Raw genomic sequence first — 54,507 nt, 5'->3', positions numbered from 1 at the left:
AAAGTTATCCACAGTATGTTAAAAATCCCCTAATGCAGTAGGGATCATAGTGGAAATCCCACAGTAAGCGCTGGACTAGTGATGGAACGAGGAATTGGAACGAAGAGCCCGACCCGGGAAATGGCCAACTAATTACAATTATTATAAGCAGCTGCGAGGGGACTGCCCAAAAAATAATATTTTATTCCACCTTTATTATGCTATACCATAGAAGTGTGCTCTTCTTAAAAAAGAAAAAATCCCGATCTTTCGAACGGGATTTGTATTTAAAAATTTAATTCTTTTACTTTCCTATAAACAAAATAGCCGATCAGAACTCCAATTGTATCTGCAACCAAGTCTAATCCTTCTAAAGATCGACCCCAGTGCATTTCATCCTGTAAAATCTCAGTTAGTAAACCGTAGCAGATCATGATCTGAATAAAGTAAATGAATTTGATCTTCGGAACTGCTGCCATGAAACAAAATCCTAACATAGCGAAAATACCGAGATGCAAAACCTTATCAATTCCCTCGAACATAAAAGGAAACTCCATGTTTTCTACGCCGGGACGGAGAAGCATATAAGTAAGAAATGCCCAATAAATGGGCAAGATCTTACGAAATAATTTCGATATTTTATCCAAGAGACTCCTGGTATTGCTCTGCTGAAAGTAATTCTGTAGTATCTGCTGAATCACCGATATCCAATTTAATGATCCAACCTTTACCATAAGGATCCGTATTGAGCAATTCTGGTTGATCTTCCAACTCTGCATTAAATTCGGTTACTTTTCCTGCTAACGGTAAAAAAAGATCAGAAACCGTTTTCACTGCTTCTACACTTCCGAAAACGTCTCCTGAAGAAAGTTCATCATCTACAGAATCAACATCTACAAAAACGATATCGCCTAATTCACCCTGTGCGAAATCTGTAATACCTATTGTTGCGATGTTTCCTTCAATCATAACCCATTCGTGATCCTTCGTGTACTTTAATTCTGACGGTGTATTCATTATTTTAAATTTTATTTTTTCAAAATTAATTAAAATTCTCAGACCATCAAACGTTTATACCCTTTATTTAAATTTCTAAATTACACCTTATATAATATGAAAATTAAAAGGGATAAATAAAACCTTAATATCGCAATCATATAAGACGTCAATCAATAGTTTTTCCTTCTTTTAGTATCTTTGTTGTATTGAAAAAGTTTCAGAATAAAGTGTTCAAAAAACATTCTTTATATATCAACAAAAAAATCAGAAATGAATTTAGAAAATAAATTAGCAAAAAGTCAAAAAGCCTTTGAGAGTTGGAAAACCGTTCCTTTCTCAGAAAAGCAAAAACTTTTGCTAAAATTGACCGACCTTTTAGACAAAGACGCTGAGAAATTTGGCAAGATCATTACGCAGGAAATGAATAAACCAATCACGCAATCGATCTCAGAAGTTAAAAAGTGCGCTTTAATGACGCGTTATTATGCAGAGGCAGAAAATATTTTAAAACCTGAGAAAATTAAGACCGAATTCCGCGTATCAGAAATTCATTCTGTGCCGAAAGGCGTTATTTTAGGAGTTATGCCATGGAATTTTCCTTTTTGGCAAGCTTTGCGTTTTGCAGTCCCCGCGATTTTGGCAGGAAATACCGTTGTTTTAAAACATGCTTCCATTTGTTTTGGAAGTGGAAATATGCTTGAAAAGTTATTTTTGAAAGCAGGTTTTCCAAAAGGCGTTTTTCAAAATTTAGAAATTGGACATGCTGAAGTGAAAGCCGTTTTAGAAAATCCAGTTATTCAAGCTGTAAGTTTAACGGGAAGTGAAAAAGCGGGTGCAGAAGTTGCGTCGATCGCAGGGAAAAACATTAAAAAATCTCTTCTTGAATTAGGCGGAAGTGATGCTTTCATCGTTTTAGATGATGCCGATTTCAAAAAAGCTGCAGAAAGCGGTGCGAAAGCGCGACTTCAAAATTGCGGCCAAGCTTGTAACGCTGGAAAAAGGTTCATCATTCAGAAAAATGTCGAAAAAGAATTCCTGCCGATGTTCATTAAAGAATATCAGAAATATATTCCCGGAAATCCGATGAAGAAAGAAACCCTGATCGGTGGAATGGCTCGTCCGGATTTGGCTGATGAACTGGAAAAGCAATATAAGAAAGCTTTGAAATATGGCGCAGAAATTATTTTACCACTCGAAAGAATTTCAAAAAATGAATTTATGCCAGGTTTAATAAAAGTTAAAGCAGGAAACCCAATTCTACAGGAAGAACTTTTCGGTCCACTGGGAATGGTGATGATCGCAAAAAATGATAAAGAGGCTTTAAAACTGGCAAACGACATTCCTTTCGGTTTATCAAATTCAGTGTGGACGAAAGATAAAAAAAGACAACAATTATTTATCGATCAGCTGGAATCTGGAACGGTAAGTTTGAATAAAGAATCGAGTTCTGATCCTAGATTGCCATTTGGAGGCGCAAAATCTTCCGGTTACGGAACAGAATTATCTTTGCATGCGTTGAAAGAATTTATCAATGTAAAAACGATCGTCGGAAATTAAAGGCATCTCTTACAAAAAAATAAAACCTTCAAATCTTAACTTTTGAAGGTTTTTTTTAGGTATAATTTATTCTGTTTCCAAAACTTCAACTTTCAACTGCGCTTTATATAAGGTCGCATAATAACCGTTTTTGTCCAGAAGTTCCAGGTGTTTTCCTTCCTCTACAATTTTCCCATGTTCCATGACGATGATTTTGTCAGCTTTTTCGATGGTAGAAAGTCGGTGTGCAATAATAATTGATGTTCGGTCTTTAGTAATTTTCTCTGTCGCTCTTTGGATCAGTTTCTCACTTTCATGGTCGATTGACGAAGTTGCTTCATCCAGAATCAAAATTTTCGGATCAGAAAGATAAGCTCTCAAAAATGACAACAACTGTCTTTGACCCAAAGAAATCGAAGAACCTCTTTCGGTTACCACATATTCGTAACCGCCGGGAAGACTTTCAATGAAATCATCGACTTCAATATCCTTCGCAATACTTTTAATTTTTTCCAAAGTCACTGTTTCGTCGCCGAAAGCAAGATTTTCGAAAATACTTCCGTGGAAAAGGAAAACATCCTGCAACACCACTCCAATATGACTTCGAAGATTGTAAAGTTCATATTCTTTCAACTCAACGTCATCCAGCAAAATTTTCCCGGAATTGATGTCATACAATCTCGTAATCAAACTGATAATTGTAGATTTTCCAGCACCGGTCGCACCAACAATTGCTACGGTTTCGCCAGGATTAACTTTGAAACTGATTCCTTTCAAAACTTCCTGTTTATCGTCGTAGGCAAAATGCACATTTCTAAATTCTATTTTTCCATCAAAATGATTTTTTGAGATTTTACCCTTGTTTGGCAGAGCGAAATCTTCATCCATCACGCCCAAAACTCTTTCTGCACCAACAATTCCTCTTTGAATATTATTAAAACGATCAGCAATTTGTCTCAATGGCCGAATCAACATTGAAATATATTGAATGAAGGCGATCACCGCTCCCGCTTTAATGGTTATAAATCCACCATAAAATAGAATGAAGCCGATAAATAAAGAAGAAATTAATTCAACAACAGGAAAAAAGAGAGAGAAAATGAAAACTGTTCTCAGCAATGCAGATTTTAAAGTAATATTGATCTCATCGAATTTCTGAAATTCTGCTTTTTGTCTGTTAAAAACCTGGATCAAAGACATTCCTGAAAGTCGTTCCTGAACAAAAGAATTCTGATTCGAAGTCCAGGCGCGCTCATCAGTAAAGGCTTTCTTCAATCTTTTCTGGAAAAATCTCGTGATCAAAACCATCAAGGGAAGAATCGCGAGAGAAATGTAACTCAAGTGCACATCGACCTGAAACATCATCACCAAAACGAAAACAATCCTCAAAATATCACCGAAAACCATCAAAAATCCATCCGTATAAACCGTTGCAATCGTTTCTACATCGCCAACTGCGCGAGTTACCAATTGTCCGATCGCCGTTTTATCAAAAAAAGCAGTGCGGAAATAAATGAGTTTATGATACAATCTTTCCCGAATATCGCGGATTACATTTTGAGAAATATAATTGGAGAAATAAACCAAGAAAAAATTCAAAATCGTTTCCCCAAAAACCAACGCCACCAAAATATAAATATGCTTCATCATCAACTCTTTGTCGCGAAGTTGAATGATATCTGTATCTACAATAAGCATCGTTAAGTACGGTCGATAGGTAGAAATCACCGATAAAACAATTGAGATAATCAGCGTGACCATAAACCACGACCGAAATTTCATGCCGATCTTGAATAGCCGTTTGATGATATCCCAAGTAGATTGCTGCTTCATATTTTATTTAAAAATTCTTTGCAAAAATAAGGAATTTTGCAGTGATGAAAGGTGTTGAAAGATTGAGATTTAATATTGCGGTGATTGATAATTAAAAATCGTAACCAACATCTACCAGAAACAAACCTTTTGCAGGAGCAGAAGTTCCGGCCGAATTTCGGTTTTTGTCTTCGATAATTTTTCGCAAATCTGAAGGTTCCATTTTTCCGTTCCCAATTTCAACCATCGTTCCGACAATTGCTCGAACCATATTTCTGAGAAAGCGATCCGCAGAAATGGTGAATTTAAGTTCCGAACCATTTTGTTCCCAAAACGCTTTATAAATTTTGCAATTATTGGTTTTATTATCGGTGTGCAATTTCGAAAAACTCGTGAAATCTTCGTACTCAAAAAGGATTTTGCACGCTTCATTTATTCGCATAATATCCAAATCTCGTTTCCAGATTTGCCAGGAAGAATCTTGCGTAAACGGATTTTTCTCCAAAGTAATGTAATATTCATAAGTTCGAAAAGTTGCATTAAACCGAGCATGCAAGTCATCTTTCACTTCAAAAATCCTGGAAATAGAAATATCAGAAGGCAAAAAACTGTTGAGTTGATAAACAAAATTCTCCCCGAAATTTTTCTCGGTATCGAAATGCGCAAAAATTTTCTTCGCATGAACGCCGGTGTCGGTTCTGCCCGCTCCTGTAGTTTTAATTTTTTCCCGCAAAATCGTGGACAAAGCATTCTCCAAAACTTCTTGTACAGAAATTTGGTTCGGTTGGATCTGATAACCAAAATAATTTTTCCCCGAATACGAAAACGCTATAAAATACCTCATCGACTGCAAATTTACTGAATTTTCTGGAGCAACAAAGGAAGAATGTCTTTCGAAAACAAGACCCGCTTTCACTACTCGCTTCCCAATCAAATGCATTGGGAGAGCTCAAACATGCCGTTCCATCGGGGCTAAAATAAAAACTATTTCTTCTTCCACTGTTTGCCAAATATCTTCAAAAGAAACTACCTCAAAAATCTGCATCATCTGCGAATTCGAATATCCGTGAATCCGTGAAGCTGTGAAACTGTGAAACTGTGAATTTGTGAACCTGTGAATCTCCGAACGTGTGAACCCGTGAACCTGTGAATACGTGAATACGTGAAATCTGTGGGAAATAAATCTTCATCAAAATTATTTTCAAATTATAATAAATATCAATAGGAACTTCTAACAACCATCAATAGGAACGGGCTTTAGCCCGTTTAAAAATAGAAACGGAGAAATTTGCTTTAGCCGAAACCTATTAAACCTTTACAAATCAAAATATCTAAATCACACCGAAAATGAACTTAAAAACACATTCACCATTAAAACCAAATGAAATACTAAGATCATTAAGTTCCTAGCAGAAATTGCAGCAACCTGAATTAATGTGAGCTATTTTGCAGAAAAGAATTAACTAAACTAATGTGACTCATGTGTTAAAAACTCACCCAATAATCCACTAAAATAAACCGTATCTATTTGTGGTTATATAAAAAAGTAAGAAATTTACCCCATGAAAATACTCCTTCTCTCCGACTCTCACTCCTACATCGACGACCGAATTTTAGACTACGCAAAAAACGCAGATGAAATTTGGCATTGTGGAGACTTCGGAAATATGGAAGTCATTGAGAAATTAGAAAAAATAAAACCATTACGTGGCGTTTACGGAAATATCGATGGAACGGAAATTAGAAAAATCTTTCCGGAAGTTTTAAGATTCAAATGCGAACAAGTAGAAGTTTTAATGATTCATATCGGCGGTTATCCGGGGAAATATACGTCTTTAGCTAAAAAAGAAATCGAAGAAAAAACTCCTAAACTTTTCATTTCGGGACATTCTCATATTTTAAAAGCGATGTACGATCAAAAAAATAAATTGCTGCACTTAAATCCTGGAGCAATGGGAAAAGTCGGTTGGCATCAAATGCGAACCATGATGCGATTTGAAATCAATGGTGATCAGATCGAAAATTTAGAACTGATTGAGTTGGGAAAGAAGTAAATTAATTCTGCCGAACAATAATTTCATAATGTCCATTCCTCTTTAAATTAACTTTAATAAAAAATTATGGATCAATACCGTGAAACTCCAATTTTCAAAAAGTCAGAAGAAATTTTCGACACATTACGAATCATCACCGATTTAATTCCTGAAGAAAATGAACATTTAGAATTTACGAAACAGCATATTCTGGAAAATATTTATACCATTCAAGCGAAACTTGCAGGTGCTTATTCCGTAAAAATCTGGGATTTAAAAATGGAAAACGCTGCAATCATCAGAAAGTGTGCAAGAGAATTGATGGTTCTTCAACATTCTCTAAAAGCATTTGGTTTTGAAGAAGCAGATTATTATCAAATTGTGAGAAGACAACTCGAAGAATTTCGATTGCTGTTTCGAGATTGGGTCGCGACCTTTAATCCTAAACATTTTATTGTCGATGAATGGGGACTTTTTAATCCACCGGGAATTCCGCAGGATTACGAGCAACGAGATGATGAACTAAATTTTCTAGACGAAGATGAAGAAGAATTTTGAAATTAATTATCGCTATTTCTTCTGTAACCCTTCATAAATACTGTGAATCAAACCATCAGCAACAGAAATCTTAGGCACAAATATTTTATCAATATCACCCCAAGTCATTACATTATTGAAAATTTCTAATGCCGGAACCAAAACATCGGCTCGGTCTTCGCGGAGATTGAATTTGCTCATTCGTTCAGCGACCGTCAATTCGTTCATTTCCTTATAATATTTCTTCAGGTAAGTACTCGACATTGGTTTGCTGTCTTTGGTCTTACTCATCGAGAAAATTTTATTGATGTTGCCACCGGAACCAATCGCAACAATCGGTTTACTGCTGTTGATATTTTTGCGGATGTCTTCTTTCATTTCTCTCCACAAATCGTCTTTTACCAAACCTTCGAGCAAACGGATCGTCCCAATATTTATCGATCTTTCGTATTTTATTTTTCCGTTTTCGTAAAAAGTGAGTTCTGTTGAACCGCCACCAACATCGATGTAGAGATAATCGAAATTCTTATCAAGACCTTCTGCAATATGTGTTTCAAAAACCAAACTTGCCTCCTCGTCACCGGAAATAATTTCAATGTCAAGTCCGGAATTTTCTTTCACCTGCTGAATAATTTCCTGTCCATTTTTAGCGTCGCGCATCGCACTCGTCGCACAAGCTCGATAATGTTCAACTTTATAAATTTTCATGAGATTGCTGAAAATATTCATTGAATCCATGATCATCTGTTCTCTTTCTGCACCAATTTCCCCTTTCGTGAAAACATCCATCCCCAAACGAAGCGGAATACGAAGCAGATTGAGCTTGGTGAATTGCGGTTTCCCTTTTTTGGGTTCCGTCACTTCATTGATCAGCAATCGTGCTGCATTACTTCCGATATCAATTGCGGCAATTCTCATTGTTTTCGGGATAATTTTTGTTAAAGGTAAGATGCATCAAAGGAAAATGGAAGCAGATCGCGGATTGATTTTGTTTTATAGATCGCACCGCCTAAAGAAGCAAAATAAATCTCGATAGGATCTGATTGTTTGGCTTCATATTCTAATATAGATTGTCGGCAAGCTCCACAAGGTGGAATCGGCACAGAAGTTAATGCTTCTCTCGGCGCACCAATTACAAAAAGCTTCTTGATCTTCACCTCTGGAAAATTGGCACCAATCCAAAAAATGGTTGTTCTTTCTGCGCACAAACCTGAAGGATAAGCTGCATTTTCCTGATTACTCCCAGAAATGATTTCGCCGTTCTCCAGTAAAATTGCGCACCCTACTGTAAAGTTGGAGTATGGCGCATAAGCAATCGCGCGAAATTTTTGAGCGGAATCGAATAGTTTTTTTTCAGTTTCATCAAGGTGTTCATAACTCTCGATGGCTTCAAAACTAGTGGTATATTCTTTTTGCATGTATTAAAAATAGGAGAGTAAAGATAGATATTTTTTTTGAAAGGAAGCAGCGGGCCAAAAGAAAAGAAATGCTTCAGATAGCCAGAAAAACTTATAAAAGTATCTTTTGTAATTGCATAAAATGACTTTTTATTCTGCGGAATTTTAAACGATGAAAATTCCCTGCTCTTCTATTGCGAAAATTCTTTTTTGGGTATAGATATTGAATAAATAAATAATTCCACTAAAAATTTTAATCGTTATTCGCTATAAATTTATGAGTAAGAAAGGGTGTAATCACGGTACCAAAATATGATTATAAACAAAACTAATATCGTAATTTTACTCTTGCAATTTCGCGGTCTTTTTAAATTTAGTGAACAAATAAATGAGGCTCATGAAAAATTTAGACAAAAATATTGATCCTTCATCAAAAGAAGATAACACCAAATCAAAATCTGTTTTAGAGGATTTTTTCATTCATTCTTTACAGGAAATGTACTTTGCTGAATGCGAGATCTCTAAAGAATTCGCACTCATCGAGGGTCAGATCATTTCGGAAAATTTGAAGAAAATTCTTGAAAATCATTATTCCATTCTGCTTAAACATAAAATACGCCTGGAAAAGATTTTTGGATTAAAAGATCAATCGATCGAAGGTAAAAATTGCGAAACTTTTAATGCTTTATTGTCAGAGGGAAAGAAACAGCTTGCAATGTTCGCAGATGATCCCGTAAATTGGGAAATAGCTCTGATCCTTGTTTCTCAAAAATTAGCACATTATAAAATAGCCTCTTATGGCGGCCTTGCTCATCTGGCGATTAAATTAAACTATTATAAAGCTGCAACTTTATTAGCAGTGAGCGCCCAGGAAGAAGAAGAATTTATTGCCAACCATTTAAATCGCATATTCGATGCTTTTCTGGCTTCTCATGTTGAAGGGTACAAAAATTAAGTACGTAATTCTTTAGGTGAAAATTTCACTTATTTAAGTTTTCCGACCATCTTAATTCTTCACTCTGTTAAACACCGATTTAGAATCTGGTTTTTTGCTCCCGACAGAAAATATAAATCGATTTTTAGATCCTTTACAGTCATTATTTTTCACGATCACTTGCCATTACTCAAAATCTATATTTACCATTAAGAGGAAGAGCATTGCTGTAAAATCCTTTTGAATGGTCGGACACAAGTGAAATTACCTCTGAAAAAAATCCGTAGGTTGTGTAGACCAGATCACCGCAACTTTTACATAGATTTACAAAAAAAATTTATGAAAAAACAACTACTCTCTTTGTTACTTTTATCTTTTGTATTACAGGCAAATGCGCAAATTATTTTACGTCAGGATTTTTCTACTTTAAATGTTGGAAAATTAGATGGTCAAAATGGCTGGACCAACAACAGTTCTGCAGGAGGAACCGGTGGTGCAATATCTGGCGCTGAATTCGTTTCCGTATCAGCAGACGCTTTATCTTATCCAAATTACGGTAATGCTACAAAGTCTATTGCAATGAAGCAGACCGTTGATCAAGACGGACCGGGACATTTATTAGCAACCCCAATCACCTCTGGAACCTACTATTTTTCTTTCTTAGGAAATTTTAGCGCTTATCCAACTGCAACATCTTTCTATGACGTTTTGAGAATGATGAATGGTGGAGCTTTCACCACCTCTGCAAGAATCTGGGTACAGCCTGGAAGCACTGCGGCAGGTTTTAAAATTGGAATTAAAATTGGCGATTCTACGAGTCCAGCCGGCATTACAACTTCTGATTATGCATTTAATCAAACGCACTTATTTGTAGTAAAATACGTAATTAATTCAGGGACTTTAGACGATACGATGGTGCTTTACGTAGATCCTGCATTTGCTTCGGGAGAACCTGCGACACCAACTTTAACGGCACCTTTAGCATCTTTCGAATATTCCAATAATATTGACAGGGTAGCTTTCCCTTACAACACTCCAAAAGCAGGAAAAGCTGACGGCAAAATTGGTTTGGTAAGTATCGCAAGAACCTGGGATGAATTAGATTTTCCAGAAACTTTGGCTACTGCAAATGTAAATGCAAGTCAAAATCTAACCTTTCATTATGAGAAAGGAAATATTCTGATTCAACAAATAGGTTTCAATGACGCTGATTTCAAAATTGTTTCCATAGATGGGAAATTAATTTACAATTCAAAACTCAACGCACAAAAAAATCAACAGCTCAACGTGGGCCAACTCAACAAAGGAATATACTTCTTGACGGCTCAAAGTGGCAAAAATTCAGTTAACAAAAAATTTATCATCAACAATTAAAATTTTAAAAATGAAAAAAATTTCTACCTTATTATTATTAGGAGCAATTAGTTTAATCCAGGCTCAAATATTATTCTCAGACGATTTGGCTTCCTACACTGCAGGACAATTATTATCTTCCCAGGGAACCTGGACTAATAATTCAAGTACCTATGGCGGTGGAACCTGTGCCGGATCTGGCTGTACGAATACAACAGTTATGGCGGGAGCTCTTAATTACACGAACTATATTTCTTCAGCCACAACAAATGTTGCAGCGATCAAACCCAATCAGGATGCAGTGGGAACTCCACTTACTACTCCTTTGATTATGCCGGCAACATCGTCGACGATTTATTATTCATTTTTGATCAATGCTTCTGTCGTTCCAACTGGTACTCCAGGTGATGTTTTGCGTGCTCTTGCCGGCGGAAATTTTAACACCGTAATTCGTATGCAGTTGAAAAATGCAGCGGGAGGATTTACGATCGGTGGATCAAAAAATAGTGGAACTAATGTGTATTCTTCAACGGTTTACCCATTGAACACTACGCATTTGATCGTTATTAAATATACGGTAAACAGTGGAAGTACATCAGATGACGTTCTTAAATTTTATGTAAATCCTACTGCAGCGGCTGAACCTGCAACTGCAGATGCAACAATTTCTGCGGGAAGTGATTACGCTGCAACGTTCACCATGGATCGATTTTTATTGAGAACCAATACCGCAGGAGTTCCTACAATGTCTGCAGGAGCATTCAAAGTAGCACAAACATATTCTGATTTATTTGTATCAGGAACTTTAGCAACCAATAATTCTGCTCAAACAACAAAATCGATCTCAATAAAAGAAAATCCCGTAACTGATTATCTAAAATTGAATATCGACAAAACTTTCGATTCCAAAAACGCTACAGTTTCTATCGTTGATGCTTCGGGTAGAGTTGTGAGATCAGAAGGATTATCAGAAAACATTAACGTAAAATCATTGAAAGCAGGTGTTTATTTCGTCCAAATTAACGGTGGTAATAACAAATCATCTCTTCGATTTATCAAAAAATAATTCAATCTTTTTCTAGATACAAATCGGACAGAATTAATCTGTCCGATTTTTTTAAATATAAGGGAGAAAATATCTGAAGATAATTTTAAAACTTTTTTTTATTGAAGATTTCTAATAAAGGTTGAAGGCAATATCCCTTTAGAATTTTTGAAGATAAAAGAAAATTTATTGGGAGAAGAAAATCCAGCTTCTTTTGCAAGAACTGCAATTTTATACTTTCGATATTGTCGGTCCGACTGCAATTTTTTTACGATGTACTGAATTCGAAGTTCATTGATATAATTGTTATAATCCCGTTCCTTACAAAAGTTAAGAACGTGCGAAATATATTTGGTGTTGCTTCTACAAAATGACGTTAATTTAAGAAGAGAGATATCATTTTTTAAATAGAGATCTGATCTTTCAAATCGCTCCAATTTTCTCAATAATTTTCGAAGCGTATCCGTCGTGATAAAATCCGTGTGGCGATCAAAACTTAGAACAGAACTTTCTTCAGAAGCAACTTTTTTTTCGATACTGTAAACACTCATCGTAAGATTATTTTAACTGAAAAATGAGAATCGCGAAAACAATTTCTGCGAGTTCATTTTTGTAAAAATAATTGAAGATTGGTATCGAAAAGAATCTTTAAGGTATCAGTTTACGTAAAACGAAACTCCTATAAAGTTCTCAAAAACTCCATGAAATAAAGGTTTTACATTTTTTTAGACATTCGAAAAAGAGAATTATTATTAGGTTGAAACTTCTTCTTTTTCCTCATTTTCTTCCACATATTTAATGAAAACCGAGGGCGAAATATGCGTCACCTTTTTGAAAACCGTCGCAAATTTATTGGACGAAGAAAATCCCGCTTCTTCTGCAAGTGCCGCAATTTTAAATTTCCGGTATTTTGGAACGCGTTCTAATTTTTCGATGATGTAATTGATCCGCAATTCGCCGATATAATTATTAAAATCTTTTCCTTTATGAGAATTGATGACGTTTGACAAATATCTTGGATTGGTCTCACAATAGGTAGAAAGCGTGGAAAGCGAAATCGAATTTTTCGTGAACAAAGTGGAATTTTCGAATTTTTCCAGTTTTTTCAGAAGCTTCAATTCGGTAGAATCTATCATGATCTTCTCCGTAGTTTTCAAAAATTGAGCTTTATTTTCAGTTAAAATTTCTTTCGGTTTTGCATTAACTTGCATTTGTTTTTCCTGCTCCTGAACTTTGGCATGAAGATCTGCCATTATTTTTTGAAAATTTTCAAAATCTCTTCGATGTTTCTTTCTGCTGATTAAGAAATATAAAAAGGCAAAAACCAAACAAATCGAACCTCCCAAAATGATGATTTTACTCGTAGAAATTTCTTCCTTTACAACCACATTTTCCTTTTTCAAATCCACAATCGATTTGTCTACGAAAGAATCTTTCTGCTTCTGGATGTTTTCTACTACAACTTCCTGTTTGCTTTGTACTTCCAAAAGTCCATCAAGATCTTTCGTCAGTTGATAATATTTTTCAGAAGTTTCATTCACTTCTTTTTTCAAAGCCAGGAATTGAGATCTATTTGAAATTTCCTGCGCTAAAGTGATGTATTTTTTAGCATTTATTTCGTCCTTTTTGTCAATGTAAATCCGTGCTAAACCACTATAAATAATGCCTTTTATATAACTGTCTGGAATCGCATCCGTAATTTTCAAAGCTTTTTGGTAATGATCAAAAGATGCCTCATCATTTTTTAATAAATAAAAATTTTCTCCTAATAAACTTTCGTTTTTTGCGAGTAAAAAAGGTTGCGGATCCTTTACCAGATTGAGATGTTTCTGGGATTGCTTTACATATTGAATCGATTGCGCGTAATTTTTAAATTTTATTTCAGCTTGCGCTCGTTCCTGGGAAATAACTCCCTGAATATTATTTGAAATATTTTTATCTTCAATTATATCGCTAGTTTTCAAACATTTATTAAAATATTCCTTGGACTGTTTGTAAAGATTTAAATCCATGTACAAACTCGACAAAAATCCGTAAATCTTGCTCTGCATCAAATATTCGTCTGTCGGTTCGATGATCGCTTTTGCCTTTAAAGCAAGTTCCATCGCCTTTTCTACATTGCCTTTTTGAAAATACAAATTTGCAGAAAGCATCAAACTTTTTGTTTTAAAACTCGGTGTTTCGGAAATTAAAAAAAGAGAATCCGCAACTTTCAGCGCCGCAGGAAAATCCTTTTGCGCCGTTTCCAAAAATGTCTTATTGTAAATTTTATTGTAAGCTTCCGTATTCTGGGAAAAGACCAAAATAGAAGTAAATGAGAAGATAAGAAGCGCACTTTTTTTCATTGAAATAAAAAGATCATCAGAATTTTTTCTAATGGTTTTATCACTTGCTAAAGTATATTTTAAATTTCTACTTTCCAATAGATTTCACCTTCAAGTTTCAATCAGCAGTTTTTATTTAAAGGTAAAAATTCATTAAGATTTGAGTGGTCTTTTCTTAAACGTTCTAATTCAAATGTTTAAAGAGCCAATATTAAATCATTAAAACAATTTGATGTTTTGGTTTAATAGTTGATTCCAATTTTTACCTAGAAGGTTCATATCTAATGGTATACATTTAAATTAAATTATGGATTTAAAATATATTCTTTCAAAAATTTATCAACTTTTTCTTAAATTTTCTCCATGCACTTAATTAAACACATTTAAATTATATAACATTAATAAATATAAAACCTGAAACAAATGGACACCAAAAAATCAAAATCACCAAAATCAGAAAAAAGTGGCATCGCTAAAAATTTAAAAGAATTTTTTATCGACGAACTTAAAGACATTTATTGGGCAGAAAATGCGCTGGTAAAAACCCTTCCGAAAATGTTCGATCAGGCAACAGATCAAAAATTGAAAACAGCCATTAAAGACCATTTGGCTCAAACAAAAGAACATGTTACGCGTTTAGAACAGGTTTTCGAATCGATGGGCTTAAAAGCGGAAGGTAAAAAATGTCTCGCCATGGATGGAATTATCAAAGAAGGCGCAGAAATTATGGAAGAAACCGCAGAAGGTCCAGTTCGTGACGCCGGTATTATTGCAAGTGCGCAAAAAGTAGAACATTATGAAATCGCGACTTACGGAACTTTAGCAGCATTTGCGAAAACCTTAAATGAAAGAACTGCGCTAGATTTACTTCTAAAAACCTTAGGCGAAGAAAAAAAATCCGATTGTTTGCTTAGTACGATTGCAGATACTAATTTGAATTCTCAAGCAGTTGATGGAAAATTACAGTCTAAAGATTTAAATGCCGTTTAAAATTTAATCACCAACATTAGAAATACTACTATGAAAATAAACGAAAGCGAACCGTTTGAAAATGGCGCGAATCCAAAACAAGAACAATTAGGAAAATTCACAACCGATAATAACGGTGAATTTCTGACAACCGACCAAGGTTTAAAAATAAATGACGATCAAAACTCTTTAAAAACAGGCGAAAGAGGCGCAACATTATTGGAAGATTTTATTCTTCGGGAAAAAATTACGCATTTTGACCACGAAAGAATTCCGGAAAGAATCGTTCATGCTCGCGGTTCCGGAGCTCATGGTGTTTTTGAACTGTATAAACCGATGGGAAAATATACAAAAGCAAAATTCCTCAACAACACTTCTATAAAAACTCCGGTTTTTGCAAGATTTTCCACAGTTGCAGGATTTCGAGGATCAACCGACGTTCCAAGAGATGTTCGTGGTTTTGCCGTGAAATTTTATACCGAAGAAGGAAATTACGACTTGGTTGGAAATAATATGCCTGTGTTTTTTATTCAGGATGCCACGAAATTCCCGGATTTAGTTCACGCCGTAAAACCTGAACCACACAACGAAATTCCTCAAGCTGCTTCTGCGCACGATACTTTTTGGGATTTTATTTCGCTTATGCCCGAAGCAATGCATAATGTAATGTGGTTAATGAGCGATCGCGCGATTCCGAGAAGTTTACGAACAATGGAAGGTTTCGGAATTCACACCTTTCGCTTTATCAATGATGAAGGTAAATCCCATTTTGTAAAATTCCATTGGAAACCAAAACAAGGCGTTTTAGGTTTAGCTTGGGACGAAGCGCAGAGAATTGCCGGAAAAGACACGGATTTTCACCGTAGAGATTTGTGGGAAGCAATTGATGAAGGTCATTTTCCAGAGTGGGAATTGGGCGTTCAAATCGTTCCGCAGGAAGATGAACACAAATATCCTTTTGATTTACTGGATCCTACGAAATTAATTCCGGAAGAAATAATTCCTGTGGAAATCATTGGAAAAATGACTTTGAATAGAAATCCTGATAATTTCTTTGCCGAAACAGAGCAAATTGCTTTTCATCCCGGACATTTGGTTCCAGGAATTGATTTCACGAATGATCCCTTATTGCAGGGAAGATTATTTTCGTACACCGATACACAAATTTCCAGATTGGGAGGACCGAATTTTCATGAAATCCCCATTAATAAATCGATTCCAGAAGTGACGAATAATCAGCGCGACGGAATGCACAGAATGCAGATCGTGAAAGGAAAAGTTTCCTACAATCCAAATTCTATGGGAGGAGGTTGCCCGTTCCAGGCGAAAATTGCGGAAGGTGGGTTTAATTCTTTCGAAGAGCGCATCGATTCTAAAAAAATTAGAATGAGAAGCAATAGTTTCTTCGATCATTTCAGTCAGCCAGAATTATTCTATAAAAGCATGACGGACAATGAAAAAAGACACATTCAAAATGCCTTTTCTTTTGAACTCGGAAAAGTGAAAATTGTTCCGATCCGTCAAAGAATGGTCAATATGCTTTTGGAAATTGATGAAGGATTGGCAAAAATCGTGGGCGATAATTTAGGTTTGATTCCGGCCAAACTTCCACAACCAATTACGGGAAGTATTCCTGCGGACGGAAATTTGGAGCATTATCATTCTTTCAAAGAAAAATTAACGATTAAAGATGCGCCGTCTTTAAGCATGTCAAATAAATTAGTGAACGACATTAAAGCGAGAAGAATAGCATTGATTACTGCAAATGGTGTAAATGATGAAGCCTTCACAAAAATTAAAAAAGGATTGTGTGATCTGGATGCGATGGTTGCAGTAATTGCACCAAAACATGGTTTTGTCACTACGAAATCTGGCGATCAATATCCGATTGACGAAAGTTTGTTAACTGCAGCTTCTGTCGTTTTTGATGCAGTTTATGTTGCAGGTGGCGACGATTTGAAAACACTTTTAGGAAATGCAGATGCGCTTCATTTTGTGGCGGAAGCTTTTAAACATTGTAAACCGATTGCTTGTGACAGTGACGCGAAAGAATTTTTACAAAAAGCAATTCCCAAAATTAAACTTCCTGCAAAAGGAGTTTCTACGAATGGAAAGTTAGAAGATTTTGTAAAAGATATTCAACAACATCGATTCTGGGATCGGGAAAATAATCCAGTTGTTCCAGCTTAATTTTCTGATTTAAATAAGAAAGGCTCCGTAATTGGAGCCTTTTTCATTTTTAAATATTTTATAAACCATCCACATCTTCATATAATTCGGTGATGGTTTCAATTTCTTCACTTACATTTTTATCTTCTACAATTTCCGCTAACCAAGATTCTACCACGATTAAACTTGTTGCGCTACATGCTTGAAGTCCGTAAGAATAAGGTCTTAATCCATTTGCATGCGTAAAATTGATATCATATAAAAAAGGATTTGCGATATTTTTTTTGTTAATCGTTCGGTAACTTGAATCAATTTCAATTCCAGATAATTTCATTGCTAAACCTTCCTCAGTTTCTACCAAATCTATTTTATCCGATTTTTTCGCTTCTTCTTTTAAATATTTTTCGCCCGCACATTTTGCAGTTGCAGTGCGAATAACACCCTGTTTTGCTAAAGTTTGAAAAGGATAATCCTCTAATTCCAGTTTTTTTCCACCGCCACAATTCACGAATAATTGGTATTCTAGTTCCTCTTCCGCCCCATCTTCAGATTTTACGGTGATTTTAGTTTTTCCTTTTCCAAAAGCATCATCAGGAAAATTGACAAATCCACTTTTTAGTTCGATACATTTTGCATCATAAAGCGCCAACAAAATATTCGCAGATTGAAGCGGCAAAGCTGCAATCACATTCATTAAAAAAGACATAATTTCCTTCTGAAAAAAGAGGTGATCTTCCGCTGATAAAAGATCTGCATGATAATTTAAACTGTACATTAAATCATCCAAAGTTTCCATCCAGTAAATCGGAATGTTGTTTTCCACAGAATTTTTTGCGGTCACCATTTCCTTTTTCATTCCTTCAAATGAATTTACGTACTCGTGTTTATCCGACATTAGCGCGACGAAATCTTTAAAACTGAAAGAAGGATCTTCCAATTTTTTAACGACACCTTCCAAACGATCTTTTCGAAAAGCCTCAATTAAAGCCGGTCTGCACAAAACATCGAAATAATTCTCAATTCGTAAAAAACCATCTTTATTAATTAATTCTAAAATTTGATTTCGATTGAAATGACGATAAATTTCGCGGATCGGTTCTTTTTGTTCATACTGCAAATGCGGCAACCAACCTTCGGCAGAATGCAGAACAATTTTAAAGTCAGGATTTTCTTTATTTTTTTTGAAAGTTAATCTACCGTCAATTTTTTCAAAAATTCCTGCACGATGCGATAAAGAAGTCACTACATCAAACGCACTTAAGGAAGCTCCCAAAGTTCCGACTGGAAAATTATAACCTTTTTCATCTTCTGGAATAAGTTTATGAATTGGCCAGGGTGAAGCAAAATATCCAGATTCCGGATGATCTTCATCGCCCCATTCATGACCATTTGCAATAATGACGGTAGAAAATTTATTTTTATCCTGATTACAGTCAGTGACGATCAATTGATTTTTATCTTTTGAAATGTCCGACACTTCACATCTGACTTTTTGAATCACCTCAATTCCTTTCGATTCTAAAGCCGAAATCAAAAGCTTAAACTGCTCTTCAAAATAATGTCCGAGAGAAACCCGGCTGTAAACTTCCGAATCATCAATTGGAAAATCTATTACATTCAACTTTTCTAATAATTCTGGAGTCTGTTTTCGAAGCCAGTCTGCAAAAGATTCCTGCAGCATCGGAATTTCTTCGGAAGAAATATTCGCCAGATTATAAATGTCCGTCGTTTTCGAATTGTAAGGCATTCCAATTCCCAAGACTTCTTCTTTTTCGAAAATAGTGATCTTTTGAATTTTTGATTGTAAAACATTAATGTTTTCCCAAATATATTTGAGAAGAAATAACGCAGTTGGACCGCTTCCAATGATCGCAATATTTGTCAAATCACTTTCGGAGATAATTTTTTTAGTCATAGTTGTAGTTTAAGATCAGCCAAATTTATTTGATGAAAGCCAAAAGTTCAGTAAAGGTAAAAGTATTGTCTGAAAAAATTCATCTAGAAAAAGAGATTTTGGTCTAAAATACCTTTCTCTTTTATCGATATTTTGAATGGCTAAAAATGTGCCGCTCCACTCCACTTGTTGTAAATTTGTGCTCTTAATTAAAAAAATATTTATGATTTTATATTCGCCTATTAAATTTAGAAATCTCGAACTCAAAAACCGTTGGGTAATGTCGCCAATGTGTATGTATTCCAGCAACGATGGTGTTGCAACCGATTTTCATTATGTTCATTACGGAAGCCGCGCTCAAGGTGGAACCGGATTATTGATGGTTGAAGCAACTGGAGTTGTTCCTGAAGGTAGAATTACCAATAAATGTATGGGACTTTGGAACGATGAACAGGGAAAAGCTTTGAAAAAAATTGTTGATTTTGTTCATGAAAATTCCGAAAGTAAAATTGGAATTCAATTAGCTCATGCGGGAAGAAAAGCTTCGACGTGGAATGGCAAACAAATCTCATTGGAAGAAGGTTGGGAAACTGTTGCACCTTCAAAAATTCCTTATTCCGAAGAAGAAAGAATTCCACATGAATTATCGGTTGCGGAAATTAAAAAACTTGTTCAGGATTTTCAGGATGCTGCGAAAAGAGCTTTGGAAGCAGGATTTGATTTAATTGAAATTCACGCTGCGCATGGATATTTAGTTCATCAGTTTTTGTCGCCATTATCAAATGTGAGAACCGATGAATACGGTGGAAGCTTCGAAAACAGAATTCGCTTTTTGGTAGAGATTGTTGAAGCGGTGAATGAATTATTGGATGGAAATCATCCGCTTTTTGTGAGAATCTCCGGAACGGAATATGCTGAAAATGGTTGGGATATTGACGAAAGTGTAAAATTGGCTGAAGTTTTAAAATCAAAAAACGTTGATTTAATTGATGTTTCCAGTGGTGGAAATATTCAAGGTTCAAAAATTACTTTGTTTGATGGTTATCAAGTTCCACTTTCCGCAGAAGTCAGAAAAGAAACGGGAATAAAAACTGGCGCAGTTGGACTTATAAAGAGCGCAAAGCAAGCCGAGGAAATTTTACAGAACAATCAGGCTGATCTCATTTTTGTAGCCCGTGAAATTCTCAGAAATCCTTACCTTCCGGTTCGCGGCTCCTTTAAAAATAATGATGATTGCTTTTTCCCGCATCAATATGAAAGAGCTAGAAATTAAAAACCTAATCAGCAAATAACATGAAAGCCAGTACAAATTGAACTGGCTTTTCTTATATAGTTTTAAGAATATTCAAACTTTCGAATCACTTCCAAAGTTTTATCGATTTCACTCTCTTTAATCGCAGCAGAAATAAACCAGCTTTCAAATCCGCTCGGCGGTAAATAAATTCCTTTTTCTAAGAGCTGATGGAAGAAATTATTAAACAAAGCATGATTCGCATTTGCTGCTTCGTCAAAATTTGAAACCGCATTCACATGAAAAAATATGCTCATCATCGAACCTTTCCTGTTAATTCGGTGCGGAATTGATTTCTGATTTAAAATTTTACCAATTTCAAAATCTAAAGTTTCTGTTGATTTGTTTAATTTTTGATAGAAATTTTCATCACTTTTGATGAGTTGCAAAGTCGTTAAACCCGCTCGCATCGCTAGAGGATTTCCACTCAGAGTTCCTGCTTGGTACACTGCACCTTTTGGCGCTAAATGATCCATGATCTCGTTGCGCGCTGCAAAAGCTCCAACAGGAAGTCCACCACCAATTACTTTTCCAAAAGTTACGATATCTGCTTTTACATTATACAATTCCTGAGCACCACCGAAAGCCAGTCGGAATCCCGTCATCACCTCATCAAAAATTAAAAGTGCGCCGTTTTCATCACATAATTTTCTCAAATTCTGCAAAAAATTATTTTCAGGCAAAACGCAACCCATATTTCCGGCAACCGGTTCTACGATAATTGCAGCGATCTCTCCTTGATTATGTCGGAACAGATCTTCCACTTCTTCGATATTATTATATTTCGCAAGCAAAGTATCTTTCGCGGTTCCGGGAGTTACTCCGGGAGAACTTGGATTTCCAAAAGTTGCCATTCCGCTTCCCGCTTTGATTAAAAAAGAATCAGAATGTCCGTGATAGCAACCTTCGAATTTGATAAATTTATCTCTTCCTGTAAATCCCCGAGCCAAACGAATCGCACTCATACACGCTTCAGTTCCGGAAGAAACCATTCTGATCTGGTCAATATTCGGTACATTTTCTACGATATATTTCGCGATCTCCGTTTCAAGTTCAGTCGGAGTTCCATAAGAAAAGCCTTTTTCTGCTTGCTTTTTAATCGCCTCTAAAACTTCCGGATGGGTATGTCCGAGAATCGCGGGACCCCAGGAATTGATGTATTCGATGTATTGATTGTCGTCAACATCGGTCATATAAGCACCTTTCGCAGATTTCATAAAAATGGGAACGCCGCCTACAGATTTAAAAGCACGAACGGGAGAATTTACGCCGCCCGGAATATATTTGTACGCTTCGTCGAATAAAGCTGAACTTCTTTGGTAATTCATAATTGATGAGTAATGAGTAATGAGTAATGAGTAATGAGTAATGTAAAAATCTACGGCTAAATAACTAAAGCCTGTTCTACTTTCTGGGTTTTTTGCTTTGAAGATAGATGAGCTGTCCGGATTGTGGTTGTTGACCGTAATCCATTCGGTTTTTAGCATAGAGTTTTTTCAGTTTGATTCCGAATTTCTGCGAAATATCGTGCATCGATTCGCCAACCTGAGATTTATAAGTTGCAACGTTTCCGCTGGAAGATTTTGATTCTAAGAAAAGAATGTCATTTCTTTTTAATTGCGTTCCGTCCAATTCATTCCATTTCATTAAACGACTTTCGCTGATACCAAATTTTTTCGAAACTGCTTCTAAATCTAAATTATCTGGAATAATCACGAATTTCATTCCATCATTCGGATGACTTTTAATTAAAATTGAATTTAAAGTTTCCGCTTTTGAAACGATCTTTTCAACATTCTGCTGCTGTTTCGCATATGAAACCTGTTCGTAAGGAACTTTTACAGTTACGGGGTTTGAAGAAGATCTGCTTTGATCTAACTGTGCCATAAAAATACGGTCATTTTTTAGATCAGGGTACATTCTCAAAACGACGTAAAGAACCTCGCCAGAACTTGTTTTATCAAATTCATAGAGTCTGTTCTTTTCAATTTTATCGATGAGAATGTAGGCGTATTTTGGATTCGTTGCATACCCGGCTTTTTTCAAACCGTGTGCCCAAGCTTTGTAATCCATCATATCAAGTTTGAACAAATTCACGTAAAATGGTCGGTAGGCGAGAAATTTTGAGTGGTCTTCGTAAGATTGTCGCGGATCATTGTAAACCCGAAAACACTCATTCGGAGCATCGTCGGTGTGCGTCATTGTTTTTCCGGTCCAGTCTTCTTTACATTTAATACCGAAATGATTATTTCCCTGTTGTGCCAATCGACTTTGTCCACCGCCGGTTTCCAGAAGTCCCTGTGCTAAAGTGATTGAAGCCGGGATCTTATATTTCTCCATTTCTTCTACGGCGTACGGCGCGAATTTCTGGATATATTGCTCATCTGTTTTCCAGGTTTGAGCGTGAAATTTTGCTATAATTAGGAGTGCAAAAGCAAAAAATATTCTTTTCATAAATTCTTTTTGATGATTTTAAAACAAGTATAGTTTTATCTCATAATTCAATTATTGTTAGCGTTCTTTTGTAAGACACAAAAGTTTTCTTATTCGTAAATTTTTATAAAGTCAACATAAAATAACATTCAACTTTTTTAGAAGGAAGTTATTCTTTTAAAATAAAAGTCTGTAATCAGTGCTTTAAAATTAAAATTTTTCGTCTTTGCGTTTAAAACACCTTATAAATTAATCAATTCCCGGTTTTGTTTTTTCAGCATTTCGTTAGCTCCGAAAATCCCCTGCAAACCACCTGTATGAAAAGCGAGAATGTTTGATCCTTCCGGAAAATAATTATTTTCTATCATTTCGAAAATCCTCATCATCATCTTTCCGGTATAAATCGGATCAAGCTGAATTCTGTGCCCTTCTTTGATGTCATTGATAAAACGGATATTTTCGTCACTTATTTTACCGTAACCTCCATCGTGTGCCTCTAGAAGTTTAAAATTATTTCTTTTTGAAAAAGCCAACACCTTATTATATAAGGAGTCATCATCTACTACTTTGAAACCTAAAACCTGCTGATTTTCTTCCGCAAACTTAGATATTCCGGCAATTGTTCCACCAGTTCCAACTGCGGTGCAAAGATAATCAAAACTTTTTGTATCCGAATTGAGCATAAACTGGATTCCTTCCACAGCGAGTTCGTTGGTTCCACCTTCCGGAATGATCAAAGCTTCGGGAAATTCTTTTTGTAGGAGTTGTCTTAAAGAATCTTTGTCTCGATATTCTTCTCTGCTCACAAATCGAAATTCCATTCCGTTTTCATGCGCCAATTTTAAGGTTGGATTTTCCTGCCATTTGTTTCGAAGTTCTTCTCCACGAATAATGCCCATAGTTTTCAATTGAAATTCATTTCCCAAAGCAGCGGTTGCGGCGATATGATTGGAAAAAGCGCCACCAAAAGTAATAAGGAAAGGATTTGCTGGATTTTGATCTAAGTAAAAATTGATATTATAAAAGAGTTTCCAATATTTGTTCCCTGAAATTTGAGGATGAATGAGATCTTCTCTTTTCAGAAAAAGTTGGATGTTTTTCTGAAGAAGGATTTGGGTGATAGGAATTGAAATGGTGGGGATTTTCATTGGGGCAAAGTTCGCAAATATTTGGAGAATATATTTTTTACTTTTACAGAGAAATTTTCACTAATTTCAATAAATATCTATATTCATACTATAAAGTCTTTCCCTTTGAAAAAAATATTAAATCTACCATTTCCAAAGACTCAAGAGTTGAAGCAAATTTTCCTCCAGGCTTTGTTTATCGCAGTTGCGGTTTATTTATTTTTGATTTTATTTCAGCCTTTTGGAACTTATACTTTCCATCATTCGCTGAAATATATTATTCTACTTCCTTATGCAATAATCGTATTCACGGTTTTCTCTCTCGCTAAGATTCTGCTGAGAAAGTTTTCTGATCATTTTTGGAAAGTGAGTGACGAACTTTTGAGCATTGTGGGAATTCTAGTTTTGTCTTCCATTTTCAATTACTTCTATAATATGAGCGTAATTCGACAATCTCCATTTGATTGGTCGGATCTGGGTTTTATGATCCTTTTCACTTTCGCTTTGGGAACTCCAATTTTCGCAATTTACTTTTTTGCGCTTCTAAATTTTAAAAATGACAAAAATGAATTGATATGGGTTTCGCAAAATTCAGAAAATATTTTGGAAGAGAATTCTCAGAATGATCAACCCATTCAAATCAATGACCTGACAATTGTAGAAGGTCATAAAAATTTTATTTTTGCGAAGTCCGAAGGTAATTATTGTACCATTTATTATCAAAATAATTCGATGCTGGAAAAGAAACTGATCCGAATTTCTCTTTCAAATTTAGAAAATCAGCTGGCAAAAGAAAAAAATATTGTTAGATGTCACCGTTCATATCTGATCAATAAACTGCAGATCATTTCTAAAAAAGGAAATGCGCAAGGTTTAAAACTAAGGCTCAAAAATATTGAAGAGCAAATTCCAGTTTCCAGAAATTATCTTCAGGCAGTAAATTGATAATTTCTCCTTGCTGTTCATCACAAATGCTTGTTATTCGTCACAAATGGCGGTTTTGAATAGTTTCCAGTGCTTTTTAATTTGATATTTGCAAACAAATAAAGTCTTATGAAAACCCTTTTTCTCAAAATCGCCGCAGTACTTTTGCTACTTCCTGTCTTTACTTTTGCTCAAACGAAATGGCTCATTAAGAGTGAAACTAATTTTAATTTTATTCTGGAGACAAAAGTTGAAGGAAATAAAATAGAGGGTTCTACCAGAAAAAACGCGATCAAAGATTATTTCTCTATAATTGAATATATGGTGGTGAAAAAGAAATTCGATCTCGACACGCCGGAGTTTATTCATCTGGAAGCAACAGCTAACAATCGAAAAGATTTCAGGGGGAAATTTTCAGAATTAAGAACGAAATACGATTTGATTTTGAGAATGGATGATCAAAACATAGAACTTGAATTAAAAGATTCGAAGGGCAAAGTGAAAATCTTAAAAGGCGAAAAGCTGGCAGAAAATTACCAAGGCAAAAATTATTCGAAACTTGCGGATAGTTTAATTTCTAATATTGAAACCAATATTTTTGACCGGAAATATTTGCAAACGACTTCTTACCTGGATTTCAAAAAAGACCTTTTAAAGAATACACCGAAAATTGTTGATGATTTTGAATTTCAATATGCTTTTATTATTTCAGCAATAATAAAAAGAAAACTGGAATTCAGCCACTTAAATCTGATGAAGAAAGGTGGAAATGCCGGAGATTCCAAATTTACATTGACCGAAATTAATCCAAAAACCTGTGTTTTAGATATTGATGCCTTTAATGGCAACCGAAAGAAAATTGATTCTTTAATTTCTCAAATTAAAGTCAAAAAGTACAGTAATCTTATCATTGATCTGCGAGATAATCCCGGCGGAAATTTTGAAACCTCACTTCCTTTGGGCAATTTTCTCACCAACAGAGAATTTGTCGTAGGTTATTTTCCGAATCAAAAATGGTATAATGAAAATAACCGAAGTCCAAATGAAACTGATCGAGGACATTTTAATATTTTCCGGTATGGAACTTTGGACGAATTTTATAAAAAAGCAGCGGATCAATCGGGAGCTTTTCTTTTAACAAGTCCAGATGCAGAAACTTTTAAAGGGAAAGTTTTTATACTGACGAATAATAAAACAGGAAGTACCGCGGAAGTATTTACCACTGCGGCGAAAGAAGAGAAACTCGCTACGATTGTTGGGACAAAAACTGCAGGTGTTTTATTAAGTGCGAAAGGTTTTGAATTGGATAATGAGTTTGCAGTGATTATTCCGACGAATGATTTTATTTCTGATAAAGGATTTCGGGTTGATCGCGTTGGGATTTCTCCGGATGTAGAAGTTGGCGAGGGTGATGCTTTAGATTACGTTTTGAAGAATTTGATTAAATAATTTATTATTTATTGCACCTTAGAGAATGATCAACAAATAACTGTTCTCCGGTGTAACGGCTTAATCTTCCCAAAACGATATTTTTTTTGAGGGCGAGATCTCCGCCCCGACTTGAACGGAGCTCTTTTTAATTGGTGACTGAGCTTGTCGAAGTCAGCAATTAAAAAAGCGGGAGTGGAAGGCGGAAATTGGCGCCCAAATAATAGTAATTAATCCACAATATATTTCCAGAAACTCCAATATTTTCTTTTGGCGAGATAGTTTAGATCGTCTTCCATGGCGTAAGCTTCGCGCTCGAAAGAGATTGATTTGTAGGCGAGAAAAGAATCTTTTAGTTTGAAAAAGTGGCAATAATATTCTAAAACATACCATATGTAAAAGAAAATAATCAGGAGTTCGGCTTGTTGACGCAGATGGATCTTTTCGTGGTTGATCAAAATTTTATTGCGCAGATCGTGCTGGTTTTTTAGAAGGATAAAAGGGAAAAGGGTGATCCCCGAAATTTTTGTATTTTTGAGAAGCGATTGGCATACAATTATCATCTCACAAATATATCAAATTCAGGAATTCTGATTTAACTAATGGAGCAGAAAATCATCAAAGAACACGAAGACTTTTATTACAACGAACAGGGTTATAAAGTTTTTACAGAACATTTCCATCTTAAGCGCGGTTATTGCTGCAAAAGTGGATGCAAACATTGTCCGTTCGGCTACGATAAGAAGACCGATTCATTTAAAAAGCCAGTGAGAGAAGAGACAAATAGAGAAGTTAATAAGTAATCAGTAATCTGTAATTAGGAATTTAAAAATTTAAATACAATATAAATTTTCAAGTCATGAGCAAAAAATATATCTTACTTTTATTGGCTTCGGCCACATTGGGACTTGCTTCTTGCAGCCCTTTTCAAGTTAAATCTGATTATGCAGAAACCGCCAATTTCAATATGTACAAATCGTATAAATTGAGAGTTGATGATTTAAAAATGAACGATATCGATAAGGATCGTGTTTTAAACGAGGTTTCGAAGCAGTTACAAATGAAAGGTTTGAGTGTTTCCGATAATCCGGATTTGATTGTAAACGTAAAAGCGAATTACAAGAAAATTCAGGATGTACAAAGCAATCGACCTTACGGAATGTACGGTTGGGGCGGAAATTTTGGTTGGGGTGTTGGAATGAACAGAACGTGGAGTTCTAATTACAATGAAGGTGCTTTGATCCTTGATCTCATTGATGCGAGAACGCAAAAATTGGTTTGGCAAGGGGTAGGAAGTGGAATTTCGGTTGATTCGCCGAAAGCGAAACAGAAACAGATCCCGGAAATTGTGGCGGAGATCATGGCGAATTATCCGCCGAACAAGATGAAGTAATTTTTTTTAAAATAATGAAGACTGCAGTAATGCGGTCTTTTTTTTTGGCTATAAATGTGATGAGCTTTAACACATAAGTCACATAAGTTCTTTTTAGTGAATGCAAAGTCCACAGTAGTTTTAAGCAAAATATTTTTGAAGTTATATTTGTAATATTTGTGCAAGTGATTTGTGTAATTCGTGTTTACAATTTCCAAATTAAAAAAGCCGCTCGAAAGCGGCTTTTAAATATGAGTACAAAATTTTTAAAACTTATTTTTCGATCACTTCTGTAATTGGGTTACCGATGTTTCCGCTTGGAAACTGAATGTGCAACAAGGCAGAAATCGTCGGTGCGATATCGGTCATATTATAATCCTTATTGCTTTCACCGTTTTTAATTCCCCATCCCATAAAAATTAAAGGAATGTGTGAATCATAAGAATTCCAGGAACCGTGCGTCGTTCCGAGTTTGGAATAACTTGGCAACCACGAATCGTGATAAATGATCTGGATGTCACCACTTCGTTGCCAGTTGTAACCATTAACAATTCGGGTTTTTATAGGCTCAGGAACTGAAGATGATCCTGCTTTTTTCATATCAACTGCAAACAGAATAGATTTGTCTCTGTTCAACTGATCGATCAAAAATTGTTTTACTTTATCAACATCTAACTTATTGTCAGTCATTAATTTATCATCTAAATAAACTTGACTATTGCTCACATCACTCACCAATTTATCGGTTCCAAACTGATCTTTTAAAAGCTGGTTGAAATCTTTCTTAGAGTTTTCGCCATAAAATCCTGTTGGCATTTTATGTTCTTCCATGAATCCTTCTGAATGCGCTCCACCATGATCTGCAGAAAGAAACACTGTATATTGGTTTTTACCGATCGCCTGGTCTAAATATTTAAAGAATTCAGCCAGGTCGCGGTCTAATCTTAAATAAACATCTTCAACTTCGATAGAATTGGGTCCGAATTTATGTCCGGCGTAATCGGTAGAAGCTAAGTTAATGGCCAGAAAATCGGTGATCGCATCCGCTCCTAAATTTTCTCCTTTAATGGCAGCTTCCGCTATTTTCAGCGTTAAAGTATTTCCAAAAGGGGTCGAACGAATGTTATCTCTCTTCGTCTGGTAATCTGCAGCCAAATTATTGTAAGGAAAAGTCGGTGTTTTTGCACTTCCTAAAAGTCCTTCCCACTTCGAATTGTCGGGAGAGCTTTCGGTATATTGATTGATGGGAAGCAACGTATTCCAACCGTTTTTCACCAATTCATCTGGAATTTTTTGGGCATTAAAATCGTTCACCCATTTTGGCAACTGATTCATATAATAAGAACTCGTAATGAAATTTCCGCTGGTATCATCAAACCAGTAAGCTCCGGTCGGATTATGTCCTGCGGGAAGAATTGAAGCGCGATCCTTTAAAGAAACTCCAACTACTTTTGCCTGAAAATTAGTTGCTAACCGAAGTTCATCCGTAACCGTTGTAGACCACAAATTTTTAGGAGAATGACTGCCGACTTTCGCATCAGCTGTTCCGACCGGTTTTACGTTTTCATCGGTTGTACAATAAACGTCTTTGCCGGTAGTTTTATCGAACCAATCATTTCCGGCAATACCATGGATCGCTGGAACCGAACCTGTATAAATCGTGGTATGTCCAACCGCAGTGTAGGTTGGAATATAATTAATATGAACGTTGTTCAAAGAATATCCTTCTTTCAGCAATCTTTTAAAACCATCGTTCTGGTATTTTTCATAATAACGGTACAGATAATCCCACCGCATTTGATCAACTACCAAACCGACAACGAGTTTTGGTCTTTCGATTTGGGACGATTTATTTTTTTGAGCAGAAAAACCCGTTGAGAAAACGGCTAAACAAATGATGGAAATATTTTTCAACATAATTAAAAATTTACGGATGTTCGAATTTTAGAGACAAATTTAAGGGTTTAAAACTTAAGGACAGAATGAACTTTTCATGAATTTTCTAAACAGAAGATTGAAAATTGAAAAATAGATTTTGAGATTGCGTCGTTCCTCGTAATGATGAATAAAGAAAAAAACGCACCTTCGAAAAGATGCGTTTGTATATTTAAATGAAATTGATCAGAACTTCAAAGCACCGTTTTAAAAGAGTTGTACTCTTTGCTATCGATGTCGCCACTTCGTGGCTTAAGGAAATCCTATAATTTCAAATCTCCATTTTCAAAGGGCTTCACCCTTTGCTTTTGATGTCGCCACTTCGTGGCTTATAAGGTGATCCTAAAATTTTAAATCTCCGTTCACCTCTCTTACTGCTTGTGCAGCGGTAGCGAATTTTTCTTTTTCTGCGTCTGTTAATTTAATTTCTACAATTTTCTCAACACCATTTGCGCCAATAATTGCAGGAACTCCAAGGCAGATGTCGCTTTGACCATACTCGCCATCTAACATTAATGAACAAGGAATCATTTTTTTATGGTCGCAAAGAATTGCCTGAACCATTACAGAAACTGCTGCACCTGGAGCGTACCAAGCTGAAGTTCCCAATAATTTAGTTAAGGTTGCTCCACCAACTTTAGTTTCTTCTGCAACATGATCTTGTTTTGCTTCGTCTAAGAATTCAGTGACTGGAACTCCATTTCTGGTTGCTTTACTCATTAGTGGAAGCATTCCGGTATCACTGTGAGCAGCGATCACCATTCCGTCAACATCTGAAATCGGACATTCTAAAGCTTCTGCCAACCTGTATTTGAAACGTGCGGAATCTAAAGCTCCACCCATTCCGATAATTTGATTTTTTGGAAGTCCGGAAGTTTTATGAACCAAATAAGCCATCGTATCCATTGGGTTTGAAACTACGATGATAATTACATCCGGTGAATGTTTTACCAGGTTTGCAGTAACATCTTTCACGATCCCAGCATTGATCCCGATCAATTCCTCACGCGTCATTCCAGGTTTTCTTGGAATTCCGGAAGTAATTACGGCAACTTTTGATCCAGCTGTCTTGCTGTAATCACCGGTTGTTCCTGTAATTTTGGTATCGAAATTATTTAGAGAAGCGGTTTGCATTAGATCCATCGCTTTACCTTCAGCAAAACCTTCTTTAATGTCAACTAAAACAACTTCTGCTGCAAAATCTTTCATCGCAATGTATTCTGCGCAACTTGCGCCAACTGCTCCTGCTCCTACTACGGTAACTTTCATATTTATTTATTTATAGATTTATTAATTTTAAAGGGAATAGAAAAAGGTATTTTCTTCAACTATTTCCATATTCAATTCATTTTTTCTAAGAAGCGTAAATTTACGAAATGTTAAAGTTTTGGGCAATTTTAGTATTATTAAAGTTTTCCTAATTATTAAAAAAAACACAGGCAATTCATAATCTGCATCATTGCCATAGTTAATTCTTACCCTAAATCAAGATTTTTGGAAATATTATAAACTAAATTTGTTAAAAATTAGCAGTCAATATGGGTTTTGCAAAACGACTTCACGAAGGGTACTCGAACCGAAAATATGACATCGATAAAAAGAAAATCGAAGATTTTATCGACCGATTTTTCCGGTTTATTTTCTTTCTGGAATATCAAAGATGTTCGGAACTTCCGAATATTGAGATGCGTTTAAATACTTTTAAAATTGAATTTAAAGAAATATTATGTTCTGTGACTGAAGAAAAAGACAGTCTTAAAACTGATCACTTCTTTGAAAGTTTCCCCAAAGTTTACGAATCACTGGAAAATGATGCACAAACAATCGTTGACAATGATCCTGCGGCACAAAGCAAAGAAGAAGTCATGTTTTCCTATCCCGGATTTTTCGCCATTGCTGTTTATCGGTTTGCCCATGAACTTTATAAAAATAATATTCCATTAATTCCACGAATTTGGACGGAATTTGCGCACAGCAAAACGGGAATTGACATTAATCCGGGAGCACAGATTGGGGACTATTTCTTTATCGATCACGGCACAGGAATTGTAATTGGGGAAACTACCATTATTGGTGATCACGTGAAAATTTATCAGGGCGTGACTTTAGGCGCTCACTCCGTCGCTAAAAATTTACAAAATATAAAACGGCATCCTACTATTGAAGATGGTGTTGTGATTTATGCGAATGCGACGATCCTGGGCGGCGAAACGGTCATCGGAAAAAATGCATTAATTGGTGGAAATGTTTGGATCACAGAAAGTGTGGCACCCAATTCGGTGGTTTTTCATAAAGGTCAAGTCACCGTAAAGAATAAATTCCCCAGGAATGAACCTATTATCTTTAGTATTTGATCCGCAAAATTACCGCAGCCCGACCTGAGTGGAGCTCTTTTTGCGAGGAGGAATCCTTCGACAAGCTCTGGACAGGCTAGCAAAAAAGCGGGAATCCTTCGACAAGCTCAGGATAAACCAGGGCGGAAATGTCTGCCCAAATAATTAACAAATTTTAAAAAATTTAGATATGAAACTGAACAATATATTAGAAGCCATCGGAAATACACCGGTGATCAAAATCAATAAAATTTTCCCTAAAAATGTGGAAGTTTGGATGAAACTGGAGAAGCAAAATCCGGGCGGAAGTTTGAAAGACAGAATTGCTTTGGCAATGATCGAAAAAGCGGAAAAGGACGGATCGATCAATAAAGACACTTTGATTATCGAGCCAACTTCCGGGAATACCGGCGTTGGTTTGGCCATGGTTTGTGCGGTAAAAGGTTACAAACTGGTTTTGGTAATGCCGGAAAGCATGAGTGTTGAAAGACGAAAACTGATGAGTTCTTACGGCGCATCATTTGTTTTGACACCAAAAGAAGAAGGAACTTCGGGAGCGATCAAAAAAGCGATGCAAATGGCTGAAGAAATCGAAAACTCCTGGATCCCGCAACAGTTTGAAAATCCTGCCAATCCTGAAATTCATGCAAAAGTCACTGCACAGGAAATTTTAAATGACTTTCCAAATGGGATCGATTACCTCATCACAGGCGTTGGAACTGGCGGTCACATTACAGGTGTAACTGAAGTTTTGAAACAGAAATTTCCGAATATGAAAAGTTTTGCGGTTGAACCTACAGATTCTCCTGTAATTTCTGGCGGAAAACCCGGACCGCATCCTTTGCAGGGAATCGGCGCTGGATTTGTACCAAAAAATTTACACACTGATCTTTTAGACGGAACAATTGCTGTTGAAAAAGGAGAAGCTTTTGAATTCACAAAAAGACTGGCGAGAGAAGAAGGAATTTTAGCCGGCGTTTCAACCGGAGCTTCTTGTGCAGCAGTCAATAAAAAGTTAGCAGAAATCCCGGAAGGTTCTGTCGTATTGACTTTCAATTATGACACGGGCGAAAGATACTGGTCTGTTGAGGGTCTTTTTGAAGAGAATCCTTATCAAGGTTAATTTCTAAAAGTTTTATCTTGAAAACTTAAAATCCTGCAACAGTGCAGGATTTTTTTATTTGTAGAGTTTCTGGCACTTTAGGCAGACATAGGTTTTGCGTTTTATTTTACCCATTTCTTCGATCAAGAGTTCAGTCTTATCTTTTGGACAGATTTTTTTTCCATAAATCATGGCGGCTTCTTTTACACCGTCGGTTTTTAGCAAACTTAAAAATTCTTCGCTGTAATCTACGAGCATTGAAAGCAGGAAAATTAATTTCTTCTCCGGAATTTTTTTCACCAAACTTTCGGGATGAATTTTGGCGTGGTAAAGACTTTCAATTCTGATGATATTTCCGACGCCCGCAAAAAGATGTTGATCCATTAAAACATCACCAATCATCTGCTCTGCATGATTCGTTTGCAATTCATTTAAAACAAACTCAGCATCGAATTCAGGTTTTAAAATATCGGTTTTAAAATCAAAGTGATCTTGAGGTTTCCCTTGATATAATTTCGTTTTGGCAACGTAGAAATTAATTTCCCCATCAGCAAAATGAAGGGCAAAACTCGCATTTACTTTTTTTTGCTTGTTGACGAGCATGCTTCCAAAAAGTCCGAGGTGAACACCGACAAAAAAATCTTTGAAAACGAACAGTAGATTTTTACCGTAAGTTTCGATGTCGATCAATTTTAAATTAACGATCGCAGATTTATCCATTTCGCCGTAACCGGATGCTTCGGAAACTGTTTTCCCTTTAAATCTTTGCAGTTTGTTTTTTAAAAAAAGTATGGACGGACCTTCTGGCATTTTATTTTGTTTTGAATGAATTGAACTGATTTGAATGAAGTCTCAAATGTAAAGATACTGATCTGAATATGATCAGAAATTGCTGTAATTCTAAATGTACAAATTGTGTTATTAAAATTTCTTAATCAATCGGATACCATTTTCTGAAGGCAAAAATCATCAGAAACAACCAGGAATATCCGAGACAGAAACCGCCTACAACGTCGCTTGGATAATGAACCCGCAAGTAAACCCGACTGAAACCGATGGTGAGAGAAAGGGCGATGAGAAAAACCATTGCAATGTATTTCCAAACTTTTGGCAGATCTGTCAACCAAATAAAATACGCCAAAGTACCATAAAAAATAAAGCCAAAAGTCGCATGACCACTTGGAAAACTAAAAGTCTCTTCTTTGTATAATAAAGGATACGGCGGTCTTGGTCGTGCAAAAAACATTTTCATACCGTAAATGAGAAGCAAACCGCCAACTCCAGCTACGAAAGTAAAAAGCGCTTTTCGGTACAGTTTAAAAAGAAGCAAGACCACGATCAGAAATGGATACACAATTTTAATAAAAGTCGCGGAGGAAAATTGGGTGATGGCGTACATAAAACCAGTCAAACTGTTTCGGACGATATGCGTATTGAAAAATTTAAAAATAACAAAATCTATATTATTTTCTTTTTCCAGAACCATCTCATCGGTAATGACCGCAAGCACAAAAAATGCGATAACCAGAAACAATAGTGATATCAACAGTTTGGCAGAACTATTACTGTAAAAATCTTTTAAAAATTGAATTTTCATCGCTCAGCAAAATTTGGAGTACAATTTAGAAATTTTCTGCTTTGTGTAATTTTTTTACTGATCTATTTTTCTTCTTCAAAATAAAGTCGGTAATATTTTCCATTTTCATCCTGTCCCTGATCGATCATTTTTCGGTCGCCGTGAACATAGATAGAGAAATTTTTATCGAGTTTAATGACACTTTTAAAATACCGCTGATTTTTCTTGACAGCCGTTTGATTAATGGGAAATTCTTCGGAAATTGAAACCTGCATTTCCTGTTCGTAATCACTTTTGAAATTAGAAAAACTCTCGATCACATTTTTATCCTGCAATACTTCATTCGTAAACTCATCGTAATGAAAAGTTTCTTTTTCTTTGAAAAAGTTGATCGACTTCGTTAAGAAATCGGCTTGATCAGGTTTATTCACATCAAATTCCTGCGGCAATTGTTTGATGACAAAATCCTTGAAAACAGAAAGCGTTTCCTGAGTATGAAAATATTCATCATCGCGTTGACGAACTTTTAAAAAATCTTCGAACCAATAGTATTGATCGCCGTTTTTGTTGTTATCTACGACGGAAATGGCGTAACCGGTTTCTTTATCAGTGTTGTAAATCAGGCAACCTTTATCCAATTTAGAAAGCGAGATTCCGTAATCTTTTTCGATTTCGTAATTCTCGTCTATGGGTAAAATTTTGAGGAAAGGATTTTTGTTTTCTGTTTTAAAGATCCCGATAGAATCGATTTGGTTACCTTCTTCTGTAATGCCGCCTTCAAAATAAACGATAAAAACTTCGCCACCTTGAACGCGTGGATTATCGCTGATCTCAAAAAGATGTTTCGCAATATTTTCTGATTCAAATCTGAATTTGTCTTTGTCTTCAAAAATTTCTGAAACAGATGAATAAACCGGATTTAAAGAAAGATAAGAATCGCTGTAAAACTGAAACTGTTCTTCAGATTTGAAAGCGTTGAGGAAATAATCGGTTAAGAGTTCCTTCATGTCGTCATCGATTTGCAACTCATTTTCTGAGAGGAAAAGATTTTCCTGATTGACTTTATTTCCGACTTTATGAACGATAATTTTGGAGAGCATTTTTTTGAAAATTTTAATGAGTGCAAAGATATTTTTAAAAGATTGAAGCAGGAAACTTTTAGACCAAAACATCTGCATTAATATTTCAACGTTAAAGGTTGAAAAAGTTAAGATGTTATAAAAAATATTAAAGTTTCAAAAAATTGTAAAAAGCGGAATTATTGTTGTTGGAGCAGGAGTTAAATATTAATCAAAAAATTGAATATGAAAAAGGAAAGCGTGATTAACACCAAGAAAGCACTCGTTGCTGCATTATTTTTAGGAGCGGTAAGTTTTGGATATGCACAGACTGAAAGTGTTGCGACCGAAACCGCTGCAACGGCTCAAGTTCAGGGAACACAGCAAAATCCAGCTATAGAAGCTTTAAAAAAACAAATTGAGGCCAATCCAAATGATACGGAAGCGATCGTGAAATTAGCCACCGCTTATCAAGACGCAAAAGACTGGAACGGCGCATTGGAAACCTGGAAAAAAATGGCAACATTACTTCCAGATTGGGCACCGTCTTATTATAGTCAAGCCTACGTTTATCAAAGTATGAAAGATGACGCGAACGCAAAAATGGCTTATGAAAAATACATCGCAGCAGTAAAACCAGAAGAATTGGAAGCGAATAAAAAGAATTTGGCCTATGCGCACTTCTTTGTGGCTTACCAACTTCAGAAAACTGATAAAGAGCAGGCGAAACAGCATATCGCAAAATCACTGACATATGACCCGATGAATGCGGAGGCAATGAAACTGAGTGAATTCTTAAAACAATAATTTAAAATACCTCGATTGAGGTATTTTTTTTGGCATTTATCAAAAAAATTCCCCAAGTTTTCACTCGGGGAATTTTTGTAATAGCCGATTGCCGTGTTGGATGGTGTGTTGGAAATCCCGACATACCAGTTCTTCTAAAAGCTCTCCTTCAGTGAACACATTATTAATATGTTCAGTAATTGTAGTTCTTCCTTTGCCAAATAGTTCTGCCATCTGCGATTGTGTAAGCCAAACAGTATCTTGCTCAAATTGCACATTGATTTGAGTTGAACCAGCACTGGCTTGACAAATTTCTATTTGGTTTTTAATTTCCATAATTTATAATATACAATGTAAATATCGGAAACTTTTAAATGAAAAATTTACCCATCTCTTTTTTTAAAACTTGATAAATCACAACCATTCCGTAGGTATCTCGTTCACAATATTTCAATAAATTTTGTCTTAATTCTTCTGTGTTTTGACTTTCATCAAAGATACTTGCGTGAAATAATGTACTTGCACTTCCACCATCGCCAATTTCCAGATCATCATAAGAAAATTCTGGGGCAATTGCGGGAAGTACAGATTTAATGGAAGCGGAATTTCCCATTTCAGGCAAATAATACCAACGTTTATTGAAAACGACTAATAAATCTACAATTCTTGAAATTAAACCAAAGAGAAATTCAGCATCTTCTGGAAAATCTTTGGCTAATTCTTTTAAACGGGAGACTTCAAAACTCTTATTATAAGTAACAATACTTCCACAATCCAAAAAATCCAATTTCATTTGCTCAATCATTTTTTTTCTCGGATCCATTTCTGAATTGATAAAATCTCTTGGATCGGCAAGAAATTCTTTATGAGAAATATTATTTTCGGCATTTAGAATATGCAAAGAATATTGGAAAGGAACTTGTTGATATGGTCTTGTTCCATCTAAAACTGGAATTGCTGCAAAAATGGTTTCAAAATCGAAAAATTGTAGCGGATATTCCCACGTATGTAAGAAATCTCGAATGGCTTGTAAATCTTTATAAGATTCATTATTTTTAATTCCATTCACCTGCAATTGCTGAGAAAAAGTAAGATGATAATCTTCTGGAATATCTTCCAATTTCAAAACTCCCTCCTCATACAATTGCCAAGATTTTTTTCCTGCTCTCGTCATTTCAAAAACTGAATTTTCAGGAACATGCTTCCAACAATGATGGGTAAATTCACATTCAAATGGGTTGCTGCAATGACCGCCAATTTCTACAACTGGTTCTTCTGCAATTTCCAAAACCTTCAATAAACTTTCAAAATTTTCCTCAACCCAAGATTGCATTTCAATGATGTCTTTTGTAATGTCTTCTAAATGAAATAATTCGGAAGTTATTTCTCCATTTTTAACATATTGATTATTGATATGCATTAAGAAAAATCGATCTGGAACGCATCCAGATTTTGACATTACATAATATTGAAACGCCGAATCTGTATAATGATACTCTTTTACTGATGTGCTGCTTTTAACTTCGATAGCCCAAATTTCATCATCTTTTCGGTGCAAAATATCGAGCATTACCAAAGTGTTTTCTGTTGCAAATGTTGCTTCGTAGATTGTTTTCTTTTTTTCTGCAATCCATTTTTTCGTTTGCTCAATAGAATTGAAAAATCTGAAAAATCTGTTGGCGTTGCATCTTCTCCATTCGGGAAACTCTTTTGCGCCAATGCTCCAACGGTATGTCCTAAATCAAAAATCTGTTGTGTTGCTTCACTTACAGGAAGTTTTAAATCTTTTCTAAAATATTCGAAATAAATTTTTTTGGAACATTGAACTCCAGAAACAAAACGGGATTTGGAAATTGATTTCATTTGTATTTATATATTTTTTTAAGGTCAAATGGTATCGACCATATTAAATGGCATTTATTGCTTGTAATTCCATAAATAACGATTTCATATTATCTCTATTTATAATTCTTTACCATATTTTTCACTTCATTTTGCAAATGTTCTCTAAAACTTTTAGGTGAAATAATTTTCACTCTTTCACCATGTGAAAGTACTTCGCGTTCAAAATCGTAAGTCGGAAATAGGGTCAATTGAATTCTGTATTCCTTATCATTATCAATTAAAACCTTTTGGGAATGATGCATTGGAAGCGTTTTTATGTATTGCCCTTGTTCTGCATCAAATGATAAAACGATTTCTTCTACCTCTTCATTTTCGCCATAAATAATCCCGAAAGAGTTTTTAAAATAGTTTTCAATATCAATTTTTTCAGGTTTAAAGCTAGATTTAGAAATGTCTAAATCTGAAATTCGATCCAAACCAAAAGTTTTCAGGAAAAAATCTTTGCTATCTTTTTCATTTGCCAGCAAATACCACCGATTTCTAAATTCCTTCAACGCATAAGGTTCCAAAGTTTTTTTGTGAGAAACGCCTTCCCAGAATTTGGTATAGTTTAAACTAATGATTTGTTGATGGGTAATTGCATGAACTAAACCGTTTAACCAATGTAAACCACGAGATTTTCGTTGCTCAAAAAGCATCACATTTTTCTTGCCCTTCACTTCTCTGTATGCTTCAACGAGTAACAAATTATCAAAAACATCTTCGTGATATTCGTCTATTTCATCAGCATCAATGACATAAGAGTTAGTTGATCTTTTGTAAATAATAAGGACGCCAAAGACTTCAAAAATAGCTTCTTTATCGCGAAGAAAAGTACGTTTTGTAAATTTTAAACTGTCAAGTTTCAATCCTTTATCTTGATATTTACTTTCAAGATAATCGTTGATTTCTTCGAAAGATGCACCTTTCTCTTTTCTTCTACGCAAAAATTCTTCAATAAATTTTAAGCGAAGCATTTGTTCTTTTTTTGCCATTTTGTCTATCTTATCAGGTAAAGATAATAAAGAAGAACGACAACATACGGCGTTTAAATAAAATAGAATTTAAATTGTTCAACGAGGAAGTTTCGGTCTAAATAGTGGAATAGTTCCAAAACTTTCTGGATTAAAAATTAAATTAATACCTTCACTTTCCAGAATTTTAATGCTAATTAATAAGTCTTCCTTACATTTTTCATCCTTGTAATCAATATCGGAATCATTAAAATAGATTTTCACCATTTGGAAAACATCATCGTATTGCAAAGCGATTTTATAAACATAATAGGATTTAACATCATAATTTAGAAAGTCCTCAAAATCTTCATCTTCTTTTTTAATGAGTTTACTATATCTGTCGGGAAAACCGTCGGTTGAATATTTATTTTCCAACCCATAATAAAAAATGGTATTAATGATTTGAAAATCGTAAAATTCGAGTTCCTTTACATCATCCAATGAAACCGAATTCTGAATTTTAAGAATGTTTTGTTTTAGCTGAGCTATGATATCAATTGTTCTCATTATCTTATTTTATTCTGAAGTTTTTCTACAGCGATAATTATTGAATTTACATAATCTTTTTTTCTACTCGCAGGATGATAAGCATCTAAATAGATTTTTCCATTTTTATAATACGTATGAAGTAAACCATTAGTAGAAAGCTCTTCTATTTTATCTTCATCTGTTACAAAAATTTCTTTATACAAATGAAAAGTATTTCCAAAAATTAAAATATCAGGATTTAGTATATTTATCTGTCTTAAAATGATTGATTTAAATTTCTCAAAACCTTTTTTCAAATTATCATCTGTTGTAAAAGTGCCAGTTTTAGAGTATTCCTTATTTGCATTTAATATTGCGATATTATGTATAACTTCAGCCATCTGCGGAAATTCCTTAATATCTGGTAAATCATTCCATTTTTGAAAATTGTTTAATATTGCATAAGAAATATAAATAATTGGATGCCAAGTTGGAGTTGCAACATTTTTAAAAAAATCTTCATATAAATTTTCGGCGGTAAATAAATCACGATAGTATTGAGATCCATCATCCTCAGAATAAGATTCTTTTAAAAACCATGCGATTTTATATTTGCTATTCAAAAATACTTCATTATTAATCGCTCCATCTACCATTGTATTAGGAAATGTGCATATTTCTTTTTCGATGTCAATTAATTTTGCAATTTGCGAATTTAAATTAATCATAATTTACACAATTTTAAAAATCAGTTTTTATTATTCTTTTTAAGTTTTAATTAAAGATAGAAAATTTTGCAACTAAAAGTATCATAACTAAATTCTTTAAATCATCTATTTTGATCAAAATTTAAAATCCAATTCTACCTCTCACTTCACCACTCCACTTTTCATTTTTACAAAGGTTTATAATTTCTTCAAAATGAAGTTTTTCACCCGATAGAATTTCTTGCATCGCACATTTTCGGGCAATGTTTTCCATTTCTCCACCAGAAAAATTAAAACTTTCTGCTAATGTTTCGCTCTCTTTTTAAGATAAATGAGGAAATTTCTCTCGCCATATTTTTGCAGAATTTTCTGTGGATGGTTGCTCGAATTTGACTTTAAATAAAAAGCGACGTTCAAAAGCGCCATCCATATTTTCTACCAAATTTGTTGTTGCGAAAAGAATTCCATCAAACTTTTCCATTTCCTCTAAAATGATATTTTGAATGGCATTTTCAGTATCTGCAATAGTGCTACTTCCGGCAGATTTTCGTTTGCCAATAATGGCATCTGCTTCATTGAATAGCAAAATGGGACACAATTTTTCTGTTTTTTTCATGTCTTCATATTGCGTGAAAATCTTTTTCACCAATTTCTGACTTTCGCCAAACCACATGCTTTTAGTTTCGGAAATATCTACTTTAAAAATATTTCGTCCAGAATTTTTTGCTAATTGATATACACTTTCTGTTTTTCCCGTTCCAGGAACGCCGTGAAGAATGGCTGTAATCCCAATTGGCATTGCTCTTTCTTTTAATCGAATTTGCATTTCTTTGAACTTCTGATCTTCCAAAATAGCGGAAATTTGATTTAATTGCGTACTCTCATCTTTATTAAAAAAGAGTTTTTTCTGCTGAATATTTTTAGCCAGAATCAATTTTGAATTTTCATTTGAAACGTCATCAATTAATAAATCTTGATGATCTCGAAGGAAATCTATTACTTTCTTAGTGAGTTTTGCGTGTGGTTTGTTGGCGAAACTTTGATTGGATATTTCGATTAAACCCAACTTGCTCAATTTCGTTTCTTTGTTTACCAATTTTTTAATATTGTATAAAGCTTGGCTTTTTTGTTTAAAATAATCGTTAACAGTAGATTGAATATTGGTATTAAAATCATTATCACCACAACTAATGGTATCCCAAATTGCATCTAAAAAGAAGAAGGTTTCAAAAAGATCGAGCTTGTAATTTTTAATTTCCCGAAAGATAGGCATGTGCAAATTTTCTTCACAAAGGGTTCCTATATAATCCGTAAAATCATATTGATGAATCATATTTGAATCCAACTGATCGCTCATTCCATCAAATTCTTCGAGCAAATCAACAAAATTTTTCTCTTTGGAAGTGTTTTTATTCTGAAAGATTTGTAAAGGCTCATTTTTGGAAATGGTGTTGATTACGGATTGCGACAATTCATAGGTAGAAATTTGTCTTTTCCGGCTTTCTTTATTCATCAAAAGATTTCGTTGATACAAAACTTCGATGGCTTCCCGATATTTGAGCACTTGAAAGCTGGTCATTCCGAAATACTGAAATACTTTTGTAAAGGAAGCTTCCTCAAACCAATAAACAAACGCATTTGCAAATAAAACAACTTCTATTTTATTCAGTTGTAAATACGGACAAAGCGACGCCAATTCTTTTTCAATCGACTCGAAAAATGGTTCACGAAGATGGGAATCTTTAGAAAATTTGTGAATGGTTTCGATACATTCTAAAACGTTGAAAGTGATTTTTGTTTCCATGCTTTGTTATTTATTTTTACAAAGATGGAAAATCACTGCGCCGAAATGTGGCGTAGTTTACTTAAATAGGTAAATCATTTAAGATTTTTTTCTGAGTTCGCCAATTCGGTAAATAGCGATCCATAAGAATAATGAAATTCTTGTTATGATTCCTTTCTAATATATGAACCAATTCATGCACCACGATGTAGTCGATACATTCTATTGGTTTTTTGATGAGTTCAATATTAAAATTTAGCGTTCTGTTTTCATTGTTACAACTCCCCCATTTGGTTTTCATTTTTCGAACACTATAAGTATCAACGGTCAGATTCATGATGGGTAAATGGTGCATTAACAATTTTCCCAAAACCGTATTCAATTCTTTTCGGTACCAATTGTCAAGTTGTTTTTGTTTCTGTACAGTGGTGTAATGCGCAGGAGAAAAAAGTTCTATTACATGATGATGAATTTCAATATACGGTCTTTTGGCTTCCGTAACTTTCAGCAAATATCTTTTCCCCAGAAAATAATGACTTTCTCTCGTAATCATCAATTTCTCACCTTCTCTTTCCTGATTGGCGATTTTCTTTTGTTCGCGCTTGATCCAGCCTATTTTCGTGGTAAGATAAACCCGAACTTTCTCTAGATCAAAATACTCCGGAGATGAAACTGTCACTTTTCCATGTGGTGGATGAACACTTAAGTGCAGGTTTTTGATAGGTTTAAATTTTACTTCAACCTCCAAATCTCCAATTTCTAAATGCTCTGTTCGCATTTTAATAATCTTCTTTATTCTGGTCAATAATCTGATAAACCTGTTCTGCTAAAGTATCATCTTTAACAACCTTTTTAATTGCTTTTTTAACTTTTCTTTGCTTCATCAAATTATCTCTGAAACCTTCCTGTTTTGCATATTGAACTTCGCGATCACAAACCAGTGCCAATTCTTCATTTTCTAAAGTATGATATAAAGCGACTTTCCCTTTTGTATTTAATGATTTTGGAACATCGTCTTTCTGACCTTTATTGACCATGCGAATTAACTCCGCCATTTTCAATAAATATTCCTGATATAGAATGGAATCCCGTTTTCTTGCCGCAATAAGTTCTGCTAAAAGAAACGACATTTCATCAAAATATTTAGAATCCAGCAAATGATCTTCTACAATTTTACTTCTTACATTATTTTCAATAACCTCCGCAACAGCTTCTTTATTTCCTTTCACAGATTTGGGCAAAGAGTCAATCGCTTTATCCATATCCGTTTCCATTAAATCTAATAAAGAAATATCCTCAAATGGAGAAATTACTTCTGACTCTTCAGCGCGGATATAAGTATCTAATAAGAAACGCATATCTGCTTCATATACTTTCAAATCGATGATTTCATTACTTGCAATTCTGATCACTTCGCGAACATTTAAATAGAAATCCAAACGGTCTTTAAAATATTTAATTTCCTTTTCCTGATAACCAGCCAATTCAAAATCGGTCGTCATATTGGCAAAAGCACGAATATATTCGACAATCGCTTTATACAAAGCCATCCGTTTATATTCATTTGCTTTCAAATCGTTTGGGTTTTCCGTATTTCCACAGAAATATTTAATGAAATCTAAATCTGTTTTTTTAGTGGGAACATTTTCACACAAGGCTTCAACAGTTTCCAAAGCGACTTCTAACCGATCTGCCGCAACTTTCAACCGGTCTTTCAACTGAATAGAAACCTCTTCTTTTGTAAAACCTTCACTATCCAACTCCGAAGTATAAACGTCAATTGCATCGGTTACATTACCAAATAATTCCATGTAATCTACGATATAGCCGTAATCTTTGTCATCCGTATCCAATCTGTTCACCCGACAAATCGCCTGAAATAAAGTGTGATCCTGCATCTTTTTATCTATGTAAATATAACTGCAAGGTGGCGCATCAAATCCAGTCAAAAGTTTAGAAACTACAATCAGCAATTTCATTTTGGCGGGTTGTTTTCGGAATAATTCTTTTACATCAGATTCGTAAGTTTCGGTTTTTGATTTATTGCCTTTTGTACTTACGTTTTCTAATAATTCAGTGTAAATTTTATAAATAAATTCTTTATCAGTTTCCGTTTCTGCACCAGTGTCTTCTTTAGAAATATCGCTTGCATTTGGATTGTACGAAGTAACCAATGCACACTTTCCTTTCAATTCGGTTTGCAGAAAAAGACTGTAATATTTCGCGGCTTCATAAATACTTCCTGCCACCAATATGGCATTTCCATTTTGATTGGCTAATCGTGCTTTGGTACTGAAATCAACGACAATGTCTGCTACAATTTTCTCCATGCGTCCTTTTGAACTCAACACATTTTGCATGGTTCCCCATTTCTTTTTCAAAGCACTGCGCTGGAAATCATTGAGCCCTTGTGTTTTGGCATCAAACCATTGATCGACTTTTTTCTGTGAAGTCAATTTTTGCTCGATCTGTCTTCCTTCATACATCAAATCTTTTACAACTCCATCCTGAACTGCTTCATTAAATTTATAAGTATGAATATAACGTCCGAAAACGTCCGTCGTTGTTTTCTTATCGACTTTCAATAAAGGCGTTCCCGTAAAACCAATAAAAACTGCATTATGCAAAATAGCTTTCATGGCTTCATTGAGCTTCCCACTTTGCGTCCGGTGACATTCATCTACGAAAACAAATATTTCGCCTTGTGTGGTGAGTGGATTATCTTTTAATTCTCTAATGAAAACTTCAAAATCGCCTTCGTCTTTATTCCCAAATTTATGAATCAAAGAACAGATTAATCGCGGTTTAGAAGCCTGCAAATAATGCATCAATTCTTTTCCCGATTTTGTTTTTGCAATATCTGTTTCACCAACATCATTAAAAACCCGCTCGATCTGATCGTCTAATTCCGTGCGGTCGGTTAAGATGACAATTCGGGAATTCGGAATGTTTTCTAAAATCCACTTTCCAATCATCACCATCATTAGAGATTTGCCCGAACCTTGCGTATGCCAGATAATTCCACCTTCTCTGCGCTTTATAAAATCCTGCGCTGCCTTCAAACCAAAATATTGATGTGGACGTGGCAATTTCTTCCAACCCGCGTCAAATATAATTCCGTTGTAGAGCAAATCGATGACGCGCGATTTCTCACATAATTTTTTCAGGTATTTATCGAGTTTGTACTCTTCATTATCCTGCTCATCTTCTTTCCACGAAAGGTAATATTTCTCGGGCGTTTCGATTGTGCCGTAGCGTAAACCCTGGGTATTGTTTCCCGCCAAAATCATTTGAACCGTCGTAAAAAATCTTTGTGAAAACAATTCCTGTTGATTAGAAATATTCTGACGAATACTTTCCGCAATATCTACGGTTCCTCTTTTTAATTCGAGCACGCCAAAAGCGATTCCGTTGATGTACAGAACCAGATCCGGACGGCGATTGTGTTTGTGATTATAAAGCGTTACTTCTTCCGCAATCCCAAATTCATTCTCTTCCCAATTCTTCCAATCAATCGGGAAAATAGTTTCAAACTGCTCTCCCAATTCCGGACGCGCCTTCACGCCATAACGCAGAAGATTGTACATCTTTTGATTTCGCTCATATAAATTGCCGGTATTGGAACTGGCTAACTGCGTTAATTCAGTGATGGCTTTTTCTACCAAAGAATCTGCGTACCCTTTCTTTATCAAAAACTTCTTGAGATAGGTTGATTCTATATTGCTGTTCGTAGCACGATCTTCCCAATTCCCATAGTAGATGTAGCCCAATTGATCGGTGAACAATTGGATGATACGTTTTTGGGTGATGCGCTCTATTGGGTTAATCATGAACTATAACTTATTTTATAATTTAACGGTTCTAATGTGTATTTTTCATTTTTAAAATTAACTAATTTACTTTGAAAATCCTTGACTGGGTTTCCTAAAAAAATTATGTTTTCTGGTGTACACCTCACAATCTCATAATTATCATATTGTAAAGCACAATTGATCTCCGCTTTCGAAAAATAAAAATGTTTGTTATTTGAATTTGTTGTACTCTTAACTTCAACCATACATGCAATACAGTCTTTAAAACCTATTAAATCAAAGTAAGAAAATTTATATTTACTAGTGATATAGATAAAGGGAATTAGATGGGGCAAATAGTTTTCTTCCTCTTCAATATTATTAAGAATTAGTACTTTTAAATCCTGAAAATAGGATACGTTTTCTACTTTCAATAAAATTAATTGATATATGCTTTCGATTGTTCTTATTTTATCATCCAAATTTAAAATCTTAAATTGGTTTATATAGTACAGTAAAACATCATGCTCCCCATTAGTGCCAATACTTTCTAATTCTTCACTTGAAGAACTATCAAAATTAAAAACTTTAATTTTTTTCGGCTTAAACAGTGAAGAAATATTTCGCACGGCACCAAATGAATCATCAATATTTAATACTTCTTTTCTTAATGTGGATTCTGCGATTTTCCTTGTTAAAAATGCAATTTCATCATTCTCCTCTTCTTTATAAAATATCAAATCTTCGACAGTATTATCAAGGTTGATTTGTAATTTAAAATTTAACTCCCTGTAAATTTCACTGTATTTTAATGTGTTGACAAAATTAATTAGGTCATCAATTTCGCCACGATCAATGTAGGTTTGCAATGAAGCACTTTTGTATGATTGGTTGTATACATACCATTCTGTATCATCTTCATCAATGTCTTTAAATTGAGTAAAAATCTGCAAAAAAAACTCTTTTCTCTTCTCCAGATATACATTATCGTATTTACTTTGAATAACTGAAAAATCATAAGGATCAACCTGCTTCAGTAAATCTGATTTATCTGTGTGAAAAATAATTACCTCTAATTCTGATGCATAATTTTCAGTTCCAAACAAATATTTCGATAAACCTTTTGCAATGACATTTTTTGAATCGTCACTTATTAGTAAATCTCTGCGATCTATGAAGTAGGATTCTTCCATGATCAGATGAAACTTATCAAATTTTTTTTTGATTCTAAGTTCTGATACATTAAATATTTTCAAATCGGAAATTTTATTTAGTATATCAAAATTATCATTTTCAATAAAATTAAAATCAGAAGTTTTTAACTTGGAAATGCGATATAAAATAAAAGATAACTTATCCAGTAATAATCCTTTCACTTCTGAATTTTCCAATTTAGACTTATTTGAGATGTCAATTGAGTACTGTGCAATTTTATGTTTTAAATTATCTTTGTATAAGCCTCTTTCTGCTTCATAAGCCAAAATATTAAATTTGACATTTGAGTTCATAGCAGAGATTAAATCTGATTTGGATTGCACAATGATAAAATCAGTATTCGTTACAATTTCTAAACTTTCGCCATTGAAAATAATGTAGAGGTTATTATCTGAGAATAATTTGAAAAACAAAGGATAAACTGCTATAATCTCGTTAGTAAAAGTGATCTTAGTTAACAATTCATTTTTTAAAACATCCACGTATGTCTTATTAAAATCATCATATCTCTTTACTAAAATATTTTCTAATTCATTTTTTTTCTCCTGATCGAACACAGAAACTTTCTTGAATATTTTAGGATGATTATCATTGACCAATGAAGGATGAACATTAATACAATTTTTAGAATTTATAATTCTTAAATTTTCAAGAAGCATTGCATTTATCGAATCTGATGAATTATATCCCATTATCGTAGGAATAAATTCTAGACCATCTTCGATCGCATTGTAGATTCTGAGATCTACAACGTTGAAATTTCGAAATTCACTAACTCCTAAAAATTTATAAAACTGCAGGTTATCAGTAACTTCATTTCTAAAATCTATATCTAATTCTTCAAAACAACATAATTGTGCTGGCTTATATTTACCGTTGTGCATTTTTAGAAACAATGTCGAAACACTAAAATTAGCTTGGTTAGATAATGAATTACTATCTCTTAAACTAGCAGATAATGCTGTGTTATATCTATGTGACGATAAAAATTCACTTTTATCTTTCCTAGAATAAAAGCTATAAAGGTTTTGAAGCAATTTAATTTGCTTACTTTCAGATATTGAGTCTGAATTAAACTCCCCATCAAACTGACATTGTTTAAAATGTTTAATAACTTCATTAAGATTATCGAAGTCTTTTATACTTAAATTTTTTTTAAATTGATTTCCGATATAATCTTTTTTAAATTCAACTTCTGTAAAATATAAATTTATTAAAGGACTAATTTGAATATCATCATAAACAGAAAAAACTTCAACATCTTTTTTAGAAACAACATTTGGTAAATATCTAACTTCATATTTATCAAACTGTTGCTTTATTTCTAACTCAAAAGCCTCAACCCTGCTGTATGCACTTAATTTATAATCGCTTGATAAAGAATGAATTATTTTTAACAGTATTGAATAAAAATTTGTAAAAATTAATTTTTCGTTCTTATTATCAAAATATTTTTTTGAATGTACAGCTGTCCATTCAGAAAAATTTAAAAAGTCAAGATTATACCTTTCGTCTGTTATGTTAAAAAGATCTCTAATGCATAAGCATTCTAATGATTCAATTGAAAAATTTGGTTTGAAAAAATTAATATCCCAAGAAACGTTACTTTGATTCTTTTTTATAATATACTTATTATTTAAAACAATTGAATCATTCCAACAACTGAACATTAATTCCAAACAACATCGCAATAACGCTTTATTATATTCTCCTACAGCACCTTTCCAATTTATGTTTGTTCTATTGAGTGTGGTTCTAAAATCGGCATGCAAATCAACATTGGGAAAAGGTGAATCAATTTCAGTTGGCAAGTAATTGTAAAATTTACCTTTACCATCTTGTCTAAAGAATAATCCGATTGAAATATCTTCAATTTCTATATTCGCAGCCTCTGCCAAAAGTCTTAACTCGTCATTATTAATTTTACAACTTACTAAATTAGCAGCTCCTAATTTTATTGTTTCCTCATAATTGATTTCATCATTAATTTCTACTACAATATGAAATTCTTTTGGAAATTTTAGCTGAATAAAATTGAAATGAATTCCTGACTCAATTATATTCCTCTTAATTAATTCTGCAATAGCCGAAGGTTTCTCAAGAGGTATTGCGATTACAGTTACATATCTGTTTAATAAATCTTTAACAAAAGCATTGCTTTGACAATCTATTTCGATTGGAAAGTAGTAACCAGGTATTCCAACATCCGGATACTCTTCTCGTGCAGTATCAATTTTTGCTTTTAGTAGATCTTTGTCTAATTTTAAATCGGATATAAAATCTGTATTTCGAATCATTTCGAACAGTCTGAATGCACATTGAATACTATCACAACTAGTATCCGTATTTTTTATAAAATTTCCATTGGTATAAATTTCCACATATCTTGTCGGATATTTTATATCTGTATCTTGATTTTTAGCGATTGAAAAAGTTGACTTAAACCCAATACCTTTATTGCCTATAGCATTTGCAATTGATTTAGTACTAGTATATACGGAACAAATCGATTGAAAATCACCTCTGATGATATTATGTCCATCTTTATAATCAAATTCTGTATTATATGAAAATTTAATACCGTCGTTGGCAACATATAAAATATTATCTTTTATAAAAATACCTATGTTTTTTTCTGCTTTATCAAACGCGTTTTGAAGTAATTCAAATACCACCCTTCCCTCATAATCGGATACAATATGCAGTAGTCCTCGTGCATCTCTTTTAATGTTCTCAACACTTTGATCTTTATAATTAAGATAATGGTTTGCAAAAACCTGATTAATATGTGTATTCATTTATGTTTATTTTTTTTAGTTTGCTTTTTTACTCGCGTTAAAACTTCCGTCCATCAATTGTAAGTTCGTATCCTCTCCAATTAATTCTAAGTCAGTTTTCAAACGATCAATATTAATTTCATCTAAATATAATTCAGTTATTAACTCTCTAGATATTTCGGCTAATACAGTTCTATCAATTTTTCGTTTATTTAATTTCAACTTAATTGAATCTGTCAACTTCTGTATTTCAATAAGTTCATCACAAAGTTCATTCATTATTGCCAACATAGGTTTATCATGATCTAGAGCTACTTTTCTAAGTTCCTTTGTAGAAAATGCACTCTTATCTGAATTATTTGCATGCTTTGTATGAACTTGATAAAATTTATTTTTCACTTCTGCTTTCAACCCTTCTGCATCAAAATATAAGTTAATAACTTGCTTCAGTTGTACTTCGTTATTGTCGGTATGTAAAACTGTTCTTTCTAAAATGTTTTTTACCCATTTGTCAAAAAAATCTCGATTCCCAGTTTTGTATAAAACTTTCTTTATAAAGCTAATAGGAAAATATATGCTATCATAAAATCTATCTTGTGTTATTAATCTAAATGTGAAGTTTTTATATAACTGCTCCCTACTATATGAAACATTGCCTTCAAGCAATAAGCATTCATTCGTTATCTCATTTCCTGTATTTTCAACTTCTTCAGTTTGAAAATTATTTACCAAAAATTCACCGTAAGCACGAATGCCGCTGTTCCAATTTTGGACAGTTTTAGGAGCTTTACTTATTCTTTCAGGAAAGGATTTCTCAGATAAGACTTGGAGTAATTCTAAAATGAATTCATAAAAGTTTTTTGTAATTTGTTTATTAAATATTTGCTCTAATTCATCGTGAAAATGCAATTCATTATTTACTGAATTGACATATGAGCAATAACTAATTGCAGAAGCTGGACTCGTTATAATATTATCAATCAACCAGTGTTTATATTCTGTTTCTTTGAAAAATCTATTTTGTTTCATTATTTTATTTTTATTCCTTAAACCAACCTCACTCTCCCCGTCAGCAATTCCTGCATCATGCCTTGTTTGATTTGGCGGGCTTTGTGCAGTTTTTCTTCCAGCGCTTCGATTTCTAAATCCATATCCGATAAGATTGCGGCGATGCGCGTTTGGTCCGAAAGGGATGGAAGTTGTATTTCAATTTGTTCTAATGTATTTTTATTCAAACTTGGAACACCTGATGCTTCATTATATTCCTTCCACGCTATCAATAAAAATTGATAAAAAATATATTTTGGAATTACGCCATTAAATGAATGGGTAAAAAATAAAGTATCAACAGTCCAAAATTTTCCTTGTAAAAAAACTGGTTTATCGATTGTTCCTTTACGACCAATACCAACTGATTCACCATCATACAAATGGGCAGTTACATAAGTCATGATTCCGCCAGTTCCGTAAACTGGAACTTCGCCGGCATGCAAATGTTTGTAATCTCGTCCGCTTCCAAATTGCAAAACTTCCCCCAACTTCTTCACTTCCCAATCCTCTTTTGGCGTCAACAATTTCTGCATCGCACCTTGTTTGATGAGGCGTTTTTTGGCTAAAACTTCTTCGATGCTGTCAATCCAGGAATCGCAATCACTTAAGGCCGTTGCAATGGCTTCCTGCTCGGCGAGTGGTGGAAGTGGGATTGGCATTTCCGATATCGTTTCCATTCTGACGCTATCAACAGAGGATTTTGCAGTCATCTGCATGATTCTACCTAAAAAATTATTCTGGAAATATTTAAAAAAGTAAAAACCGGAAACATCATTTCTGAAATTATAAATAGCATAAACTCTTTGATGAAAATCAAATTTTTCATTTAAATAATGAAAAACTTTTCCAACACCGACGCCATCTCCTGCTGTTAATATTGCCTCACCATCAAATGAATATGAGTTTATTCTTTCAATAGTTTGGGACCGCACAAAAAATGGATATATACCATTTTCAATTCTATCTTGAGTATTTTTAGAACCAGTTTTAATTAATGAAATATCTTTGATTTTTTCAATATTCCAATCCTCCGGAATTAAACCAATCTCCGTCTGCTTCATCCTCGTTTCCTTTACCATACCAATCCCATTTTTTCTAAATGAGCCATTACTTTGGTTTCGGCTGCTGCCAATTCCGTTTGCGAACTTGCCAATGTCGTTGCATACCGTTCTGCCAAAGCATTAATTCTTTGGGTTAAACCCTGCGAGATTTTATCCTGTTCATGATGCAAAGTCGTTAAGAGATGCGCTTTCCATTTATGGTTCAAAACCAGATCTTTAATATCGGCTTCGGTCAGTTTTGCATATTTTGCAATAACTTCTTTTTCCAAATCTGCCTGCAAGGTTTTAATTTCGGCATTGGCTTTTTTAATGGCTTCTGACGCAGCAATATAGTTTTTCAAAACGGCTATTTCCTCCTTAACTGCTGCGGTGGCTGAGCCTGTCGAAGTCCGTTCTTTCAATAGTTTAGCAACTTCGCTTGCATTCACCTTTTCCAGATCAGCAAACAAACCTTCTTCACCTTGTGCTGAGCCTGTCGAAGTATGCTCTTCTTCTATTTCAGTCATCGTGGCTTGAGAATTTTCTACAGATTGTTGCGCAGTTCCAATTTGATTTAATAAGTCTTTAAAATAAACCTGACTCAATAATTCCGGTGAAATCATTCGACCTTCCACGCCGGCTAATCCTGTAACTTCTTTGTCTTTTCCAGGTTTGCCATCTTTGCCTTTCTTTCCTTTAATGATGGTGCGTTCCCATTCGTTTCCGGCTTTCCAGCCATCTAAAGAAACCGAATACACATCGTCCTGCATGGTTTCCTGCCAATAGGTCATCGCGTATTGGTACAAATCGTAACCATTCACCAACGTGTTATTTTCAAAGGCTTCCAGCAGACTTTCGCTCATTTGGGCAATCAGATCTTTACCGTTGGAATGTTGCGCCAAGGTTTCCCAGATTTTCATTTGTCCATCTAACCAATCGTGATAGGTTCGGTCTAAAGTCGCATTAAACGCTTTAAATTCTGGATGATTATAAATAGTGCTTTTAATATCGGCAACTGCAACATTCAGTTTCACATAACCTTCCCGTAACGGCGAGAATAAATCATGTTTCAGTTTCGGATAAGCGTTCCAATACGTTTGCATCACTTCCAGATCACGCACCGGAATGCCACCTTGTAAATGCGCCAGTAAATCCTGAATATCTTCGTTTTCCTGCGTATCGATATAGCGTGGAATATTTAAATTGTAATCGTTTTTAGCATCGGCGATTTCGCTCATCGGAACCATACGGCTGTATTTGGGAACTTCCTGCATTTGGGTAAATACATCCGTGATCTTGCGCAAATCCTGTTCACGCAAACGGTTTTTGTTGCCATCTTTCAGGAAACCTTTGCTGGCATCCATCATAAAAATCCCTTTCCGATGTTCTGCATTTTCTTTGTCCAGCACAATGATACAGGCCGGAATTCCTGTACCGTAAAACAAATTTGCCGGCAAGCCGATAATCCCTTTGATATAACCTTTCTTTAAAATATTTTTACGGATTTCGCCTTCCGCATTTCCACGGAACAAAACACCATGTGGCAAAACCACTGCGGCTTTTCCCTTGGCTTTCATCGATTGTAAAATATGCAGTAGAAAAGCATAATCGCCATTCTTCTCGGGAGGAACACCTAAAGTAAATCGGTTGTACTCATCACTTTCGATATTCACACCATTGCTCCAACTCTTCAAAGAAAAAGGCGGATTAGCAACCACGTAATCAAAACGTTTCAAACTGCCATCGTCTTCTTTGTACGCTGGTCTTGTCAACGTATTATCGGCAACAATCTCCGCTGTTTCCGCACCATGCAAAATCATGTTCATGTGCGCTAAGTTGGCGGTGGTAGTTTCTTTTTCCTGACCGTAAAGTGTAATGGCTTTTCCGGCTTCGTTCGCTACTTTCAACAACAACGATCCCGATCCACAGGTCGGATCATAAGCAGTCGTTTGCGTCGTCGCATTATTAAAAGTAATACCGATCACCTTTGCTAAAATCCTTGAAACTTCGGCAGGCGTATAAAACTGACCTTTTGATTTTCCGGATTCTGTGGCAAAATGACGCATCAGATATTCATAAGCATCGCCCAGAATATCATCGCCTTCCGCCGAGTTTTTAGAAAAATCTAAACTGTTATCATTGAAGATTCGGACGAGGTTAGAAACTGTTTCCACCAGATCTTTTCCTTTGCCTAATTTGCTTTCATCATTAAAGTCGGGGAAATCATTCAGACCATTGGCTTCTTTAATCGGATTCAAAACCTGCTTATTGATTTTATCACCAATCTCGGTATTCCCAATCAGGTTCACCATATCCTCAAAGGAGGCACCGTCTGGAATTTCGATGGCAAAATCCTGATCTGATTTCGCTTTGTCTGAAATATACTTTACGAATAACATCGTGAGTACATAATCTTTATATTGAGAGGCG

Annotated in this window: 47 protein-coding genes (1 of these 47 cut by a window edge); 16 read left to right on the top strand and 31 right to left on the bottom strand. The window is 34.7% G+C overall.

The genetic code is table 11. The features are described from left to right. Positions 1-266: 266 nt before the first annotated feature. Both IV494_RS14355 and gcvH read right to left on the bottom strand, forming a co-directional pair. Complete coding sequence (locus IV494_RS14355) at positions 267-626, bottom strand: VanZ family protein (protein ID WP_196080789.1); 360 nt, start codon at positions 624-626, stop codon at positions 267-269. Then, positions 619-996, bottom strand: coding sequence for a glycine cleavage system protein GcvH (gene gcvH / locus IV494_RS14350; RefSeq protein ID WP_196080788.1), 378 nt, complete (start codon positions 994-996; stop codon positions 619-621). Before gcvH ends, IV494_RS14355 begins: the two co-directional genes overlap by 8 nt. 252 nt (positions 997-1,248) lie before the next feature. On the opposite strand from gcvH, the gene IV494_RS14345 reads away from it, so the two are divergent. Then, positions 1,249-2,535, top strand: coding sequence for an aldehyde dehydrogenase family protein (locus IV494_RS14345; RefSeq protein WP_196080787.1), 1,287 nt, complete (start codon positions 1,249-1,251; stop codon positions 2,533-2,535). Positions 2,536-2,601: 66 nt separating this feature from the next. On the opposite strand, the gene IV494_RS14340 is transcribed toward IV494_RS14345, so the two are convergent. Together IV494_RS14340 and truA are read right to left on the bottom strand one after the other, a co-directional pair. Beyond that, positions 2,602-4,347, bottom strand: coding sequence for an ABC transporter ATP-binding protein (locus tag IV494_RS14340; RefSeq protein WP_196080786.1), 1,746 nt, complete (start codon positions 4,345-4,347; stop codon positions 2,602-2,604). 91 nt (positions 4,348-4,438) lie between these two features. Then, entirely contained in the window at positions 4,439-5,170 is a 732-nt protein-coding gene (gene truA / locus IV494_RS14335) for a tRNA pseudouridine(38-40) synthase TruA (RefSeq protein ID WP_196080785.1), read from the bottom strand. Positions 5,171-5,888: 718 nt separating this feature from the next. On the opposite strand from truA, the gene IV494_RS14330 reads away from it, so the two are divergent. Beyond that, entirely contained in the window at positions 5,889-6,380 is a 492-nt protein-coding gene (locus IV494_RS14330) for a metallophosphoesterase family protein (RefSeq protein ID WP_196080784.1), read from the top strand. Positions 6,381-6,446: 66 nt separating this feature from the next. Then, entirely contained in the window at positions 6,447-6,917 is a 471-nt protein-coding gene (locus IV494_RS14325) for a hypothetical protein (RefSeq protein WP_230380215.1), read from the top strand. 12 nt (positions 6,918-6,929) lie between these two features. Here the strand turns inward: IV494_RS14325 and IV494_RS14320 are convergent, their stop codons facing one another. Together IV494_RS14320 and IV494_RS14315 are read right to left on the bottom strand one after the other, a co-directional pair. Next, positions 6,930-7,814, bottom strand: coding sequence for a Ppx/GppA phosphatase family protein (locus tag IV494_RS14320; protein WP_196080783.1), 885 nt, complete (start codon positions 7,812-7,814; stop codon positions 6,930-6,932). 20 nt (positions 7,815-7,834) lie between these two features. Beyond that, on the bottom strand, positions 7,835-8,314 hold the full coding sequence (locus IV494_RS14315) for a cytidine deaminase (protein ID WP_196080782.1): 480 nt from the start codon (positions 8,312-8,314) through the stop codon (positions 7,835-7,837). Between the two features lie 376 nt (positions 8,315-8,690). On the opposite strand from IV494_RS14315, the gene IV494_RS14310 reads away from it, so the two are divergent. The 3 genes from IV494_RS14310 to IV494_RS14300 all read left to right on the top strand — a co-directional run bounded on the left by IV494_RS14310 (position 8,691) and on the right by IV494_RS14300 (position 11,646). Next, the gene (locus IV494_RS14310; RefSeq protein WP_196080781.1) at positions 8,691-9,248 is read left to right on the top strand and encodes a YciE/YciF ferroxidase family protein; all 558 of its coding nucleotides are present in this window, start codon (positions 8,691-8,693) and stop codon (positions 9,246-9,248) included. A gap of 318 nt (positions 9,249-9,566) precedes the next feature. Continuing rightward, positions 9,567-10,601 carry a T9SS type A sorting domain-containing protein gene (locus tag IV494_RS14305; RefSeq protein WP_196080780.1) on the top strand — a complete coding sequence of 345 codons (1,035 nt, stop codon included), beginning with the start codon at positions 9,567-9,569 and terminating at the stop codon, positions 10,599-10,601. A gap of 10 nt (positions 10,602-10,611) precedes the next feature. Next, entirely contained in the window at positions 10,612-11,646 is a 1,035-nt protein-coding gene (locus tag IV494_RS14300) for a T9SS type A sorting domain-containing protein (RefSeq protein WP_196080779.1), read from the top strand. Between the two features lie 98 nt (positions 11,647-11,744). Here IV494_RS14300 and IV494_RS14295 read toward each other — a convergent pair whose 3' ends face one another. Further along, positions 11,745-12,176, bottom strand: a complete 432-nt coding sequence (locus IV494_RS14295) for a helix-turn-helix domain-containing protein (RefSeq protein ID WP_196080778.1) — start codon at positions 12,174-12,176, stop codon at positions 11,745-11,747. A 201-nt stretch (positions 12,177-12,377) separates the two neighbouring features. Next, entirely contained in the window at positions 12,378-14,048 is a 1,671-nt protein-coding gene (locus IV494_RS14290) for a helix-turn-helix domain-containing protein (protein ID WP_196080777.1), read from the bottom strand. A gap of 324 nt (positions 14,049-14,372) precedes the next feature. Here IV494_RS14290 and IV494_RS14285 point away from each other — a divergent pair, with 324 nt between their 5' ends. Next, positions 14,373-14,939 (top strand): YciE/YciF ferroxidase family protein, encoded by a 567-nt coding sequence (locus tag IV494_RS14285; protein WP_196080776.1) that lies wholly within the window; start codon positions 14,373-14,375, stop codon positions 14,937-14,939. 30 nt (positions 14,940-14,969) lie between these two features. Continuing rightward, the gene (locus IV494_RS14280; protein ID WP_196080775.1) at positions 14,970-17,108 is read left to right on the top strand and encodes a catalase; all 2,139 of its coding nucleotides are present in this window, start codon (positions 14,970-14,972) and stop codon (positions 17,106-17,108) included. A gap of 58 nt (positions 17,109-17,166) precedes the next feature. On the opposite strand, the gene IV494_RS14275 is transcribed toward IV494_RS14280, so the two are convergent. Continuing rightward, positions 17,167-19,002, bottom strand: coding sequence for an FAD/NAD(P)-binding protein (locus IV494_RS14275; RefSeq protein WP_196080774.1), 1,836 nt, complete (start codon positions 19,000-19,002; stop codon positions 17,167-17,169). Positions 19,003-19,207: 205 nt separating this feature from the next. On the opposite strand from IV494_RS14275, the gene namA reads away from it, so the two are divergent. Beyond that, complete coding sequence (gene namA, locus IV494_RS14270) at positions 19,208-20,254, top strand: NADPH dehydrogenase NamA (protein WP_196080806.1); 1,047 nt, start codon at positions 19,208-19,210, stop codon at positions 20,252-20,254. A 62-nt stretch (positions 20,255-20,316) separates the two neighbouring features. Here namA and hemL read toward each other — a convergent pair whose 3' ends face one another. From hemL to IV494_RS14255, 3 genes are all read right to left on the bottom strand, one after another. Continuing rightward, positions 20,317-21,600: a glutamate-1-semialdehyde 2,1-aminomutase gene (hemL, locus tag IV494_RS14265; RefSeq protein ID WP_196080805.1), complete on the bottom strand. Its 1,284-nt coding sequence runs from the start codon at positions 21,598-21,600 to the stop codon at positions 20,317-20,319. A gap of 76 nt (positions 21,601-21,676) precedes the next feature. Then, positions 21,677-22,726 (bottom strand): glycoside hydrolase family 73 protein, encoded by a 1,050-nt coding sequence (locus IV494_RS14260; protein WP_196080773.1) that lies wholly within the window; start codon positions 22,724-22,726, stop codon positions 21,677-21,679. A 221-nt stretch (positions 22,727-22,947) separates the two neighbouring features. Continuing rightward, positions 22,948-23,853 carry a 1-aminocyclopropane-1-carboxylate deaminase/D-cysteine desulfhydrase gene (locus tag IV494_RS14255; RefSeq protein ID WP_196080772.1) on the bottom strand — a complete coding sequence of 302 codons (906 nt, stop codon included), beginning with the start codon at positions 23,851-23,853 and terminating at the stop codon, positions 22,948-22,950. 105 nt (positions 23,854-23,958) lie between these two features. On the opposite strand from IV494_RS14255, the gene IV494_RS14250 reads away from it, so the two are divergent. Both IV494_RS14250 and IV494_RS14245 read left to right on the top strand, forming a co-directional pair. Next, complete coding sequence (locus IV494_RS14250) at positions 23,959-24,777, top strand: LytR/AlgR family response regulator transcription factor (RefSeq protein WP_196080771.1); 819 nt, start codon at positions 23,959-23,961, stop codon at positions 24,775-24,777. Between the two features lie 108 nt (positions 24,778-24,885). Continuing rightward, complete coding sequence (locus IV494_RS14245; RefSeq protein ID WP_196080770.1) at positions 24,886-26,205, top strand: S41 family peptidase; 1,320 nt, start codon at positions 24,886-24,888, stop codon at positions 26,203-26,205. A 209-nt stretch (positions 26,206-26,414) separates the two neighbouring features. On the opposite strand, the gene IV494_RS14240 is transcribed toward IV494_RS14245, so the two are convergent. Continuing rightward, complete coding sequence (locus tag IV494_RS14240; RefSeq protein WP_196080769.1) at positions 26,415-26,747, bottom strand: hypothetical protein; 333 nt, start codon at positions 26,745-26,747, stop codon at positions 26,415-26,417. Between the two features lie 39 nt (positions 26,748-26,786). Between IV494_RS14240 and IV494_RS14235 the strand changes: the two genes are divergently transcribed. Further along, positions 26,787-26,987, top strand: coding sequence for a DUF5522 domain-containing protein (locus IV494_RS14235; RefSeq protein WP_196080768.1), 201 nt, complete (start codon positions 26,787-26,789; stop codon positions 26,985-26,987). A gap of 56 nt (positions 26,988-27,043) precedes the next feature. Next, positions 27,044-27,577 (top strand): DUF4136 domain-containing protein, encoded by a 534-nt coding sequence (locus tag IV494_RS14230; RefSeq protein WP_196080767.1) that lies wholly within the window; start codon positions 27,044-27,046, stop codon positions 27,575-27,577. A gap of 252 nt (positions 27,578-27,829) precedes the next feature. Here the strand turns inward: IV494_RS14230 and pafA are convergent, their stop codons facing one another. Then, positions 27,830-29,473 carry an alkaline phosphatase PafA gene (gene pafA / locus IV494_RS14225; RefSeq protein ID WP_196080766.1) on the bottom strand — a complete coding sequence of 548 codons (1,644 nt, stop codon included), beginning with the start codon at positions 29,471-29,473 and terminating at the stop codon, positions 27,830-27,832. Positions 29,474-29,833: 360 nt separating this feature from the next. Continuing rightward, complete coding sequence (locus IV494_RS14220) at positions 29,834-30,760, bottom strand: malate dehydrogenase (protein WP_196080765.1); 927 nt, start codon at positions 30,758-30,760, stop codon at positions 29,834-29,836. A gap of 269 nt (positions 30,761-31,029) precedes the next feature. On the opposite strand from IV494_RS14220, the gene epsC reads away from it, so the two are divergent. Together epsC and cysK are read left to right on the top strand one after the other, a co-directional pair. Continuing rightward, on the top strand, positions 31,030-31,845 hold the full coding sequence (gene epsC, locus IV494_RS14215; RefSeq protein WP_196080764.1) for a serine O-acetyltransferase EpsC: 816 nt from the start codon (positions 31,030-31,032) through the stop codon (positions 31,843-31,845). A 169-nt stretch (positions 31,846-32,014) separates the two neighbouring features. Beyond that, positions 32,015-32,947, top strand: a complete 933-nt coding sequence (gene cysK, locus IV494_RS14210; protein ID WP_196080763.1) for a cysteine synthase A — start codon at positions 32,015-32,017, stop codon at positions 32,945-32,947. A 54-nt stretch (positions 32,948-33,001) separates the two neighbouring features. Here the strand turns inward: cysK and IV494_RS14205 are convergent, their stop codons facing one another. The 3 genes from IV494_RS14205 to IV494_RS14195 form a co-directional block, all read right to left on the bottom strand. Beyond that, complete coding sequence (locus IV494_RS14205; RefSeq protein WP_196080762.1) at positions 33,002-33,736, bottom strand: DNA-formamidopyrimidine glycosylase family protein; 735 nt, start codon at positions 33,734-33,736, stop codon at positions 33,002-33,004. Between the two features lie 121 nt (positions 33,737-33,857). Continuing rightward, complete coding sequence (locus tag IV494_RS14200) at positions 33,858-34,523, bottom strand: phosphatase PAP2 family protein (protein ID WP_196080761.1); 666 nt, start codon at positions 34,521-34,523, stop codon at positions 33,858-33,860. 62 nt (positions 34,524-34,585) lie between these two features. Further along, positions 34,586-35,602, bottom strand: coding sequence for a nucleoid-associated protein (locus tag IV494_RS14195; RefSeq protein ID WP_196080760.1), 1,017 nt, complete (start codon positions 35,600-35,602; stop codon positions 34,586-34,588). A gap of 204 nt (positions 35,603-35,806) precedes the next feature. On the opposite strand from IV494_RS14195, the gene IV494_RS14190 reads away from it, so the two are divergent. Next, positions 35,807-36,367, top strand: a complete 561-nt coding sequence (locus IV494_RS14190) for a tetratricopeptide repeat protein (RefSeq protein ID WP_196080759.1) — start codon at positions 35,807-35,809, stop codon at positions 36,365-36,367. Between the two features lie 60 nt (positions 36,368-36,427). Here the strand turns inward: IV494_RS14190 and IV494_RS14185 are convergent, their stop codons facing one another. The 13 genes from IV494_RS14185 to IV494_RS14125 all read right to left on the bottom strand — a co-directional run. Next, positions 36,428-36,682 carry a hypothetical protein gene (locus IV494_RS14185; RefSeq protein WP_230380197.1) on the bottom strand — a complete coding sequence of 85 codons (255 nt, stop codon included), beginning with the start codon at positions 36,680-36,682 and terminating at the stop codon, positions 36,428-36,430. A 34-nt stretch (positions 36,683-36,716) separates the two neighbouring features. Further along, complete coding sequence (locus tag IV494_RS14180) at positions 36,717-37,916, bottom strand: DUF2779 domain-containing protein (RefSeq protein ID WP_196080758.1); 1,200 nt, start codon at positions 37,914-37,916, stop codon at positions 36,717-36,719. Beyond that, positions 37,916-38,209, bottom strand: a complete 294-nt coding sequence (locus IV494_RS14175) for a hypothetical protein (protein ID WP_196080757.1) — start codon at positions 38,207-38,209, stop codon at positions 37,916-37,918. Before IV494_RS14175 ends, IV494_RS14180 begins: the two co-directional genes overlap by 1 nt. 95 nt (positions 38,210-38,304) lie before the next feature. Further along, positions 38,305-39,225 carry a helix-turn-helix transcriptional regulator gene (locus tag IV494_RS14170; protein WP_196080756.1) on the bottom strand — a complete coding sequence of 307 codons (921 nt, stop codon included), beginning with the start codon at positions 39,223-39,225 and terminating at the stop codon, positions 38,305-38,307. 78 nt (positions 39,226-39,303) lie between these two features. Continuing rightward, positions 39,304-39,753, bottom strand: coding sequence for a hypothetical protein (locus tag IV494_RS14165; RefSeq protein WP_196080755.1), 450 nt, complete (start codon positions 39,751-39,753; stop codon positions 39,304-39,306). Next, the gene (locus IV494_RS14160; protein ID WP_196080754.1) at positions 39,753-40,442 is read right to left on the bottom strand and encodes a hypothetical protein; all 690 of its coding nucleotides are present in this window, start codon (positions 40,440-40,442) and stop codon (positions 39,753-39,755) included. The genes IV494_RS14165 and IV494_RS14160 overlap by 1 nt, the downstream gene beginning before the upstream one ends. 301 nt (positions 40,443-40,743) lie before the next feature. Next, the gene (locus tag IV494_RS14155) at positions 40,744-42,225 is read right to left on the bottom strand and encodes an ATP-binding protein (RefSeq protein ID WP_196080753.1); all 1,482 of its coding nucleotides are present in this window, start codon (positions 42,223-42,225) and stop codon (positions 40,744-40,746) included. A 61-nt stretch (positions 42,226-42,286) separates the two neighbouring features. Continuing rightward, complete coding sequence (locus tag IV494_RS14150; RefSeq protein WP_196080752.1) at positions 42,287-42,982, bottom strand: M48 family metallopeptidase; 696 nt, start codon at positions 42,980-42,982, stop codon at positions 42,287-42,289. Between the two features lies 1 nt (position 42,983). Next, positions 42,984-46,034, bottom strand: a complete 3,051-nt coding sequence (locus tag IV494_RS14145) for a type I restriction endonuclease subunit R (protein WP_196080751.1) — start codon at positions 46,032-46,034, stop codon at positions 42,984-42,986. Beyond that, positions 46,031-50,008: a hypothetical protein gene (locus tag IV494_RS14140; RefSeq protein WP_196080750.1), complete on the bottom strand. Its 3,978-nt coding sequence runs from the start codon at positions 50,006-50,008 to the stop codon at positions 46,031-46,033. Before IV494_RS14140 ends, IV494_RS14145 begins: the two co-directional genes overlap by 4 nt. A 15-nt stretch (positions 50,009-50,023) precedes the next feature. After that, positions 50,024-51,016, bottom strand: a complete 993-nt coding sequence (locus tag IV494_RS14135; protein WP_196080749.1) for a hypothetical protein — start codon at positions 51,014-51,016, stop codon at positions 50,024-50,026. 17 nt (positions 51,017-51,033) lie between these two features. Continuing rightward, positions 51,034-52,116, bottom strand: a complete 1,083-nt coding sequence (locus IV494_RS14130; protein WP_196080748.1) for a restriction endonuclease subunit S — start codon at positions 52,114-52,116, stop codon at positions 51,034-51,036. Then, a protein-coding gene (locus IV494_RS14125; protein ID WP_196080747.1) for a type I restriction-modification system subunit M crosses the window boundary here: on the bottom strand, positions 52,110-54,507 show its 3' portion. Its footprint extends 71 nt past the window's final position; 2,398 of the gene's 2,469 nt are visible here — the last part of the coding sequence; its start codon lies beyond the right edge, outside the window — the gene reads right to left on this strand; the stop codon is at positions 52,110-52,112. Before IV494_RS14125 ends, IV494_RS14130 begins: the two co-directional genes overlap by 7 nt.

The organism is Kaistella gelatinilytica, from assembly GCF_015679325.1.
Lineage (GTDB): Bacteria > Bacteroidota > Bacteroidia > Flavobacteriales > Weeksellaceae > Kaistella > Kaistella gelatinilytica.
This window is presented reverse-complemented; position numbering and strand designations above follow the sequence as displayed.

Excerpts from the sequence above, each read along its gene's own strand:
- IV494_RS14180 (WP_196080758.1), bottom strand. The coding sequence starts at position 37,916 with ATGCTCGATATTTTGCACCGAAAAGATGATGAAATTTGGGCTATCGAA.
- IV494_RS14240 (WP_196080769.1), bottom strand. The coding sequence starts at position 26,747 with ATGATAATTGTATGCCAATCGCTTCTCAAAAATACAAAAATTTCGGGG.
- hemL (WP_196080805.1), bottom strand. The coding sequence starts at position 21,600 with ATGAATTACCAAAGAAGTTCAGCTTTATTCGACGAAGCGTACAAATAT.
- IV494_RS14320 (WP_196080783.1), bottom strand. The coding sequence starts at position 7,814 with ATGAGAATTGCCGCAATTGATATCGGAAGTAATGCAGCACGATTGCTG.
- epsC (WP_196080764.1), top strand. The coding sequence starts at position 31,030 with ATGGGTTTTGCAAAACGACTTCACGAAGGGTACTCGAACCGAAAATAT.
- IV494_RS14345 (WP_196080787.1), top strand. The coding sequence starts at position 1,249 with ATGAATTTAGAAAATAAATTAGCAAAAAGTCAAAAAGCCTTTGAGAGT.
- IV494_RS14325 (WP_230380215.1), top strand. The coding sequence starts at position 6,447 with ATGGATCAATACCGTGAAACTCCAATTTTCAAAAAGTCAGAAGAAATT.
- pafA (WP_196080766.1), bottom strand. The coding sequence starts at position 29,473 with ATGTTGAAAAATATTTCCATCATTTGTTTAGCCGTTTTCTCAACGGGT.
- IV494_RS14200 (WP_196080761.1), bottom strand. The coding sequence starts at position 34,523 with ATGAAAATTCAATTTTTAAAAGATTTTTACAGTAATAGTTCTGCCAAA.
- IV494_RS14275 (WP_196080774.1), bottom strand. The coding sequence starts at position 19,002 with ATGACTAAAAAAATTATCTCCGAAAGTGATTTGACAAATATTGCGATC.
- IV494_RS14220 (WP_196080765.1), bottom strand. The coding sequence starts at position 30,760 with ATGAAAGTTACCGTAGTAGGAGCAGGAGCAGTTGGCGCAAGTTGCGCA.
- IV494_RS14330 (WP_196080784.1), top strand. The coding sequence starts at position 5,889 with ATGAAAATACTCCTTCTCTCCGACTCTCACTCCTACATCGACGACCGA.
- IV494_RS14135 (WP_196080749.1), bottom strand. The coding sequence starts at position 51,016 with ATGAAACAAAATAGATTTTTCAAAGAAACAGAATATAAACACTGGTTG.
- IV494_RS14340 (WP_196080786.1), bottom strand. The coding sequence starts at position 4,347 with ATGAAGCAGCAATCTACTTGGGATATCATCAAACGGCTATTCAAGATC.
- IV494_RS14165 (WP_196080755.1), bottom strand. The coding sequence starts at position 39,753 with ATGAGAACAATTGATATCATAGCTCAGCTAAAACAAAACATTCTTAAA.
- IV494_RS14280 (WP_196080775.1), top strand. The coding sequence starts at position 14,970 with ATGAAAATAAACGAAAGCGAACCGTTTGAAAATGGCGCGAATCCAAAA.
- IV494_RS14230 (WP_196080767.1), top strand. The coding sequence starts at position 27,044 with ATGAGCAAAAAATATATCTTACTTTTATTGGCTTCGGCCACATTGGGA.
- IV494_RS14185 (WP_230380197.1), bottom strand. The coding sequence starts at position 36,682 with ATGGAAATTAAAAACCAAATAGAAATTTGTCAAGCCAGTGCTGGTTCA.
- IV494_RS14140 (WP_196080750.1), bottom strand. The coding sequence starts at position 50,008 with ATGAATACACATATTAATCAGGTTTTTGCAAACCATTATCTTAATTAT.
- IV494_RS14285 (WP_196080776.1), top strand. The coding sequence starts at position 14,373 with ATGGACACCAAAAAATCAAAATCACCAAAATCAGAAAAAAGTGGCATC.
- IV494_RS14170 (WP_196080756.1), bottom strand. The coding sequence starts at position 39,225 with ATGGCAAAAAAAGAACAAATGCTTCGCTTAAAATTTATTGAAGAATTT.
- IV494_RS14305 (WP_196080780.1), top strand. The coding sequence starts at position 9,567 with ATGAAAAAACAACTACTCTCTTTGTTACTTTTATCTTTTGTATTACAG.
- IV494_RS14300 (WP_196080779.1), top strand. The coding sequence starts at position 10,612 with ATGAAAAAAATTTCTACCTTATTATTATTAGGAGCAATTAGTTTAATC.
- IV494_RS14190 (WP_196080759.1), top strand. The coding sequence starts at position 35,807 with ATGAAAAAGGAAAGCGTGATTAACACCAAGAAAGCACTCGTTGCTGCA.
- IV494_RS14175 (WP_196080757.1), bottom strand. The coding sequence starts at position 38,209 with ATGAAATCAATTTCCAAATCCCGTTTTGTTTCTGGAGTTCAATGTTCC.
- IV494_RS14145 (WP_196080751.1), bottom strand. The coding sequence starts at position 46,034 with ATGATTAACCCAATAGAGCGCATCACCCAAAAACGTATCATCCAATTG.
- IV494_RS14155 (WP_196080753.1), bottom strand. The coding sequence starts at position 42,225 with ATGGAAACAAAAATCACTTTCAACGTTTTAGAATGTATCGAAACCATT.
- IV494_RS14255 (WP_196080772.1), bottom strand. The coding sequence starts at position 23,853 with ATGAAAATCCCCACCATTTCAATTCCTATCACCCAAATCCTTCTTCAG.
- IV494_RS14260 (WP_196080773.1), bottom strand. The coding sequence starts at position 22,726 with ATGAAAAGAATATTTTTTGCTTTTGCACTCCTAATTATAGCAAAATTT.
- gcvH (WP_196080788.1), bottom strand. The coding sequence starts at position 996 with ATGAATACACCGTCAGAATTAAAGTACACGAAGGATCACGAATGGGTT.
- IV494_RS14130 (WP_196080748.1), bottom strand. The coding sequence starts at position 52,116 with ATGGTAAAGGAAACGAGGATGAAGCAGACGGAGATTGGTTTAATTCCG.
- IV494_RS14245 (WP_196080770.1), top strand. The coding sequence starts at position 24,886 with ATGAAAACCCTTTTTCTCAAAATCGCCGCAGTACTTTTGCTACTTCCT.
- IV494_RS14150 (WP_196080752.1), bottom strand. The coding sequence starts at position 42,982 with ATGCGAACAGAGCATTTAGAAATTGGAGATTTGGAGGTTGAAGTAAAA.
- IV494_RS14310 (WP_196080781.1), top strand. The coding sequence starts at position 8,691 with ATGAAAAATTTAGACAAAAATATTGATCCTTCATCAAAAGAAGATAAC.
- IV494_RS14235 (WP_196080768.1), top strand. The coding sequence starts at position 26,787 with ATGGAGCAGAAAATCATCAAAGAACACGAAGACTTTTATTACAACGAA.
- cysK (WP_196080763.1), top strand. The coding sequence starts at position 32,015 with ATGAAACTGAACAATATATTAGAAGCCATCGGAAATACACCGGTGATC.
- IV494_RS14195 (WP_196080760.1), bottom strand. The coding sequence starts at position 35,602 with ATGCTCTCCAAAATTATCGTTCATAAAGTCGGAAATAAAGTCAATCAG.
- truA (WP_196080785.1), bottom strand. The coding sequence starts at position 5,170 with ATGAGGTATTTTATAGCGTTTTCGTATTCGGGGAAAAATTATTTTGGT.
- IV494_RS14160 (WP_196080754.1), bottom strand. The coding sequence starts at position 40,442 with ATGATTAATTTAAATTCGCAAATTGCAAAATTAATTGACATCGAAAAA.
- IV494_RS14315 (WP_196080782.1), bottom strand. The coding sequence starts at position 8,314 with ATGCAAAAAGAATATACCACTAGTTTTGAAGCCATCGAGAGTTATGAA.
- IV494_RS14295 (WP_196080778.1), bottom strand. The coding sequence starts at position 12,176 with ATGAGTGTTTACAGTATCGAAAAAAAAGTTGCTTCTGAAGAAAGTTCT.
- IV494_RS14205 (WP_196080762.1), bottom strand. The coding sequence starts at position 33,736 with ATGCCAGAAGGTCCGTCCATACTTTTTTTAAAAAACAAACTGCAAAGA.